The sequence below is a fragment of the Lentzea sp. HUAS12 genome (genome assembly GCF_024125735.1).
GTDB classification, from domain to species: domain Bacteria; phylum Actinomycetota; class Actinomycetes; order Mycobacteriales; family Pseudonocardiaceae; genus Lentzea; species Lentzea albida.
The window spans coordinates 6,137,370-6,193,614 of the sequence record NZ_CP099738.1 but is presented as its reverse complement, the minus strand read 5'-3'; the positions used below and the strand labels follow the sequence as shown (position 1 = coordinate 6,193,614).

The window sequence follows — 56,245 nt, the reverse complement described above, 5'->3', positions numbered from 1 at the left end:
GGTTCCAGGCCGCGGTGTCCCACTTGTCGACCGACGGCTGCGTGCCGCCGGAGCAGAAGTGGCCGTTGTAGTGGGTGCCGATCTCGTGGCCGTCGGCGATCACCTGGTTCAGGTAGCCGATGCGGGCGGTGATGTCCTGCCTGGTGCCGCCGAACGAGATGTCGGAGACGCCGCGCTTGAGGCCCGCCGGTGGCTGGTACTGCAGCTTGTCCTGGTCGGCCAGCATGTACACGCCGGACAGCAGACCGGTGACGTGCGCGTTCTTGGCCTTCGCGATCGGCAGGACCTTGTCCCAGTGCTGCTTCGACACCGCGCCGTCGAAGGAGAAGAGCACGAACTGCGGGGGCTTCTCACCGGGTGCGAGCTTGTGCATCCACGGCTGCTTGGCGAGCTGCTCGGGGGTGGGGGCGGGCACCGTCGGCGTCGGCCCCGCGTCCTTCGGAGCGGGCAGTCTCGGCGCCATCGGCAGGGGACCCGAGTCCGACACCGGGGTCTGTTCGTCGTGCGACCCGAGGGTCCACACCATTGCCAGTACCAGACCCAGCGCCACACCCGTGGTCAACCATCCCCACCGTTTCACACTAAAGGAGACGACTAGTTACCCGAACGGGTTGCGTGAGGTACAGGATTGGTCACTGAACGGGTTCGGCGATGACCACTCTGTTCGCCTCGTACCCCTGCTGACCACCGATCCAGGTGCCGCCGCAGGTGACGAGGACCAGCCGGTGCGGGCCGCGCGGGCCGAAGAACTCGACCGCGCGCGCCGGGAGCTCCTCCTTGCGCACGGTCTCGATCTGCTTGATGCGGAACCGGAACTCCTTGCCCGCGCTGTCGGCGATCACGACCTCACGGCCGTTCTGCGCCTGCCACAGCTCCGCGAACGGGCCCTTCGCGCCCTTCCAGTCGACGTGCCCGGCCAGCACCGTCGCGCCCTCGGCGCCACTGATCTCGGTGCCCCACCACGTCGCCTCGCCGATGCCGTCGGGCACGGGCAGCACGCCGTCCTTCACCTCTTTGCGCACCAGCGTCGCCGAACCGCCCGCAGGCAGCCGCACGGACCCCGGACCCGCCTTGGGCGGCGCGGGCTGCTGTTGCTGCGGAGCCGGCTCGGCGGGCTTGGCGTTGGCCGTGTTCGCACCACCGACCAGGCCGGTGAGGTCGGGACCGCGGCCGGTGCTCAGGCTGTCCGCGACCGGCCCCGGCGCGACCACCGGGATCTCGTCCGCGACCGCGCGTCCCTTGACGACCGCGGTCTCGGACGTGCCGACCAGAACGCTGGCGGCGGCCACACCCGCCACCAGCGCCCCGGTCAGAAAAGCCCTGCCACTCACTGCCTCCGCCACACCAGGAAGCCTGCCAGTGCCGCACCGAACAGCACGAGGCCGCCCACCGCCAGCATCAGGCCCGGACGCAGCTGCGTGTCGAACGACGCCGTCGCGACCGGCGTCTGCCCGTCCGCGCCCGCCGGGATCGTGCTGGGCAAGACCGGCTTGTTCGGCTTGTTCACCAGTTCCAGCGCGAGCGTCTGACCCGCCGCGAGCGTGCCGCACGCGGACGGCGGCGCCTTCGGGTCGAAGAACTCCTCGTACCCCTTGGGGGCGGCCACCTCGACGAGGCAGATCTCCTGCGGGGTGCGCAGGTCCGGCACCTCGACCGTGCCGTCGGCGCCGGTCTGCAGCACCAGCGGCTTGCCGTCCGTGCCGACGAGGTCGGTGTCGTCCTGCTTCTTCGCCGCGGACGTCTGGTCCTTGGCCGTGACGCGCAGCGCGACGCCCGCGATCGACTTCTTCGTCTCGGAGTCGATCTTCGTGATCTTCACGGCGCCGGGCGCGGTCTTCGCGGTGGTGTTCGCGGCGGCGTTCAGCTTCTTCTCGCCACCGGTCGTCACCATGCGCTGCATGTTCTCGGTCTGGATGGGGAAGTGCACGACCGGGCGGTCGGCGGGGGAGTCCGCGACGGCCGCGATCGACGGCTTCGGGCCGGTGGCGATGAGCTTGACCACGGCGGGGCTGCCGTCCGCACCCGTGGTCGCCGTGCCGCTGGTGGCGCCGTCGGCGAGCTTCGCGTCGGTCAGGGTGAAGGCGATCGGGGCGTTCGTGACGCCCTTGTCGTTGGCCTTGACCAGCGACAGCGTCCAGCTGGACTCGGCGTCGATGACCAGCGGTTCCTTCGGCGCGGTCGCGGTGAGCGTCCACGGGCCGCGGTTGGCCTCGGCGTCGGCCTTGATGCGCGCGACGGTGTCCATGACGGACTGCGGCAGGCGCGCGGCGTAGAACTCCGCGTTGTAGGCGAGGCGCTTGGCGTCGGTCGTGTCGTACGTGACCTCGCCGTCGGGAGCCGACGTCCAGCTGTGCAGCAGGTGCGCGAGCGCTGCGGCCTCGTCCGGGGACTTGGTCGTCGAGTAGCGCAGCAGCAGGTAGGAGATGTTCGCCGCGATGTCGGGGGCGAGGTCCTTGCCCGCCTTGGTGCGCAGCGCGTCGCCTTCCTTGTAGCCGACGGTGCTGTCCGGCGCGGGCAGCGCGTACTGCACGCACCACACCTGCTTGTCCTGCCAGATGTATGAGCCGTGCCACTCGCTACCCGGTGTGGCGTTGGGCTGGAGCCCTGACGCGTTGTGGCCGATGCCCTTGACGCCGACAGCGGTCGCCGTCGCGGGGACGGTCAGGAGCGCGAGCCCCGAAACCATCGCCACGGCGGCCAGACGTTTCCAGCCCATGGTGAATCGTCATCCCCTCTGACCTGTGAGATCCCGCGTGCGAGCTTCTCGTTCCCCCACACCGGGGACAAGCCGCCACGAGGGGGAAGTGTGTCGTCACTGAGGGTGTGACTGTGAATGGAATGTGACTGGGCTTACGTCTGCGGTGGAAGACACGCCGCGACACGCCGCAGTCTCATAACGCTCCGGAGTTACCGCAGTATTTGCGCACGTGTGATCGTCGTCGGGGGTAAAGTCGCCTTTACCGACGGGGAACATGGCACCGAGCGTGCTCGTTGTACCCCGTGACGGCGTAAAGCAACGCCCCAGGAGGACCAGGTGCGCTCGAGCAGCAACCCGGCTTTCCGTAACCTGCCGACCGGCGGCGGGTACGGAGGCTACGCAGGCTTCGGCCAGCCAGAACAGGCTGGCTACCAGCAGGCCCCGCCGCCGCTGACCAGCGAGCGGCCGATGACGATCGACGACGTCGTTACCAAGACGGGCATCACGCTCGCCGTGGTGGCCGCGACCGCCGTCGTCACCTACCTCATGCAGGCGTGGTTCCTGCTGTTCCCGGCCGCGATCATCGGCCTCGTGCTCGCGCTGATCATCACGTTCAAGCGCATGCCGAGCCCGCCGCTGGTCATCGCCTACGCGGCCGTCGAGGGCATCTTCCTCGGCGCGTTCAGCGGCATCATCGGCAACATGATCGACGGCATGACCAACAAGCCCGGACAGGGCGTGGTGGTCATCGGTCAGGCGATCATCGGCACGATCGGTGTCTTCGCCGGCATGCTCGTCGTCTACAAGACGGGCGCCGTCCGCGTCACGCCGAAGTTCACCAAGTGGATCGTCGGCGCGCTCATCGGCGTCGGTGTCCTCATGCTCTTCAACCTGATCATGAGCTTCTTCACCGACGGCGGCCTCGGCCTGCGCAACGGTGGTCCGCTCGCGATCATCTTCAGCCTCGTCTGCATCGGCCTCGCGGCGTTCAGCTTCCTGATCGACTTCGACGCCGCCGACCAGGCGATCCGCGCCGGCGTGCCGGCCAAGTTCGCGTGGCAGATCGCGTTCGGTCTCACGGTCACCCTGGTGTGGCTGTACACCGAGATCCTGCGCCTGCTGTCGTACTTCAACTCGGACTGACGCTTCGGGTGTGCTGGAGGGGCGTTCCGCTGCGGCGGGGCGCCCCTTCGGCGTTCGGCGGGGACGAGGCCCGCCGAACCTCGTGACGCCGCCGTGATCGGCATGATCCGAGGACGGTTCCGCTCTGCTGCGACCGCCTGTGGCCGAGCTTGTCGAGGAACTGACTGAGATGTTCCGAATCGACGGTGAGCGGGTGGTGTGCCGTCGATCCGGTCGCCCTTGCGGACCAAGGAGGCGCGAATCGCCCTCTACCGTCATCGCACGAACAACGCGCACAACTGAGGGGGAATGCGTGGACACCGCATATCGGCTTGTCCTGGAACCACCGTCGCTCGACGACTACCAGCGCCTGCGCAAAGAATCAGGACTGAGCGAACGCCCTCGCGAAGAAGCCGAAAAGGGCCTCACCGGCGCATGGGCCAGCGCAAGTGTCATTCACGTGGAATCAGGCGAAACCGCGGGCATGGGCCGCGTGGTCGGTGACGGAGGCACGTACTTCGTCGTCATCGACATGGCGGTGCTGCCCGAGCACCAGCGCAAAGGCCTGGGTGACGCGATCCTGACCGCGCTGCTCGCGAAGATCCACGAGACAGCACCAGGCGCGCTCGTGAGCCTGCTCGCCGACCCGCCCGGCCGTCGTCTCTACGCACGACACGGCTTCGTGGAGAGCGCACCGGACTCAGTCGGGATGTGGCGGCGCTAGACCCGCCAGCGCACGTCCGGCAGGTCGCTGCCCACCTTGATCAGGCAGTCGGTGCACAACGCACCGGCCTGGGCGCGCGAGACGCGTTCGTCGGGAACCGAATGTTCGCACACGGCCTCGTAAAAGCTGCGCGACCCATCGGCTTGATCGAGAGAGAAAGCGTGGCATTGCAGGTCGTATTCGCTTTGCCACCACACGTACGGCATGTCCGGCCCCTCCTTGCTCATCGGTAGGGACGGACTTCCCCTCGCCTGATGACGCCATTGAGCGATGTTTGTCTCATCGGCGGAAAGGGGGCAGGCAAGTAGCTCCGTTCGGGTGAAGCGGAGCTACTTGCAGGCGTCAATTTGCAGATCTTGACGAATGGTCAGCTCAGGCGCTCGATGACCATCGCCATGCCCTGGCCGCCGCCGACGCACATGGTCTCGAGACCGAACTGCTTGTCGTGGAACTGCAGCGAGTTGATCAGGGTCGTGGTGATGCGGGCACCGGTCATGCCGAACGGGTGGCCGACGGCGATGGCGCCACCGTTGACGTTCAGGCGGTCCAGGTCGATGCCGAGGTCCTGGTAGGACGGGATGACCTGGGCGGCGAACGCCTCGTTGATCTCCACGAGGTCGATGTCGGAGACCGACAGGCCCGCGAGCGCCAGCGCGCGCTTCGAGGCCTCGACCGGGCCGAGGCCCATGATCTCCGGCGACAGGCCCGAGACGCCGGTCGACACGATGCGGGCGAGCGGAGTGAGGCCGAGTTCGCGGGCCTTCGTGTCGGACATGATCACGAGGGCCGCGGCGCCGTCGTTGAGAGGGCAGCAGTTGCCCGCGTTGATCCGGCCGTTCGGGCGGAAGACCGGCTTCAGCTGGGAGACGGCCTCGTAGGTGACGCCGGCGCGCGGGCCGTCGTCGGCGGAGACCACGGTGCCGTCGGGCAGTTCGACCGGCGTGATCTCGCGGGCCCAGAAGCCGTCCGCGATGGCCTTCTCGGCGAGGTTCTGCGAGCGGACGCCGAACTCGTCCATCTCCTGGCGCGAGATCCCCTTGAGCAGAGCCAGGTTCTCGGCGGTCTCGCCCATGGGGATGTAGACGTCCGGGACGACGTCCAGCGTGCGCGGGTCGACCCACTCCTCGGCGCCGGCGGCCTTCGTGGCGGCGGTGCGCGCCTCGGCCTCGGCGAACAGCGGGTTGTGCGTGTCGGGCCACGAGTCGGAGCTGCCCTTGGCGAACCGCGACACGGTCTCGACACCGGCCGAGATGAACACGTCGCCCTCGCCCGCCTTGATGGCGTGCAGGGCCATGCGGGTGGTCTGCAGCGACGAGGCGCAGTACCGGGTGACGGTCGTGCCGGGCAGGTTGTCGTAGCCCAGCAGCACGGACACGACGCGCGCCATGTTGAAGCCCTGCTCGCCGCCGGGGAGGCCGCAGCCGAGCATCAGGTCGTCGATCTGCGCGGGGTCGAGCTGCGGCACCTTGTCCAGTGCCGCGCGGATCATCCGTGCCACCAGGTCGTCGGGACGGACGTCCTTCAGCGAGCCCTTGCCCGCGCGGCCGATGGGGGAGCGGGCAGCGGAGACGATCACGGCCTCAGGCATCACGGAACTCCTCGTTGAGAGTCAAAGTCGCCGTCGAGCCTAGTTAACGGCCGCTCACCCCGGCCAGCGCGAGTGACGAGCATTCCGAAACTCACACGTGCCGCTTCTGCAGCCACGCCGGCACGCGTGACGGCCGCATCGCCAGCGCCGCCGCGGACCGGATCGGCGTGCTCGGCCCGGTCCACCCCGCCCACAGGCCGGCGACCTGGCACAACGGCGCCAGCAGCACGCCCGCAGCCGCCTCGTAGCCCGCCGCACTGGGGTGGAACCGGTCCGAGCTGAACATGTCGGTGTGCCGCGCCATGAACTCCGGCGCCAGCAGGTTCCCCAGCGACACCGGAACACCACCCGCCCGGCGCACGGCGACCGTCTGCGCGGCCGCGAGACGCACGCTGTAGCGGTGCCCGATCGCCCGCAACGGCTGCGCGATCGGCCGCACGGTCCCGAGGTCCGGGCACGTGCCGACGACCACGCCGCACCCGACCGCGCGCAGCCTGCGCACCTGCTCGGCCAGCAGTCGCGCCGACTCGCCGGTCCCCATCCGCGACGTCACGTCGTTCGCGCCGATGATGATCAACGCGACCTGCGGCGCGTCCCGCACGGCCGCGTCGACCTGCGGCACCAGGTCACGCGTGGTCGACCCGCTCACGGCGTACGTCGACAGGCGCACCGGCCGCCCCGCCTCCTCCGCCAGCGCCTCCGCCAGCAACACGCCCGGCATCTGCGAGGGATGGGTCACACCGACCCCCACCGCCATCGAGTCGCCGAGCACCGCCAGCCGCACCGGGTCGCCGCCGTCGTCGAGGTACACGCCGTCCGGCGCCGGCCACAGGTGCTCCAGCACGCCGATGGCCACCCGAGCACGTCTTCCCTGCTCCGTCAGCAGGCCGACCAGCGCACCGGACAGCCCTCCGAGCGTCGCGGCGGTCATCGCCACCGCGCGCAGCGTTCTCAGCCCGATCATCCGCGCCACCTCCTTCCCCGGAATCGTCGGCCGCGCTGTTCGAATCAACCTCCGCAGCCACTAGAGCTACGCTTCGTCCCGCTATCTCGGAGAGTGGGAGCAGGGGAGTAGATACCGGTGGAGTACGTCGAACACGTCGTCGATCTGGTCGGCAACACGCCGCTGGTCAAGCTCAACTCGCTGACGACGGGCATCAAGGCCACGGTGCTGGCGAAGGTCGAGTACCTGAACCCCGGCGGCAGCGTGAAGGACCGCATCGCGCTGCGCATGGTCGAGGCGGCCGAGCGCTCCGGTGAGCTCAAGCCCGGCGGCACGATCGTCGAGCCCACGTCCGGCAACACCGGCGTCGGACTCGCCCTCGTCGCCCAGCGCAAGGGCTACAAGTGCGTGTTCGTCTGCCCGGACAAGGTCAGCGAGGACAAGCGCAACGTCCTCAAGGCCTACGGCGCCGAGGTCGTGGTGTGCCCGACCGCCGTCGCGCCCGAGCACCCGGACTCCTACTACAACGTCTCCGACCGGCTGGTCCGCGAGATCCCCGGCGCGTGGAAGCCCGACCAGTACTCCAACCCGGAGAACCCGGCGAGCCACTACCACCAGACCGGCCCCGAGATCTGGCGCCAGACCGAAGGCAGGATCACGCACTTCGTCGCCGGCGTCGGCACCGGCGGCACGATCTCCGGCACCGGCCGCTACCTCAAGGAGATCTCGAACGGCGCCGTGACGGTCGTCGGCGCCGACCCGGAGGGCTCCGTCTACTCCGGCGGCACCGGCCGCCCGTACCTCGTCGAGGGCGTCGGCGAGGACTTCTGGCCCGAGGCCTACGACAAGACCGTCGCCGACCAGATCGTCGAGGTCTCCGACGCCGACTCGTTCGACATCACCCGCCGCCTCGCCCGCGAGGAGGGCCTGCTCGTCGGCGGCTCCTGCGGCATGGCCGCCGCCGCGGCGCTGCGCATCGCCCGCGACCTGCCCGAGGACGCCGTCGTCGTCGTGATCCTCCCCGACGGCGGCCGCGGCTACCTGTCCAAGGTCTTCAACGACCGCTGGATGGCCTCCTACGGCTTCCTGCCGCCCGACTCGACCGGCGCCACCGTCGGCGACGTGCTGCGCCGCAAGGGCGGCATGCTCCCCGACCTCGTGCACGCCCACCCCAACGAGACCGTCGGTGACGCCGTCGCGATCCTGCGCGAGTTCGGCGTCTCGCAGATGCCCGTCGTCAACGCCGAACCGCCGGTCATGGCCGCCGAGGTCGCGGGCGCGGTCAACGAGCGCGACCTGCTCGACGCGCTGTTCACCGGCAAGGCGCAGCTGTCGGACCGCCTCGACAAGCACATGTCGCCGCCGCTGCCGACCCTCGGCGCCGGCGAGCCCGTCGGCATCGCCATGAACGCTCTGTCACACGCCGACGCGGCCCTCGTGCTCGAGGACGGCAAGCCCGCCGGCGTCGTCACGCGGCAGGACATTCTGGGCTTCTTGGCTGGTCGCTGAGCGTGGAACCCCGTGCGTCCGATAGCGTGACGCCCGATCAACACCAGTCTCACTCGTACACGGCCCAGCCAAGGGGGTTGGAAACCGGATGAACGCTCCGCAGCCGCCAGGAAATCCGTTCGGCGGTCAGCCGCAGGAGCCCAACGCGGACGCAACGCAGATCGTCCCGGGAGGTGGCCAGCCGTCAGCGGCGAACCCCAACCCGGACGCGACGCAGGTCGTCTCGCCGGGACAGGCTCCTGCCGCACCGCAGCAGAACGCGGACGCCACCCAGGTCGTCAGCCCCGGGCAGACGCCGCCCTCCTCGGGTGGCTTCCCCGCGCAGGGCCCCGGCTCCGGCGGGTTCCCCGCCCAGCAGCCGCCGCCTCCGTACGGCGCACCGCCGCAGCAGCCGCCGGCCTACGGCGCGCCGCAGCAGCAGCCGTACGGCGCACCGCAGTCGAACCCGTACGGCCAGCCGGCCGCGGGTGCGTACGGTCAGCCGCAGCAGCCCTACGGCGCGCCGCAGTCGAACCCGTACGGCCAGCCGGCCGCGGGTGCGTACGGCCAGCCCGGCGGCTACGGCCAGCCCGCCTACGGCGGTGCCCCGCAGCCTCCCACCGGCTACGCCGAGTGGGGTTCGCGCGCGGTCGCCGGCCTGATCGACTACGCCGCCCCCGGCCTCGTCGCCGGCCTGATCATCGGCCTCGTCGCCGGGATCGGCGCGAGCACGGGTGACCCGTCCTCGGCGGGCCTGTTCGTGCTGATCGCCTACGTCGTCGGCTACGGCGGCCTGTTCGGCTTCTTCATCTGGAACACGGTCCTCAAGGGCGGTTCCACGGGGCAGTCGATCGGCAAGAAGGTCGCGAAGATCAAGGTCATCAAGGAGGACACGCAGCAGCCGCCCGGCGGTGGCGTCGCGTTCCTCCGCCTGCTCCTGAACTACGCCTTCGGCCTGCTCTGCGGCATCGGTGCGCTGATCAACTACCTCGCGCCGTTGTGGAACCAGCCGAAGAAGGAGACCTACTCCGACAAGATCTGCGGCACGGTCGTCATCAACTGGCCGGGAACCGCGGCCTACGGCGGCGGTTACCCGCAGCAACCCGGCACCGGCGGTTACCCGCAGCAGCCGAACACCGGCGGCTACCCGCAGCAGCCCCAGCAGGGCGGCTACGGCCAGCCCCCGCAGCAGGGCTACGGCGGTCAGCAGCAGGGCTGGTAGAGCCAACGGCGCAGCCCCCGGTCACCTCCACTTGGGTTCAAGTGGTCGTTGCAACACCTGAGTTGAGGGGTTGCGGTGGACTTCGAGATCCGGAGCGATCGGGGGCCGCAGGGCCGGAAGAAGCTGGTACGTGAGCGGGAGCTTTACCTTTCCCTGATGGATCAGGGGATGAGCAACACTCAGGCGTGCCGGGTCGTGGGGGTCAACGAGCGGACCGGGCGTGAGTGGCGTCGAGGACGGCCGGAAGGCCGTGTGAAGAGGTCTCGTCCACCAGCGCGCAAGACGGTGCGGGTGGACGGGACCTCGTCTCGTTTCCTGACCGAGGACGAGCGGATCGTGATCGCGGATCTGCGGCGGGCCAGGGTGACGGTGCGGGCGATCGCGGTCGAGCTGGGCCGGCCGCCCTCGACGATCAGCCGGGAACTCAAACGCAACTCTCACCAGGTCAGTGGCGATTATCGGCCGCATGCCGCGCAGTCTCGTGCGGATGCGCGACGGGCTCGTCCGAAGGGCGGGAAACTGGCCGCTTGCCCGGAGTTGCGCGAGGTCGTTCAGGGGTGGCTGGGGCTGGAATGGAGCCCGGAGCAGATCAGCCGTAGCCTGCGGCGGGAGTTTCCCGACCGGCCGGAGATGCGGGTGTCGCACGAGACCATCTATCAAGCCCTCTACGTCCAAGGCCGCGGTGAGTTGCGGCGCGAGCTGACACGGGCGTTGCGCACCGGCCGCACCTATCGCAAGCCCCAGACCAGGTCCGATCAGCGTGCTTCCCGGTTCATCGCGCCGATGGTGATGATCAGTGACCGTCCCGCCGAAGCCGAGGACCGGGCCGTCCCTGGACACTGGGAAGGCGATCTGATCATCGGCAAGGACCAGAAATCCCAGATCGGTACCCTGGTTGAACGCGCGACTCGCTACGTGATGCTCGTGCACCTGCCCGGCGACCGGACCGCCGAGACCGTCCGTGACGCCCTGGCCGCCACCATCGCCACCCTGCCCGCCGAGCTGAAACGCTCCCTGACCTGGGACCAGGGCACGGAAATGGCTCTGCACCACCAGTTCAGCACCGCCGCGGGCCTGCCGGTCTACTTCTGCGACCCGCACTCACCCTGGCAACGCGGCAGCAACGAGAACACCAACGGCCTGCTGCGCCAGTACTTCCCCAAAGGCACCGACCTCTCGGTCCACAGCGCCGAACACCTCAACATGATCGCCGCACGACTCAACGGCCGCCCACGCAAAACGCTCGGCTGGGACAACCCAGCCGAGCGTCTCGTTAAGCTCCTGACCGAAGCCAGTTAGCCATCTGTGTTGCAACGACCCCTTGAAAGCACCCCAGGTGGCCGGGGGCTCCGTCTTTTCCGGGGTGTTCACGACGTGGACTGCGGCCGTCGACCGCCAGACGGGTGAGTACCCTTCGGACATGAGCACGCCATACGGCTTCGCCACCAGGGCGATTCACGCCGGTCAGGACCCGGACCCGACGACGGGCGCGGTGAACGTCCCCATCTACGCGACCTCCACGTACGCCCAGGACGGCGTGGGCGGCCTGCGGGAGGGCTTCGAGTACTCGAGGACCGGCAACCCGACCCGCCGCGCGCTGGAGACCTGCCTCGCGTCGCTCGAACGCGGCCGCTACGGCCGTGCGTTCTCCTCCGGCATGGGCGCCACCGACGCCGCGCTGCGCACGTTCCTCAAGCCCGGCGACCACATCGTCATCCCGAACGACGCCTACGGCGGCACGTTCCGCCTGATCGACAAGGTCTTCTCGCAGTGGGGCGTCACCCACTCCCCGGCCCCCGTCTCGGACGTCGACGCGATCCGCGCGGCCATCCGCCCCGAGACCAAGCTGGTGTGGATCGAGACCCCCACCAACCCGCTGCTGAACATCGGCGACATCGCGGCCATCGCCTCCGTCGCCCACGGCGCCGGCGCCAAGCTGGTCGTCGACAACACGTTCGCCTCACCCGCCCTGCAGACCCCGCTGGAGCTCGGCGCCGACGTCGTCCTGCACTCGACGACCAAGTACGTCGGCGGCCACTCCGACGTCGTCGGGGGCGCGCTGATCACCTCCGACGAGGAGATCGACGCCGCGTTCGGGTTCCTGCAGAACGGCGCGGGCGCGGTGCCCGGCCCGTTCGACGCGTACCTGACGCTGCGCGGCATCAAGACGCTGCAGCTGCGCATGGAGAAGCACTCGGACAACGCCGAGCTGGTCGCCGAGGCCCTGACCCGGCACCCGCGGGTCAAGAAGGTCATCTACCCCGGCCTGGAGTCGCACCCCGGCCACGTCGTCGCGGCGAAGCAGATGAGCCGCTTCGGCGGCATGGTGTCGTTCATCGTCGACGGTGGCGAGGCCGCGGCGCTGGAGGTCTGCGCCCGGACGAAGCTGTTCACGCTGGCCGAGTCGCTGGGCGGCGTCGAGTCGTTGATCGAGCACCCCGGGAAGATGACGCACGCGTCCACCTCCGGGTCTCTGCTCGAGGTGCCCGCGGATCTCGTGCGCGTGTCGGTGGGCATCGAGTCCGGGGACGACCTGGTGGCCGACCTGCTCGAGGCGCTGGGCTGAGCACTCCCCGCAACGCGAAAGGCCCCCTCCCGGCTGGGAGGGGGCCTTCCTGCGTCTCACGGCTTCTTCGAGCCGAACCTGTCCACGTTCTCGGCCTCGGCCGTCGGTGCCGCCGGTAGCTCGGCGCCGTTCACACAGCCGCCGACGAACTGGAGCGTGTCGCCGGTGCGGACGAAGCGGCCGGCCTCGTCACAACCCGCGTGCGCCACGGTCAGGAACGCCGCGCCGGTCAGTGCCACAGCCGTGGTCACGGCTCCTACCAGCGGAACTACCGCGGCCACGCGTCGCGCGAATGCCATGCCACCTCCACCCGATGTGAGTCCCCCGTAAGGCAGCCTACCGGGGGATCGGCACCAGTGGCGTCACTAGAGGTTGCCGCGCCGCTCCTGCTCGCGTTCGATCGCCTCGAAGAGGGCCTTGAAGTTGCCCTTGCCGAAGCCGAGGGAGCCGTGGCGCTCGATCAGTTCGTAGAAGACGGTCGGGCGGTCGCCGATCGGCTTCGTGAAGATCTGCAGCAGGTAGCCGTCCTCGTCGCGGTCGACGAGGATGCGGTGCTCCTTCAGCGTCTCGATCGGGACGCGGACCTCGCCGATGCGGGCACGCAGCTCCGGGTCGTCGTAGTAGGAGTCCGGGGTCTCCAGGAACTCGACGCCCGCGTCGCGCATGGCGGTGACGGTCTTGATGATGTCGTTCGTGGCCAGCGCGATGTGCTGGACGCCCGCGCCCTCGTAGAACTCGAGGTACTCGTCGATCTGCGACTTCTTCTTCGCGATCGCCGGCTCGTTCAGCGGGAACTTGACGCGGTGGTTGCCGTTGGAGACGACCTTCGACATGAGCGCCGAGTAGTCCGTGGCGATGTCGTCGCCGATGAACTCCGCCATGTTCACGAAGCCCATGACGCGGTTGTACCACTCGACCCAGTAGTCCATCTTGCCGAGCTCGACGTTGCCGACGCAGTGGTCGACGGCCTGGAACAGGCGCTTCGGGGCGCCTTCCGGACGCTTCACGGACGAGCTGCGCGCGACGTAACCGGGCAGGTAGGGGCCGGTGTACTTGGAGCGGTCGACGAGCGTGTGGCGGGTCTCGCCGTACGTCGCGATCGCGGCCAGGCGCACGGTGCCGTGCTCGTCGGACACGTCGTGCGGCTCTTCGAGGACGGTCGCGCCCTGCTCGCGGGCGTGCTTGATGCACTGGTCGACGTCGCCGACCTCGAGCGCGAGGTCCACGACGCCGTCGCCGTGGCGGCGGTGGTGGTCGAGGAGGTCGGAGTTCGGGGTGACGCCGCCGTGGATCACGAAGCGGGCCGAACCCGACTTCAGCACGAACGACTTGTGGGTGCGCTGGCCGGTCTCGGGGCCCGCGTAGGCCACGAGCTCCATGCCGAACGCCACCTGGTAGAGCCACGCGGTCTGCGTGGCGTTGCCCGCGACGAACACCACGGCGTCCATGGCGCGCACAGGAAAGGGGTCCTTGGTCGCGTCGTAGTCGACCAACCCCACGAGCTGGCGGAGCTGGTCGTAGCTCACGTCGTCAAGCTGCTGCGTCATGCCCATCAGCATGATTCGACCTAGCAGGGTGAGCAACAGTCAGCGATTTCTCAGGACAATTTGTATAGTGATCTATGCCTTCGGATCAACAGAGTGAGCACTCTGACCAGGTCGTGGACGAGTTGGACGCCAGGCTGCTCCTGCTCTTGACAGACGAACCCCGCCTGGGCGTCCTCGAATGCTCGCGCCGGCTCGGGGTCGCGCGGGGAACCGTGCAGGCCAGGCTCGACCGGCTCGTCGAACGCGGCGTGCTCACCGGGTTCCCGCCGGCGCTCGACCTCGGCGCGATGGGGTTCGGGCTCACGGCGTTCGCGGTCGTCGAGATCGCGCAGGGACGACGGGCCGAGGTGTGCGACGGTCTCGCCGCGATCCCCGAGGTGTGCGAGGTGCACGCGACGACCGGCCAGGGCGACCTGTTCGTGCGCGTGGTCGCGCGGTCGAACTCCGACCTGCAGCGCGTGGTCGATCACATCGTTGACGTTCCTCACGTCCGGAGGCTCTCGACATCGATCGCCCTGTCGACACCCGTGCCCCCGCGCGTGCGGCCCCTCCTGGAACGCGTGAAGGGCCGGCCACCGAAGTGACCGGCCCTTCGCACGTCGTGTGGCGTGACTACGCCTGGTAAGGAACCGCGGAGATGAGCGTGACCTTCTGGAGCTTGCCGTTGGGCAGCTCGTACTCGACGGTCTCGCCGTCCTTCGCGCCGTTCAGGGCCTTGCCCAGCGGCGAAACCGGCGAGTAGACCTCCATCTCGCCGTGCGCGCCCTCTTCGCGGGTCGCGAGCAGGAAGGTCTCGGTCTCGTCGTCACCCTCGTAGCGGATGGTGAGCACCGTGCCCGGTGCCGCGACACCCTTCGTGGTGGGAGCCTCGCCGACCTTCGCGGCCTGGAGCAGCTCGTGCAGCTGGCGGATGCGCGCCTCCTGCTTGCCCTGCTCCTCGCGAGCCGCGTGGTAGCCGCCGTTCTCGCGGAGGTCGCCCTCTTCGCGACGAGCGTTGATCTCGGCAGCCATGACCGGGCGGTACGCGATCAGTTCGTCCAGCTCAGCCTTGAGCCGGTCGTAGGCCTCCTGGGTCAGCCAGGTCACCTGGGTGTCGCTCACGGTCACCAACTCCTCGTCTTGCTCTGGTGCACACGTGTGCCCCAGATAGTTCCCGGGCCGTGGCCCGGAACGGAAAAACACGGCCCGCGCCGGGGCCGTGCTTGAGCTGTAATAGTAACACGGAGACAACGTTCAGCGACGGCGATTTGTTCCGCATCTCGCCGTTTAAACCGCAGATCACCCGCTTGGCCGCTAGCTCGTGGACAAGTAGGCGGGAACCTGGTAGGAGCACCCGAACACTTCGCCGGTGACCGGCGGCTTCGAGGTGCGGAGAACAGTTGTCTCGACGACGACGTCATTTCCCGGCGGCACCAGAACTTCACGCCGACCTGCTTCGTCCCCGTCCTGTGATCGGGCCCGAATGATGCAGACGGCGGCGCGCTCCGGTTGATCGCGGGAAACCTCGAAACTGACCTTCACCTGGTCGTCGCCGAGGATGGTGAACGCGGTCTGCTTCGCCTCGATCGGCTTTGTGCCGAGATTTCGGTAACCGACGAAGGCGATGACGGCACCCACCGCGACAGCTACAGCGAGTAACGCCCACCGCGCCCACTTGCTCAGCGGCTTGCGGTTCTGCTTGCTGTAGCGCCCCTCGGGGAGCACGCGCTGTGCCACTACTCCGCGCCCTCCTCGGCCTCTGGGGAACAATGGTGCCCGACGTTCAGTTGATGAGTGTCGCAGGACCGTTGACACAGGAGGACCACGGGGGTCATGGCCGACAAGCTGCGCCTTATGGCAGTGCACGCACATCCCGACGACGAGTCGAGCAAGGGCGCGGCCTCGATGGCTCGCTACATCGCGGAAGGACACGACGTGATGGTCGTGACCTGCACCGACGGTGGCGCGGGCAGCATCCTCAACCCGGCGATGGACAAGCCGGACGTGCTCGAGAACATCATCGAGGTCCGCCGCCAGGAAATGGCCACCGCGGCCAAGATCCTCGGCATCCAGCACCGCTGGCTGGGCTTCAAGGACTCGGGCCTGCCCGAGGGCGACCCGCTGCCGCCACTGCCCGAGGGCTGCTTCGCCCTCGTGCCGCTGGAGGAGTCGGTGCCGTCCCTGGTGGAGGCCATCCGCGACTTCCGCCCGCACGTAGTCGTCACCTACGACGAGAACGGCGGCTACCCGCACCCGGACCACATCCGCACGCACGAGATCTCGATGGCGGCCCTCGACGCCGCCGCCGACGCCTCCTACAAGCCGGAACTCGGCGAGGCCTGGGAAACGCAGAAGGTCTACTACGGCCACGGCTTCTCCCGCGCCAAGATCCTCGCGTTCCACGAGGCCATGGAGGCCCGCGGCATGGAGTCGCCGTACGCCGAGTGGCTCGCGAACTGGAACAGCGACCGCCCGGACGTCATGGAGCGCGTCACCACCCAGGTCGAGTGCGCCGACTACTTCGACGTCCGCGACGAGGCCCTCAAGGCCCACGCCACCCAGATCGACCCGACCAGCCGCTGGTTCGCCATCCCGATGGACCTGCAGCGCGAGATCTGGCCGACCGAGGAGTACGAGCTCGTCCGCTCCCAGGTCGACTCGACGCTGCCGGAGAACGACCTGTTCGCCGGAGTTAAGGTCTAGGGGTGCTCTCCCCAGACTTCTCCCTCGGCAGCACGGTGGCGCTCGTCGCCGTGCAGCCGTCGAACCCGAACGAGAACGACAAGGGCGGCCAGGGCGAGGACTTCGGCAAGTCCTCCCCGGTCGGCCTCGTCCTGCTGATCGTCTTCTTCATCGCGGTGTTCTTCCTCGTGAAGTCGATGAACAAGCACATCAAGGGGCTGCCGGCGTCTTTCGACGAGCCGGCGGAAGCTCCCAAGGAAGCGCCGGCCTCCGACGCGCCCAAGAAGGACTAGTTCGGTCGGGCTTCTTGGTCGCCTGCCGGGGTCCGTGGTTGGCATGATCGCGAGTTGTCCACAGGCTGTGGTGGGTTTGACCTGCGGTGATGCTTCGGACTGTTAGCCTGTGGATACGCGGGAACCTCGGACGCGCTTCGCTCGTTCCGCAAGGTGAGGAAGCGCGGGGGCGGGCGGCTCGGAAGGGTTTCGGGCGAGGTCGGCTCGGCTTTCGGGCAAGGTCGGTCCGGACCAGCTCAGCCCGGACCAGCTCAGCCCGTGCCCGCACCGCACCGGCCCGCGCCCGCCCGTTGGCACAGCGCCCGTTGGCACAGCGCGGCCCGGCACGGCCCGCACCGACGCGTGTCACCCGCGTCAGCTCGCGTCACCCCATCCGGAGCCCCACGACGAAGTCGTGGACCTCCTCGAACGCCACCGGCTCCAAAGGCAGGTCGCTGCCCTCCCGGGCCAGCCGCAACTCCTCGTGCCAGTGCGCGAGGTCCGCCTCCAGCCGCTCGGGCCCGGGCCGTCCCGGAACCCCGGCCAGCCCCCGGTGCTCGCCGAGGACCTTCGCCTCGATCAGCTCGGGCAGGTACGCGGGTCCGTCGAGCCGGTCCAGCAGCGTCGGCAGGTGCGCGACCACCTCGCCGGTGCGCAGCAGGTGCACGCCGGTCAGCAGCGCGCGGAACGTGTACAGCAGCGGTTTGATCTCGCCGGTCTTCTCGAACAGCCGCCACTGCGTCACGGCGAACCCGCGGTAGTGGTGCCCGTGCCGCGAGGTCAGGCACCCAAAGGCGAGCGCGGACAGCTTCGCGTGCGCCTCCGTCGTGTGCACGACCAGCGGGGAGAGCAGTTGCTCCAGCACGTAGCCGTTGGGGCGGACCAGGAGCCGGCAGAACTTCTGCACGTCGTGCGTGACGAGGTCGATCTCGACGCCGTCGCGCACCCACATGCGTTCCTTGGTCTCCGGGCCGTGCCGCAGTCCCAGCACCTCGGCCGGCGGCAGCACGTGCACGCCGCGCAGGTCCACGTCCGAGTCGCGCGACGGGAAGCCGTACAGGTGCGCGCCGGAGACCGTCGCGAACAGCAGGTCGTGCGACTGCTCGGCGACCACCGCGCCGAGGTCCGGTACCTCGTAGCTCACAACATCCTCCTGCGCACCGACATCAACCAGTCCTCCACCCGCGCCCGGTCCGGCTCTTCCGGCAGCGGTCCCTCGGCAGCCGAGATCTCGGAACCCAGCCTGTGCGCCCACGCCACGGCGTCGTCCCAGGGCATCGAGCCGTCGCGGATCCCGAGCAGCGCCCGGTCCGCCGCGATGTCGTAGCGGCCGGTGCGCAGCAGGTTCAGGCCCACGAGCCGCAGCCGCACGACGTGCATGAGTTGCTTCGGCTTGAGGTTGCGGCCCGCGCGCGACAGCTGCATCTCCGTCGCGCGCGTGAACGACCGCACGGCGTAGCGGGAGAGGAAGGCGGGCAGCAGGTCCCGCAGTTCCTCCCCCAGCGGCGTGCTGATCTCGACCAACGGGCTCACCAGCGCCTCGAGCACCGTCGGGTTCGACTTCAGGCCCAGCCGGCAGAAGTGCTCGACCTCCCAGCTGAGCTGTTCCGGATCGGGTCCCTCGACCGAGGTCGGGGGTTTGTCGAAGCGCCAGAACGCTTCCGTGGGCGCGACGAACACCCCGCGTCTGTCCACATCGGACTCCGGCGACGCGAGCCCGTAGGCGTGCGAGCCGATCACCACTTCGAGGATCACAGTCGTGGGTCCACCGGTTCCGATTCCAGCGCGAGCACGCCGAAGACGCACTCGTGCACCCGCCACAGCGGTTCGCCGCGCACGAGGCGTTCGAGCGCCTCGATGCCCAGGGCGTACTCGCGCAGGGCGAGTCCGCGCTTGCGGCCCAGCGAACGCTTGCGCAGCCGCGAGAGGTTCTCCGGCGACGTGTAGTCCGGGCCGTAGATGATCCGCAGGTACTCGCGCCCGCGCACCTTCACACCCGGCTGCACCCGCCCGCCGAGGTTCGCCAGCGGCTTGACGACCATCCCCTCGCCCCCCTCCGCGGTCAGCTCCTCCCACCACCGCACGCCCGCTTCCACCTGCGCGGGGTCGTTCACGTCCACCACGAGGTGCCGGGTCTGCTGGAACAGCGGTCCTTCCAGCCGCCCCAAGGTCTCCAGGTGCCACAGGTGCGAGCGGTCGTGGAACGTCCGCCCCTCCGCCGCGAGCAGCTGGAACGGCGCGATCCGCACACCTTCCAGCCCGTCGATCGGCCAGCAGTACCGCTCGTACGCCGAGCGGTACGCGGCCGCGTTCGAGGCGCGAAGAGCGGTGCGCCCCAACAGGTTCGCGACGTCCACACCGCGCGAAGCGGCCGCCTCCAACACGTCGACCGCCACCGGCAACACACCGCCGGCCGCCGCGCCCACCGCCGCGTACTGCTCGCGGATCAGCCCGGAAGCCTTGGCGTTCCAGGGCATCAGCTCGGCGTCGATCAGCAGCCAGTCCGTGCCGAGCTCCGCGAACAACCCGCCGCAGGCCGCACGCACGCGGTCCAGCAGCGCGGTACCCAGCTCGCCGTCGAAGAACGCGCGTCCGGTGCGCGTGTAGATCGCGCCACCGACCTTGCGCACCAGCAACACCGCACGCGAGCCCATGTGCTTCTCCTCGCAGATCACTTGATCCACGCGGCCGGACCGGTACTCCGCGAACGCCTCCTCCGGGTGCTCCAGCACGTCGTCGCGCTGCGAGGTCGCGACGGGCGCCATCGTCGGCGGCAGGTACAGCAGCTCGTGCGGGTCGATCGCGAACCGGCTCATGACCTCCAGCGCCGACGCCGACTGCTCCGCGCGGATCGTCACGGCGCCGATCAGCGACGTGTCGATCCGGCGCAGGCCCGTGACGTCGGTCAGCGCCAGCACGTCCGGCGCTCGCTCGGCGGCCTTCGGCGGGAACGGCGCGTCGTTCTCGTACCAGACCTGGTGCGCCTTCACGGAGACCAGTTCCTTCTCCGGGTAGCGCAACGCGGTCAGCTTCCCGCCGAACACCACACCCGTCTCGAGGCACATGGTGTTGTTGACCCACTCCGCCTCGGGCGTCAGGACGTGCCCGTACAGCACCATCGCCGAGCCGCGGTAGTCGTTCGCCCACGGCAGGCGCACCGGCAGTCCGTGCGCGTCGGTCTCGCCGGTCGTGTCGCCGTACAGCGCGAAACTGCGCACCTTCGCGGACGCACGGCCGTGGTAGCGCTCGGGCAGCCCGGCGTGCGCGACGACGAGGTTCCCGCCGTCCAGCACGTAGTGCGCGACCAGTCCGTCGCAGAACCTCGTCGCCGCCAGACGGAACTCCTCCGGCTCGTGCGCGAACTGCTCCAGCGACTTCTCCAGCCCGTGCCGGACGGTCACCTTGTGGCCGCGCATGGCCCGCACGAACTTCTCCTCGTGGTTCCCGCGCACGCTCAGGGCGTGCCCGGCCGCCACCATGCCCATGACCAGGCGCAGCACACCGGGCGAGTCCGGGCCGCGGTCGACGAGGTCGCCGACGAACACGGCCTTGCGGTCACCCGGCGGCACGGCGTCGACCGCGCGGCCCTCGTCGTCCCGCACGAGGGTGTAGCCGAGCTCGACCAGCAGCTCCTCCAGCTCCGCGCGGCAGCCGTGCACGTCACCGAACACGTCGAACGGCCCGGTCTCGTGCCGGAGGTCGTTGAGCAGCCGCTCGTACACGATCGTCGAGTTGTCCACATCGGACTCGGAGCGCAGCACGTGGACGCGCTTGAACCCCTCCTTGCCGAGGAACTTCAACGACCGCCGCAACGCCGCCCGGTGCCGCTTCACGACGTGCGCGCCGAAGTCGCGGTCGGGGCGCTGCGCGTTGCGCGCCAGGCACACCTCCGTCGGGGTGTCGAGCACGATCGCGACCGGCAGCACGTTCGCCCGCTTCGCGACCTCGACCAGCTGGGCGCGGTCCTGCGGCTGCACGTTGGTCGCGTCGACCACGGTGACCCGCCCGGCCTCCAGCCGCTTGCGCGCCACGAAGTGCAGCGCCTCGAACGCCGCCGCCGAAGCCGACTGGTCGTTTTCGTCGTCGGACACGAGCCCGCGGAAGTAGTCGCTCGACAGCACCTGCGTCGGCAGGAAGTGCTTGCGCGCGAACGTCGACTTGCCCGAACCCGAGGCGCCGACCAGCACCACGAGACACAGGTCGGGGATCTTCAGCTCCATCAGACTTCTTCCCCCAGGCTGAACACGGCCATCTGCGTCGGCGCGCCGCGCTCGGCGTCCTCCGGCCCGATCGGCACGTACCGGACGGTGTATCCGCGGCGTTCCGCGACGCCGTCCGCCCACTTCCGGAACTCCGCCCGGGTCCATTCGAAACGGTGGTCCGCATGGCGCATCTGGCCCTGCGGCAACGTGTCGAACAGCGCGTTGTACTCGACGTTCGGCGTCGTCACCAGCACGGTCGCCGGTCGTGCGACGGTGAACACGGAGTGCTCCAGCGCGGGCAGGCGCGACGGGTCGACGTGCTCGACGACCTCCATCAGCACCGCCGCGTCGAAGCCGGCCAGTTCGGTGTCCGCGTACGTCAAGGCCGACTGCCGCAACGTGATCCGCTCGCGCTGCCGCTCGCCCATGCGGTCGAGGCGCAGCTTGCGCGCGGCCTCCTGCAACGCCTTCGCGGACACGTCGACACCGTGGATCTCGGTGAACTCGGGCTCGTTGACCAAAGCGCGCAACAACGCCCCGCCACCGCACCCGAGGTCGAGCACGCGCTTGGCCCGCGCCTGCTTCAGCGCCTCGACCACGGCCTCCTTGCGCTGTGCCGCAAGGGAGACCTTCGGTTCGGCCAGGGCGTTGTCGAGCTCCTCGGGCTCGACCTCGTCGACGTCCGCGAGCCGTTCCAGGGCGGAGGTGATCAACGGGCGCTTGCGTGCGAGGTAGCGGGTGGTGATCAGCTCCTTGTCCGGGTGCTGCGCCAGCCAGCCGTCCCCGGCCTTGAGCAGCTTGTCGACCTCGTCGGCCGCCACCCAGTAGTGCTTGCCGCCGTCGAGCACGGGCAGCAGCACGTAGAGGTGCTTCAACGCGTCGCTGAGCCTCTGCGTGCCGGTCAGCGTCACGTCGCCGTAGCGCGAGTCGCCGTGCGCGGTGATCGTGACGTCCCAGCCCAGCGGCGTGAACAGGCGCTCCGCGAGCTTGTAAGGCAACGCGGGGACGCGGACGACCAGCGGGATCGGCGTCCGCGCGAGCTCTGGGAAGCTGTCGCTGCGGCCGTTCATGGCGGTGCGGAAGACGCTGCCGAGCGCGACCGTGAGCAAGGACCCGGCCGCGTACGGCCTGTCGTTGACGTATTGGGTGAGCGTGCTGCCGGGACCTCGGACGAGCGCGATGGGGTCGACCTCCAGCAGGAGGGCGACCGTGCATTCCTCGTTCGTCGCCTTCGGGTAGAAGACGTGCGCGACGCCCGAGCTCGTCGTGAACGACTGGGCCCGGTCGGGATGCTTGTGCAGCAGGTGGCCGAGGTCGGTCGCCGGCTGGTGCGTCGTGGTCATGGTGAGCAACACGTGCCTGAGTCTGATCGAGAGTCGCCTGATCCGCAGGCGAATTAGGCTGCCGGTATGGCGAACCGACTCGCGGACGCGACCAGCCCCTACCTGCTGCAGCACGCGGACAACCCGGTCGACTGGTGGCCGTGGTCCGAGGAGGCGTTCGAGGAGGCCCGGCGGCGCAACGTGCCGGTGCTGCTGTCCGTCGGCTACGCGGCCTGCCACTGGTGCCACGTGATGGCGCACGAGTCGTTCGAGGACGCGGAAGTCGCCTCGTACCTCAACGAGAACTTCGTGCCGGTGAAGGTGGATCGCGAGGAACGCCCGGACGTCGACGCCGTGTACATGGAGGTCACGCAGGCCATGACGGGCCACGGCGGGTGGCCGATGACGGTGTTCCTCACGCCGGACGCGCGGCCGTTCCACGCGGGCACCTACTACCCGCCGTCGCCACGGCCGGGCATGCCGTCGTTCACGCAGCTCATCGAGGCCGTGTCGGCGACGTGGACCGCGCGGCCGGACGAGATCCTGGAGTCCGCCTCGGCCGTAGTGGAGGAGATCTCGCGCCACGCGGCTCCGCTGCCACCGTCCGCTGTGGACTCGGACGCGCTGGCGGGCGCCGTGGTGTCGTTGCTGGGCGAGTTCGACCGCCGCAACGGAGGATTCGGTGGCGCGCCGAAGTTCCCGCCGTCGATGGTGCTCGAGTTCCTGCTGCGCCACCACGAACGCACCGGGTCGGTCGAGGCGGTGTCGATGGCCACCTCGACGGCCGACGCGATGGCCGACGGCGGCATGTACGACCAGCTCGGCGGCGGGTTCGCGCGCTACAGCGTCGACGCGTCGTGGGTCGTGCCGCACTTCGAGAAGATGTTGTACGACAACGCTTTGCTGCTGCGCTTCTACACGCACCTGACGCGGGTGACGCGGTCGGAGCGCTACGAACGGGTGGCGCGGGACACGGCGGCGTTCCTGCTGCGGGACCTGCGCACGCCCGAAGGCGGGTTCGCGGCCTCGCTGGACGCGGACACCGACGGCGTCGAGGGCCTGACCTACGTGTGGACGTACGAGGAACTGGGGGAGGCCGCCGCGGCCTTCGGCGTGACCGCCGAGCCGAACTTCGAGGACGGCAGGTCGACGCTGGGGTTCGTGTCGGAACCGGGGGAGCAGGTGCGGGCGTCGTTGCTGGCCAAGCGGGCCCTGCGACCGCAGCCCGGCCGTGACGACAAGGTCATCGCCTCCTGGAACGGCATGGCGATCGCCGCGCTGGCCGAGGCGGGCGCGTTCTTCGGGGAACCGGCGTGGATCGCGGCGGCCGGGGAGGCGGCGTCGTTGCTGGCCTCGGTGCACCTGGTCGAGGGGCGGCTGCTGCGCACCTCCCGCGACGGCGCGGCGGGCCCGTCGTTCGGCGTGCTGGAGGACTACGGTTGCCTCGCCGACGGGCTGCTGGCGTTGCACCAGGTCACCGGCTCGATCCGGTGGCTCGACCTGGCGTGCGGGCTCCTGGACACCGCTCTCGCACGGTTCGCCGTGCCGGACTCTCCAGGCGCCTACTACGACACCGCTGACGACGCCGAAGCGCTCGTACGGCGCCCCGCCGACTCGACCGACAACGCGTCGCCTTCGGGCGCGTCCTCGCTGGCCTCGGCCCTGCTGACGGCGTCCCTGCTGTCCGGCGCCGACCGTTCCTCGCGCTACTACGAAGCGGCTGTGGCCGCCGTGACCCGTGCGGGGCTGCTGGCGGCGCGGGCCCCTCGGTTCGCCGGGCACTGGCTGACGGTCGCCGAAGCGCTGGTCGCGGGACCGTTGCAGGTGGCCGTGGTGGGTGCCGACGACTCGCGCCGTGCGTCGCTGTGGGCGGCGGCGGTGGCTCATGTGCCCGGAGGCGGCGTCGTCGTGGCCGGAGAGCCCGCCTCCGTGCCGTTGCTGGAAGACCGGCCGTTGGTCGACGAGGGCCCGGCGGCTTACGTGTGCCGCGGCTACGTCTGCGACCGGCCGGTCGTCACGGAAGAAGCCCTGGTCACTTCGCTGACGGCGAACGCCTCCTAGCTGATTGCAGGCGTAACGTCGGTAACGACGTAATCATGTAATCAGGGATGGTCGAAATGGGACGTGGATGGCGAGGAAGGGGCGGGTGGCAGCAGGCTGACCTGCCCCCGGCCGACGACGCGGCGGCCTGGTTCGCGGGCAGGCTCCCGGACGGCTGGTTCACGGGCGCGGCGGAGGTGGTCGTCGACCGCGAGGAGATCACGGTCGTCGGCACGCTCCCCGACCTGGAGGGCGAGTTCGACGACGCCTCGCGCGCCGCGGCCGAGTCCGGTCGCATCTCGCGCTGGCGCGAGGAGACCCGCGACGAACGCATCGAGATCGCGCGCCAGGCCGAGCACCGCTACGGCCGCAAGGTCGCGTGGGGCGCGGTGCAGGGCGGCACGCGCGAGCTGTTCACGCACCTGGCCGTGCCGGTCATGACGCGCCTGCGCCAGCCGGAACGCCAGGTGCTCGACACGCTGGTGGCCGCCGGCGTGGCCCGCTCACGGGCAGACGCACTGGCGTGGGCCGTGCGCCTGGTGGGCGAGCACGCCGACTCGTGGCTCGGTGAGCTGCGCGACGCCATGTCGCGTGTGGACGATCTTCGTTCGCAGGGGCCTGATCTGGCCTGAGTCAGAGGGCGGTCGCGGTCGGGAGGGGTTCGCCGGACCTCTCCCGGCTCGCGTCCGGCCGGCTCGTTCCCGTCCTGAGGCCGATGACGCACCCGAGCGCGACCGTGGTGACACCGAGAACCGACACCAGCGTCAGTTCCTGCACGCCCAGCAAGACGGAAGTCGCGAGCCCGGACACCGGCATCAGCCCGATGAGCACGCCCGCGCGGTCGGAGCCCAGGCGGTTCACGGCGAAGTACCAAAGTCCGAAGGCCAGCGCCGTCACCACCACGGCCAGCAGCGCGAGCGCGAAGCCCTGCCGGGGAGTGGGCACCTGCCAGCCGCCGACGAACGTGCCGAGCACCGCGCCGATCACCGTCGCGAGGATGCAGGTCCAAGTGGCCACACCGAGCACACCAAGGCGCCGTACGACACCCACGGCGAACAGCGTGAAACAGACCTCGCCGGCCATCGTGAGCAACGCCAGCACAAGGCCGGGACCGTGCCACGAGCCACCGCCGGACAACAGCACGATGCCTGCCGCCACCACCACGGCACCCACCACGGCAGATGTGGTGCGCTTGCGGGAGAGCAGCGCCAGTGCGACGGGCGAGCCGCCCATGACGGCGGCCACGAAGCCCGGTTCCGCGTACTGCTGAGCGGCGATGAGCAGGGCGTTGAAGCCGAGCATGCCCGTGACGACCACGCCGAGCAGTGGCGGCAGATCACGCCACGACGGCATCGGCAGACGGCGTGCCACCAGCAGCAACACGGCCGCGCCGAGGGCGTAGCGCATGGCCTGACCGGTCAGCACCGGGTAGCCCTCCAGCATCCCCGTGACGGGCACCGACGCTCCGACGATCGTTGCCGCTGTCGCTCCCGCGGCCACCCCGAGTTTCATGCCTCGAAGCCTTGCGCCGAACTGGTCCAGGTTTAAGCTCCACTTCAATGACCACGAACTGGTCCACTTTCCGCGAGCTGCTGCTGCCGGGACACCAGCGGCGCCGAGGCGTGGAGGCCGAACTGCGCCGGGCGATCCGGGACGGGCGGCTCCCGCCCGGCACGCGGCTGCCGTCGAGCCGGGACCTGGCCGCGCAGCTCGACGTGGCGCGCGGCACCGTGACCTCGGCGTACACGCAGCTCGTCGCGGAGGGGTACCTGACCACGCGGCGCGGGTCGGGGACGACGGTCGCGAGCCTCGGCCCCGCCGGGGACAGCGGTGTGCCCGAACCGCCGCCGCGGTGGCGGTACAACCTGCGGCCCGGCCTGCCCGCGCTGGGCGCGTTCCCCCGCGCCGAGTGGGTGGCGGCCCACCGGGCGGCGCTCGCCGAGCTCCCCGACGACGACCTCGCCTACCCCGACCCCGCCGGTTTCGCGGGGCTGCGCAAGGAGGTCGTCGACTACCTGGCGCGGGTGCGGGCGGTCGTCGCGAAGGACGCCGTGATCACCAACGGCTCCGCGGACGGTCTGCAACTCACCGCGAGGGTCCTGGGCGGCAGCATCGCGATCGAGGAGCCGAGCCACTTCGGCGGCGAGAACATGCTGCGCTCGCACGGACTTCACACCGTGCCGATCCCGGTGGACGACAAGGGGATCCGCGTCGACCTTCTGTCCACAACGGACTGCAAGGCGGTGCTGGTCACCGCCGCACACCAGTTCCCGCTGGGCGTGGTGCTGCACCCGGAGCGGAGGCGGGCCCTCGTCGACTGGGCGCGCGAGCGGGACGCGTTGATCATCGAAGACGACTACGACGCCGAGCACCGCTACGACCGGCCGGCGCTGGGGGCGTTGCAGGCGCTCGCACCCGAGCACGTCGTCTACCAGGGCACGACGAGCAAAGTGCTGGCGCCCGCGCTCAGGCTGGGCTGGCTCGTGGTGCCCGAACGCCTGCGCGAGAGCATCGTGCAACGCAAGCAGTACAACGACATGGGCACGGGCACGATCCCTCAAGCCGCGTTCGCACACCTGCTGCGGACAGGCGGCTACGACCGGCATCTGCGCCGTACGCGCGCGCTCTACCGCAAGAGGCGTGACGCGCTGCTGGATGCCGTTGCGGAGCATCTGCCCGCGTGGCAGCCCATCGGTGTCGCGGCCGGGCTGCACGTCGTGCTGCGCATGCCGGACGGGACCGACGACCTCGCGTTGAAGAGCAGTCTTGCGGACCGTGGCGTGAACGTCTGGGCGTTGGCGCAGTACACGCGCACGCCCACATGGCCGGGCCTCGTGGTGGGGTATGCCGCGCTCACCCCCGACCGCCTGCGGGAGGCGGTCAGGGAGATCGCTGCCGCCGCCTAAAGGATGTGCTCGCGGTCGGTGCCCATGATGTGCTCGCGGGGCTCGCTCATGATGTGCTCGCGGTCGGTGCCGGACGCGGCCCCGTTCAGGGCCGTCACGGCGACGGCGGCGAACAGCAGAGCGGCGGCAGCGATCTTGATTGCGTTCACGGTTCGGTAAACCCCCAGGTAGAACGGTTGACCGAGGCAGCCTAACCCGCTCCTCCAGAAATTGTCAGTGCGCGGGTGCACCATGAACACGTGCTCCTATCCGAAGTGGTCGACACGTCAGCCGCCGTGGCGGCGACCCGGTCGCGCCTGGCCAAGGTCAAGGCGCTGTCGGCGTTGCTGCGCTCGGCGACGGCGGATGTGGTGGTCGCGGTCGTGTCGTTCCTCATAGGCACACCGCGGCAGGGTCGCATCGGCACGGGCTGGCGCACCGTCGTCGACCTGGCCGTGCCGCCCACCGCCCACGCCGAGCTGACGATCGCCGAGGTCGACGCCGCGCTCGCCGAGGTGGCCACGACGTCCGGCAAGGGCTCGGCGCAACGCCGGGTCGACCTGCTGACGGCGCTGTTCAAGCGCTCGACAGAAGCGGAGCAGGACTTCTTACGCCGGTTGCTCACCGGCGAGCTCCGCCAGGGCGCCCTGGAGGGCGTGATGCTGGACGCCATCGCCTCCGCCGCGGACGTGCCGGGCGAGGTTGTGCGGCGGGCGTTCATGCTGTCCGGCCGCCTGCCCGAGACGGCGGTCGCGGCGCTGGACGGCGGCGCGACGGCCCTGGAAGCGATCCGGCTGGAGGTCGGCCGCCCCCTGCGCCCCATGCTCGCCTCCCCGGCGGAGTCGCTGGACGAGGCGCTCACCGAACTCGGCAGCTGCGTGGTCGAGCACAAGCTCGACGGCGCCCGCATCCAGGTGCACCGAGCCGGCGACGAGGTCCACGTCTACACGCGCACGCTGCGCGAGATCACCAAGACGGTGCCGGAACTCGTCGAACTGGTCCGCGGCCTGCCGTGCACCTCCGTGGTGCTCGACGGCGAGACACTGGCGCTGACCGACGAGGGCAGACCCCGCCCGTTCCAGGAGACGATGAGCCGCTTCGGCGCGCAGGACGAACGCGAGCTGCTCCTGCACCCGTACTTCTTCGACTGCCTGCACCTCGACGGCCAGGACCTGCTCGACGACCCGCTCCGCGACCGCCTCACCGCCCTGCGCCGGGTGGCGGGCGAACACGTCATCCCCGGCGTCCAGGACCCGACACCGGAGCAGGCGGCGGACGTGGTGACGGCGTCGCTGTCCGCGGGCCACGAGGGCGTGATGGTGAAGTCGCTCGCCTCGCCCTACGCCGCGGGCCGCCGAGGCCGAGCCTGGCAGAAGGTGAAGCCCGTCCACACCCTCGACCTGGTGGTGCTCGGCGTCGAATGGGGCAGCGGCCGCCGCCGCGGCTGGCTGTCGAACCTGCACCTGGGCGCCCGCGACCCGGACGGCGGCCCACCCGTGATGGTCGGCAAGACCTTCAAGGGCCTCACCGACGACCTGCTCAAGTGGCAGACCGAGGCCCTCCAGCAGATCGCCACCGAGCAGAACGACTGGGTGGTGACGGTCCGCCCGGAACTGGTCATCGAGATCGAACTCGACGGCGTCCAGGTCTCGCCGCGCTACCCCGGCGGCGTGGCGCTGCGGTTCGCCCGCGTCGTGCGCTACCGCCCGGACAAGGACCCGTCGGAGGCGACGACGATCGAGGAGGTGAGGGCGCTCCTGCCGACCGCCCAGTCGCAGCAGGAGGCCTGACCGGTCGCCGGCGCGCCCGGGACGTGGCTGGCGCACGTCCGCCTGAGCCGAATCCGGAGGGGCCGACTCGCCCCGCGGCGGGACGAGCGGAGCCCGGACCCGTCTCGGTCCGGGTCCGCCTGCCCACCACGCGACTGCCCGCCGGCCCATCACGAACCGGCCCTGCGGGCTGCCCACCCCACGGCCGGGCCCGTGGCTGCGTGCTTACCGCACGAACGAGCCCTCTGCTGCGTGCTCACCACAAGGCCGAGCCCCTTACTGTGTGCGCACCGCACGCCCAGGCCCGTCGTTGCGTGCTCACCGCACGCCCGGGCTCCTCGTTGCGTGCTCACCGCACGCCCGGGCTCCTCGTTGCGTGCTCACCGCACGCCCGGGCTCCTCGTTGCGTGCTCACCGCACGCCTGGGCTCCTCGTTGCGTGCTCACCGCACGACCCGATCCCGTTGCTGCGTGCGCACCGCACGACCGAGCCCTCGGCTGGCTGCCCACCACACCACCAACCCAGTCGCCTGACCACCACACGGCCATCCGGCCACCCCCGCCATTTGCCCCCACCGACAGCCCCGCGCCTCCCGGCACCGCCTCGAACGGCGCAAATCCGCGTGCGGCCGACCCGCCCACACCACTAGCGTCGCCCGGTGCCCGACGCCTCCGCGCTGCTCAGCGCCTTCGACACCCAAGTCCGCTCCGCCGAGTGGACGTTCCCCGAGCCCGACGCCGTCGTCCACCGCGACGGCCCCGTGTTCCGGGTGACCTGGCCGCAGCGGCGGGGGTTCGTGGCGGGCCCGCCCGACCTGGGCGTCAGCGGCTCCGACCTGGACGACCTCATCGCCCGGCAACGCGACTTCTTCACGGAGCGCGGGCAGAGCGTCGAGTGGAAGACGTGGGGCCACGACACCCCCGCCGACCTGCCCGGACGGCTGGAGGCGGCCGGGTTCGAGTCCGAGGGGCGCGAGACCGTGCTGGTCGGCCTGGCCGAGGAGATGGCGCGGCCGGTCGAGCTCGACGGCATCGTCGTGCGGGAGGCGAGAGGCGTGGCGGACGTGCACCGGCTCGCGCTCACGGCCACGACGGTGTTCGGGCGCGGGCACGACTGGCTGATCGACCGCCTGCTCGAGAAGGCGGACGACCCGAACGTCGTCGCGGTGCTCGCGGAGGCGAACAACCTGATCGTGTCGTCCTCGCGCATCGAGGTCGTGGCGGGCACGGAGTTCGCTGGTCTGTGGGGTGGCGGCACGCTGCCCGAGTGGCGCGGCAAGGGCATCTACCGCGCTCTGGTGGCGTACCGGGCCCGGCTGGCCGTCGAGCGCGGCGTCAAGTACCTGCAGGTCGACGCCACCGAGGACAGCCGGCCGATCCTGGAGCGGCTCGGCTTCGTGCCGGTCACCACGACCACCGGCTACGTCTGGAACCCCCGGTGAACTCGCGCGGGAGCGGCCCGGCGGACCGCGGGCGTTGACGACGAGCGGACGACAAGCGCCGCAAGATCGCGAGTTGTCCACAGGTTGCAGGCGTCCTGACCTGCGGAGACGTCCAGGCCGATAAGCTGTGGACAGACGGGAACCAGAACCGGATTTTCATCGTTCCGCAAGGTGAGGAAGCGCGGGGGGCGGGCGGGCTCAGTGCCCAGATGAGACGCTGCGGGTAGCGTGGAAGCACGTGCGGTTCATCGAAGGGCATCGACCCTCTTACGACCTGACCTACGACGACGTGTTCCTCGTGCCCGGCCGGAGTGCCGTGGAGTCGCGGTTCGGCGTCGACCTCTCCACCTCGGACGGCACCGGGGCCACGATCCCGATCGTCGTCGCGAACATGACGGCGGTGGCCGGGCGCCGGATGGCCGAGACCATCGCGCGGCGCGGCGGGCTCGTCGTCATCCCGCAGGACGTGCCGACCGAGGCCGTCGCGGAGATCATCTCGTGGGTCAAGGAGCGGCACCCCGTGTGGGACACGCCGTTGACGCTCACCACGGGTGACGCGGTCGCGGACGCGTGGAACCTGCTGCACAAGCGGGCGCACGGGGCCGTCGTGGTCGTGGACGACGGCGGGCGGCCGCTCGGGGTCGTCGACGAGGCGGCGCTCACCGGGGTCGACCGGTTCGCGCGGCTCGGCGACGTCATGAACACCGACGTGCTGAAGCTGTCGCTCGACTCGCGGCCGCAGGACGTGTTCGACGAGCTGCACCACAGCGCGCACAAGGTCGCGCTCGGCGTGGACGAGGCGCTTCGGCTGCGGGGCGTGCTGACCGAGCTGACGGCGTTGCGGGCCGAGGTCTACAAGCCGGCCACGGACGACGACGGGAAGCTGCGGGTCGCCGCGGCCGTCGGGGTCAACGGGGACGTGCGGGCCAAGGCCGAGGCGCTGGTCAAGGCCGGGGTGGACGTGCTCGTCGTCGACACCGCGCACGGGCACCAGGAGAAGATGATCGCGGCTCTCAGGGCCGTCAAGGACGCGAACCCCGGTGTGCCGGTGGCGGCCGGCAACGTCGTGACCGCCGAGGGCGTGCGGGACCTGGTCGAGGCCGGCGCGGACATCGTCAAGGTCGGTGTCGGGCCCGGCGCGATGTGCACGACGCGGATGATGACCGGTGTCGGCAGGCCCCAGTTCAGCGCGGTGGCCGAGTGCGCCGCGGAGGCGCGCAGGCTCGGCAAGCACGTGTGGGCCGATGGCGGCGTGCGGCACCCTCGCGACGTGGCTCTGGCCCTCGCCGCCGGTGCCAGCAGCGTCATGGTCGGCAGCTGGTTCGCGGGGACGTACGAGTCTCCAGGCGATCTGCAGCGGGACGAGCGCGGGAACCTCTACAAAGAATCCTTCGGAATGGCGTCGAAGCGTGCCGTGACGGCGCGGACGCGAGGGGACAACGCGTTCGAACGGGCCAAGAAGGGGCTGTTCGAAGAAGGCATCTCGACGTCGAAAATGCGCTTGGACCCGGTGCGTCCGAGCGTGGAGGATCTGCTGGATGCGATAACGTCCGGCGTTCGCTCGGCCTGCACGTATGCCGGTGCGACCTCGCTGGAGGAATTCCACGACAAGTCTGTGCTCGGCATCCAGTCCGCCGCCGGATTCGCGGAAGGAAGGCCGTTGCCAGGGGGATGGTGAGAAAGTGGACGAAGCGGTCTCGGTGAGAGATCTCCGCAAAGTCTATAAAACAGGACAAAAGCCTGCGGTGGACGGACTGAGCTTCGACGTCCGCCGCGGTGAGGTCTTCGGACTGCTCGGGCCCAACGGCGCGGGCAAGACGACCACGGTCGGCGTCCTCACCACGCGCGTCCGCCCCACCTCGGGGCAGGCGCTCGTGGAGGGCGTCGACGTGGTGGCCGACTCGAAGCGCGCGCGGCAGCTGCTCGCCGTCGTGCCGCAGCGCAACAACCTCGACCGCTCGCTCAACGCGCGGCAGAACCTGCTGTTCCACGCGGCCTACCACGGCATCGGGCCGAAGGAACGTCAGCGGCTCGCCGACGACATCATCGAGCGGATGGGCCTCAAGGACCACCAGAACGCGCTCGTCGACACGTTGTCCGGCGGCCAGGCGCAGCGGCTGATGATCGCCCGCGCGCTGATGCACCGGCCCAGGGTCCTGTTCCTCGACGAACCGAGCACCGGACTCGACCCGCAGGCCCGGCTCTTCGTCCACGAACGCGTCGCGGCACTGCACGCGGACGGCGTCACGGTCGTGCTCACCACGCACGACATGGACGAGGCCACCAAGCTGTGCGACCGCGTCGGCATCGTCGACCACGGCAAGCTGCTCACCCTCGACACCCCGGACGAGCTCACCAAGAACCTGCCGGGCAGCAACACGGTCAGCGTCTCGGTGAGCCCGAACGGCCACGACTCCGCCAAGATCACCCAGGTGCTGTCCGAAGTGGACGGAGCACAGCGGGTCGAGGAGGTCGGGAACATGTTCCGCGTCTACACCGACGCCGACACCGCGATCACACTGCCGGCCGTGCTGAACGTCCTGCGGGACCTCGACGTCACGGTCAGCGACGTCGCGATCGGCAAGCCCAGCCTCGAGGACGTCTTCATCCACCTGACCGGGAGGGAGCTCCGGTGAGCCAGCTGACGACGTTCCGGGCGATCCTGTGGCGCGACGTCTTCGTCACGGGCCGCGAACTGCCGAGCTTCCTAGCGCAGGTGATCATCCAGCCGTTCTTCATCCTCTTCATCTTCGCGAAGGTGCTGGGGGACATCGGCTACGTGCAGGACGACTTCGCGCAGGTGTTGTTACCGGGCATCATCGCGATGAACGGGTTCCTGGGCGCGCTGCAGAACACGACGCTGCCACTGGTGCTCGACTTCTCCTGGACGCGCGAGATCGAGGACCGGCTGCTCGCGCCGATCTCCATCCCGCTCGTCGCGGTGGAGAAGATCGTGTTCGGCGCGATCCGCGGCTTCTTCGCGGCCGTGCTGATGGTGCCCGTCGGGTTCGTCATGCTCGACGTCTCCTGGGCGTGGTCGGGGATTCCCGGCGCACTGCTGGTGATCGTCCTCGGCTGTCTCGCGGGCGGCAGCGTCGGCCTGGTCATCGGCACGTCGGTGCCCGCGCGCCGGGTGAACGTGATGTTCGCGGTGATCCTCACGCCGATCCTGTTCACCGGGTCCGCGCAGTTCCCGTGGCGGTCGCTCAGCGACGACCTGTTGTGGTTCAAGGTGGTCTGCGCGCTCAACCCGCTGACGTACGTGAGCGAGGGCATGCGCGCGGAACTGGTGCCGGACGTGCCGCACATCCCGTTGCCGATCGTGCTGCTGGTGCTCGTCGTCGCGATCGCGGGCTTCGGCGGGCTCGGCCTGCGGGGCTTCATGAAGCGAGCCCTGGACTAGAACCCCACGAGAAAACGGCCCCGCGCAACGAAAGCGCGGGGCCGTTCTCACAACGACACTAGGAGGCGTAGTCCTCCAGCATCTCGGTGACGAGGGCCGCGATCGGCGAACGCTCCGAGCGCGTCAGGGTGACGTGGGCGAAGAGCGGGTGGCCCTTCAGCTTCTCGATCACCGCCGCCACGCCGTCGTGCCGACCGACCCGCAGGTTGTCGCGCTGCGCCACGTCGTGCGTCAGCACCACCCGCGAGTTGCTGCCCAGACGCGACAGCACGGTCAGCAACACGTTGCGCTCCAACGACTGCGCCTCGTCGACGATCACGAAGGAGTCGTGCAGCGAACGGCCGCGGATGTGGGTGAGGGGCAGGACCTCGAGCATTCCGCGGTCCATCACCTCTTCCACGACCGCCTGGCTCACCAGTGCGCCGAGGGTGTCGAACACCGCCTGCGCCCACGGCCCCATCTTCTCGTTCTCACTGCCCGGCAGGTAACCGAGCTCCTGGCCGCCGACCGCGTACAACGGCCGGAAGACCACGACCTTGCGGTGCTGCCTGCGCTCCATCACGGCTTCGAGACCGGCGCACAGCGCCAGTGCCGACTTGCCGGTGCCCGCACGTCCGCCCAGCGAGACGATGCCGACTTCGGAGTCCAGCAGCAGGTCCAGGGCGATCCGCTGTTCCGCGGACCTCCCGTGCAGTCCGAACGCCTCCCGATCTCCGCGCACCAGCCTGATCTGCTTGTCCGCGGTCACCCGGCCCAGAGCGCTCGACGTGCCCGCCAGCAACCGGATTCCGGTGTGGCAGGGCAGTTCGGCGATGTGCTCCAGGTCCTCGTACTGGGTGGGGTCGACGACGCCTTCCTTGAACAGGCCGTCCACGAGGGACTGGGGAACGTCCATGTCGGACATCCCCGTCCAGCCGGACAGGGTGACGTCGTGCGCCCGGTACTCCTCCGCCGGCAGGCCGACCGATCCGGCCTTGACCCGCAGCGGCATGTCCTTCGTCACCAGGGTGACGTTGCGCCCCTCAGCAGCGAGGTTGAGGGAGCAGGCGAGGATTCGGGCGTCGTTGGAGTCCGTTCGGAAACCTGATGGCAACACCTCCTGGTCGGAGTGGTTGAGCTCGACGTGCAAGGTGCCTCCCAGGTCCCCGATGGGAACCGGCGAATCGAGGCGACCATGCCGCAAGCGCAGGTCGTCGAGGAGGCGCAGGGCTTCCCTCGCGAACCAGCCCAGTTCGGGGTGGTGGCGCTTGCCCTCCAGCTCGCTGATCACCACGAGCGGGAGCACGACCTCGTGCTCCGCGAACCGGGTGGGGGCGAGGGGATCGGACAGCAGTACCGACGTGTCCAGCACATATGTCGTGATGGCCGGTGCGGCGGACTTGCGCCGGGAGGAAGAACTGCGCGATGAGCCTGAGGTACGGCTCGCGGGACGTCGTGCGTTCACGGCAACTCCCTCACGAACGCGGCACCCGCGTCCGCTCCTCGCTGGGCCAGGCACCACCCTGATCGGTCGTCTCGCCTTCCGCCGGTGCGGCGTCAGGCAGGTCGACCACGAGGGCCGGGTGCCGGCCCCCTCGCGACGTTTTCTGCCACGATCAGAGCCTCCCTGCGCGGTCCGCAGTGGTCGCGTCCCGCCGCTTTCGAAGTTACCTGTGGAAGTGCCCCAAAGGCACGAAGCCACACAGGTGAATCCGAATTTGTCATCTTCCGGACAACAACCCGAAACGTGACCGCTTCCGTGTTTCAGCTGGTCAGATGGTGTTCTCGTGGGCGTTGCGGGCGAGCCACGACACTCCGTCCCTCACCTGGGATTCGAGTGATTTCGGCGTGAGGGGCTCGTCGAGAAGTCTCAGGTATCGGGAGTCGAGCGATTCGCCGGGCGCCCGGACGTCGAGCCACGCCCGCACGAGACGCACTCCTTCGACGTATGTCGTCGTGTACGCGCGCCACAGCGGATCCGCCAGGAAACGAACCATCTGCCGTGCGCGGCGGTCCGGAACTAGCAGCCACCTGCGCAGATGCGCAACCACGTCATCCTGGTCCGCACCACGATCGTGTAGCAGCAGGGCGGCGTCCTGCCGGACCGTGAGCAGGCCCGATGCCGCCGCCTCGACCTTTTCGGACAGTTCGCCGTCCATTCGCAACCCCAGGTCGCCGAAGATCTGCTCCGTCCACCGGCCCCAGCCGGGTCCGACGGCGGCGTGCAGGCCGAGGTCCGCCATGCCCTCGGCCATCAGGCACTGGGGCGTGTTGATCAGGAAGATGGACTGCTCCGCGTGGCCGCGCTTCGCGACCAGGCCCGCGTCCTTGCGGCAGTGCTCGGTGTGGTGGCCGGGGTAGGACTCGTGCGCGACCAGGTGCGGCAAATTCGACATGCGGTGGCCGAGGTCGGCGTTCACGGCGACGCGGCTGCGGTAGCCGCCCAGGTAGTAGTTGAAGCCGCTCCACGGCTTGTTCGTCACGACCTGGTACTCGACGATCTCCTGCTCGGGCAGCGCGTACTTCTGGCGCACGCGGTCCCGCAGGGCGCTGGAGAGGGCCTGCACGGCGCCCTGGAGCCTGCGCGCGGGCACCTCGTCGGCCGTGCGGAACGCCGTGAGGCGGTCGGTGAGCGTGCCGGGGCCTTCGAGGACCGCGTCGAGCTTGCGGTGGGCCTGCGCGTACGCGTCCTCGTCGCCGGGCCGGATGCGCACCTGGAAGTACTGCTGCACCTCGTCGACGAACGAGACCCGCTGCCCGTCGAGCTTGCGCGCCGTGCACTCCAGGGCCCTCAGGTGCCCCTCGAGGAACTGTTTGCGCTGGTCGGCCAGGTCGGTGCCGGGGAGTTCCCTGATCAGCAGCCGGGCGTGCTCGCCCAGCGCCCTGGGGTGCAGGCGCGGTTCGTTGTCGACGGAGCGGCTCAGCGCCGGGTCGCCGGTGAACGAGTCGACGAACCCGGGAACCAGGCGCCCGAGCCGCAGCCCCAGCACCAGATATCCGCGTACGAGCTCGTCAGCGTCCATGAGTCGGAGAGCTTAGGGCGTCTACCACAGCGTCTTACCCGCGACCGAACCGTGAATCGACGACCACCTGATCGGGGAATGTTGTTGATCTTGCCGTCACACAATGGTGTCACTCGTGCGGCCGATTGCGATCAACACCTATAGCGTTTCCGCCCGGAGACCCCACCGCTCCGGAGATCCCCGAAGACTCCGGAAATGACGGGGATAACCCGACATGAAGGAGAATCACATGAAGAAGGCTTGTGCCGTGGTTGCCGCCGCAGCCGCGCTGTCGCTCGCGTTCGCCCCGGCCGCCATGGCCGGCGAGGGCCACGAGGGCCACGGCCACGGTTACCACTGGTCGAACGGCCCCCTGCTGGTCCTCCTGAACGGCAACAACGTCAACGGCACCGTCGGCGCCTGCGGCAACAACGTCGGCGTTCTCGGCGCCGCCGTGCCGATCAACTCCCCGTCGATCACCGGCACCTGCGCTGCCGGCGGCATCGTCGACGAGGGCTGATCTCCCTCTTCGTTCTGAATTTGGGGGCGTCATTCTTGGCGCCCCCAGATCGTTTTACCTCAAGTTAAACCTTCATGAGGAGAAAATCGTGCTGAAGCAGACCGGCGCAGCTCTCGCTGTCGCTGCCGCTTTCCTTGCCGTTGGTTCGCCGGCGATGGCCGACCCCGGCTACCACTGGAACAACGCTCCGCTGCTCGTCGCGGGCAACTCCAACAACCTGAACGTGACCGCCGGCGTGTGCGGCAACAACGTCGGTGTGCTCGGCGCGGCGGTTCCGGTGAACTCGCCCTCCATCACCGAGACCTGCGCGGCCGGCGGCATCGTCGACGGCGACGACTGGAACTGGGGCTGGGACGACTGATCCCGCCTTCCGGCAGTTGAAGGGGCGCTCACCTCGCGGTGGGCGCCCCTTCGGCGTCTCAGCTGCCGTAACGGCGGTGGCGCTTGGCGTACTCGCGCATGGCCCGCAGGAAGTCGGTGCGCCGGAAACCGGGCCAGTAGGCCTCGCAGAACCAGAACTCCGAGTGCGCCGACTGCCACAGCATGAAACCGGAGAGCCGCTGCTCACCGGACGTGCGGATGATCAGGTCGGGGTCGGGCTGCCCGGACGTGTAGAGGTGCTCGGCGATGTGGTCGACGTCGAGGACCTCGGCCAGCTCCTCGATGGTGCCGCCCCGCTCCGCGTGCGCCTGCAGCAACTTGCGGACCGCGTCCGCGATCTCCTGCCGCCCGCCGTACGCGACGGCGACGTTGACCTGGATGCCCGTGCGGTTCTTGGTGCGCGCGGCGGCGTTCGTGAGGCGCTCGGCGTGCTCCCTGGGCAGCATGTCGAGCGCGCCGACGTGCCGGATCCGGAACGGCTTGTCGTCCTCGGCCAGCTCGTCGGTGATGTCCGCGATGATGTCGAGCAACGGCGCGAGCTCGTCGTTGTCCCGGTTCAGGTTGTCGGTGCTCAGCATCCAGAGGGTGACGACCTCCACTTTGGCGTCACCGCACCAGTCGAGCAGCTCGAGGATCTTGCGCGCGCCGGCCCTGTGCCCGTGCGCCACGTCGGTGAACCCGGCCTCCCTGGCCCACCTGCGGTTGCCGTCGAGGACCACGCCCACGTGCTTGGGAGCCTGTGGCGTCGCGCTCAGCTCGCGACGGAGAATCCACTCGTAGAAGTGGATAGCGACGTCTTTCACACGGGTGCGGAGTGCCACGTCCGAACAGCGTACGCCGTGCGGAGTTCATCACTGAGGCGTGGTGGGAAACCTACGGTCGCGTAACCTAGGGACCTGTGACCACTGCGACCGTTCCTCCCCAGCCCGGACTGCGGCCGCGCCTGCGTGGATGGCTGCACCTCTGGTCGTTCATCGCCTCGGTGGCGACAGGCGCGACCCTCATCGCCCTGGCGGCGTCCACGGTGTCCGCGCGCGCTGCCCTGGCCACCTCCGTCTACGGCCTGACAGTCCTCGGCCTCTTCGGCGTCTCGGCGCTGTACCACCGCGTGACGTGGAAGTCCGACCGCGTGCGCACGTGGATGAAGCGCATGGACCACTCGATGATCTTCGTGTTCATCGCCGGCACCTACACGCCGTTCGCGTTGCTGGCGATGGATCCCGGCACCGGCTCGACCGTGTTGTGGGTGGTGTGGATCGGGGCCCTGCTCGGCGTGACGCTGAAGCTGGCCTGGCCGCACGCGCCGCGGTGGCTCGGGGTGCCCATCTACATCGCGCTCGGGTGGGTCGCGGTGTTCGTGCTGCCCGAGCTGCTGCACCACGCCGGGGTCGCGGCTTTGGTGTTGTTGCTGGTGGGTGGGGCTCTTTACACCGTCGGCGCTGTCTTCTACGCGACTCGGTGGCCGAACCCGTGGCCGCAGGTGTTCGGGTACCACGAGTTCTTCCACGCGGCGACCGTGGTGGCGGCGATCTGCCACTACATCGCCATTTGGCTCGCGATGTACTCCTAGCTTCCCGGCTTTCCAAGGGGCTCTTCCACCTGGAAGAGCCCCTTTCCCACTTCAGCGCCCTCCGCGGGCCATGTGCAGCACGTCCAGAGCGGCGTCCAGCTGCTCCTCGGTGAGCTTCGAAGGCACGTGACCGCGCTCCAGCACCACCTCGCGGATCGTCTTGCGCTCCTTCAACGACTGCTTGGCGATCGACGCCGCCTCCTCGTACCCGATGTACCGGTTCAGGGGCGTGACGATCGACGGCGACGACTCGGCGTACTCCCGCATCCGCGAGGCCTGGGCTTCGGTGCCGGCGAGCACCTTGTCCGCGAGCAGGCGGGCGACGGCGGCGAGCAGGCGAGAGGACTCCAGGACGTTGCGGGCGATGACCGGCAGCATCACGTTGAGCTGGAAGTTGCCCTGCGAGCCGGCGAACGCGACGGTGGCGTCGTTGCCGATGACCTGGGCGACGACCATCATCGTGGCCTCGGAGATCACCGGGTTGACCTTGCCCGGCATGATCGACGAGCCCGGCTGGAGGTCCGGCAGGGCCAGTTCGCCGAGGCCCGTGCGGGGGCCCGAGCCCAGCCAGCGGAGGTCGTTGGCGATCTTGAACAACGCCACGGCCGACGCGCGGAGCTGCCCCGAGATCTCGACCACGCCGTCCTGGGTGGCCTGGGCCTCGAAGTGGTCGCGGGCCTCGACCAGCGGGAGGTCGGTCGCGGAGGCCAGTTCGGCCGCTACCAGGGCACCGAACTCGGCGGGCGCGTTGAGGCCGCTGCCGACCGCCGTGCCGCCGATCGGGAGTTCCGCGAGGCGCGGGATCGACGCCTGCAGGCGCTCCACCGAGTAGCGGACCTGCGCCGCCCAGGCGCCCGCCTCCTGGCCCAGCGTGATCGGGACGGCGTCCATGAGGTGCGTGCGACCCGACTTGACCAGGTCGGCCCACTCCGACGCGCGGGACTCCAGCACTTCCAGCAGGTGCCGCAACGACGGGATCACGTCGGTGACGACGGCCTCGGTGGCGGCCACGCGCAGGGTCGTCGGGAACGTGTCGTTGGACGACTGCGAGGCGTTGACGTGGTCGTTCGGGTGCACGTCGCGGCCCAGCGCCTTCGTGGCGAGGGTGGCGATGACCTCGTTGGCGTTCATGTTCGACGACGTGCCGGAGCCCGTCTGGAAGACGTCGACCGGGAAGTGGGCGTCCCACCGGCCGGCGGCGACCTCGTCGGCCGCGGTGGCGATGGCGGAGGCCACGTCTTCGGGGAGGACGCCGAGCTGGGCGTTGACCCGCGCCGCCGCTGCCTTGAGCAGGCCCAGTGCTCGGATCTGGGCGCGTTCCAGGCCTCGACCGGAAATCGGGAAGTTCTCGACCGCGCGTTGTGTTTGGGCGCGCCACAATGCGTCGACCGGCACGCGGACCTCGCCCATCGTGTCGTGCTCGACGCGGTACTCCTGTTCAGACATGCCATCGAGTCTCTATGGTCGATCACAGCACTGCCACCCACCACTGGCAGAAGGGCCCCCTCATGGAGCGTGACGTCGACCTCCTCATCGTGGGCGCTGGTCCCACGGGGTTGTTCGCCGCTTACTACGCAGGCTTCCGGGAGATGAACGTCGCGGTCGTGGACGCCCTGCCCGAACCGGGCGGCCAGGTCACGGCGATGTACCCGGAGAAGATGATCTTCGACGTCGCCGGCTTCCCCGCCGTGCGGGGGCGTGACCTCGTCAACGGACTGGTGGAGCAGGCTGCGCAGTTCAAGCCCGCCTACCTGCTCGGCCGCCAGGCGCGCACTTGCGAGTCCATTGAGGACGGTCTGCGGGTCGGGCTGGCGGACGGGTCGGTGATCAACGCCAGGGCCGTGCTGATCACGGCCGGCATGGGCGAGTTCAACCCGCGTCCGCTGCCCGCGGGCGACGGGTGGCTGGGACGCGGCATGGTGCACTTCGTGCCGGTGCTGGCCGAACACGCCGGGCAGCACGTCGTGATCGTCGGCGGGGGCGACTCGGCGTTCGACTGGGCGCTCGCGCTGCACCCGATCGCCGCGAGCGTCAAGATCGTGCACCGCAGGGCCAACTTCCGCGCGCACGCGGCCACCGTGCGGCAGGTGCGGGAGCTCGGCGTCGAGATCATCACCGACGCCGAGGTGCTCGCGTTGCGCGGCGAGCCGCTGTCCGAAGTGGACGTCAAGGTCAAGGGCGGGGACGCGCGGACTTTGCCCGCGCACACCGTCGTCGCCGCGCTCGGGTTCACCGCCGACCTCGGGCCGATCGAGTCGTGGGGGCTGGAGCTCGACCACCGCGCGGTCCTCGTCGACACCACGATGAAGACGAAGCTCGACCGGATCTACGCGGCGGGCGACGTCGCGCAGTACCTCGGCAAGGTCAAGCTCATCGCGACCGGGTTCGGGGAGGCGGCGACCGCCGTCAACAACATCGCGGTGGCGCTCAACCCGTCGGCGCACCTGTTCCCCGGCCACTCGAGCGACGGCACCTGACTCAGGCCAGTGGAGCCGGGTCGTGCTTCGCCAGGTGCTGGAAGATGATCGACGTGCGGAAGCCGACGATCTCCTTGCGCTGACTGAGCCGGTCGACCAGGAACGCGTGCAGGTGCTCGTTGTCCTGCGCGCCCACGTGGATCACGAAGTCGTCGCTGCCCGCCATCACGAACACCGCCGTCACCTCGGGCAGGCCGTGGGTGAACGCCTTGAAGGCGTCGATCACGGCCCGGCTGAGCGGGCGGACCTGTACCGAGACCAGCGCCTGCACGCCCCGGTTCAGCGCCGCCGGGGCGATGTCGGCGTGGTACCCCCGGATCACGCCCCGTTCGCGCAGCAGCCTGGTGCGTTCGAGGCACGTCGACGGGGCGATGCCCACCTTGCGCGCGATGTCGCGGTTCGACTGCCGGGCATCGCGCTGCAGTTCCCGCACGATCGCCGAATCAAGTTCGTCCATGTCGCTTCCCACCTCGTCGCACCGAACGAAGTTCGGCGCAGCGCCCACACCGGTGACGATCACCCTAGCTTCGACGTCGAGAGTTGGTCGAAGTTCGGGAGGGAACGTACATGTGGGAGCACGAACGGCTCGTCGTCCGCACGGGGAAGCGGTCCGGGATGACCACCATGGTCGCCCTGCACTCGACCGCGGCGGGCCCGGCGGTCGGCGGGTGCCGGATGAAGCCCTACGCGCGGATCACCGACGCCGTCGAGGACGTGCTGCGGTTGTCGAAGGCCATGACGCTGAAGTGCGAGGCGGCCGGGATTCCGCACGGGGGAGCCAAGAGCGTGATCGTGGCCGACCGCGAGCTCACCCCGGAGGTCAGGCGCGCCGTGCTGCTCGACCACGCCGACCTGATCAACGAGTTCGGCGGCGCCTACCGGGCGGGCCCCGACGTCGGCACGGGACCGGACGACATGCTGGTGCTGAGGGAACTCACGCCGCACGCCTACTGCCTGCCCGAGGAGCACGGCGGCACGGGTTCGTCGAGCGGGCCCACGGCACGGGGTGTGCTGGCGGCGTTGAGGGCGGCGGCGCGGCACACCTTCGGCACCAGCGACCTGACCGGCAGGAGGGTCGTGATCAGCGGGTTCGGCTCGGTCGGTGAGCTGATCGCGAGAGGACTCCACGGCGCGGACATCGTCGTGTCCGATGTGGACGGAGGCAGGCGGACGGACGAGTTCGGCTGGGTGGAACCGGATCAGGCTTACCGGACCAAGGCCGACGTGCTGGTCCCCGCGGCCGTGGGCGGGGTGCTCAGCCCGGAGACCGTGCGGGACCTCGACGTGCGGCTGGTCGTCGGGCCCGCCAACAACCAGCTCACCGACGACGGCGTCGCCGCGTTGCTGGAGGAGCGCGGCATCGTCTGGGTGCCCGACCACGTCGCGAGCGCCGGCGGGGTGATCTACACGCTCGCCAGGGAGGACGACGGGGCCGACCACGAGACGGCGCTGAAGAAGGTCGACCGCATCGAGGCGACGGTGGAGGAGCTGCTCCGGACGAGTCGGCACGACCTGCCCATCGGGATGTGAGACCCCGGCGGGCAGGTCGTCCGGTGACCGGTCAGGGCAGGACCTGGACCTGCTCGCCGACCATCAGGTTGTCGTAGAACACGAGCGACGCATCCATGGGCATCCGGATGCAGCCGTGCGACTGGACCGCCGTGTCACCCTGGTGGAACGCGATGCCGGTCGTGGTGAAGTACACCGCGTTCGGCATCGGGCCGTTGTAGGGGACGCTCCAGTCGTTCTTCACCTTGCGCAGCACCGAGAACGTGCCCACCGGGGTCTCGTACCCCGGTTTGCCGTGGCTGATGGTCACCGGCCCGTAGCTCATCTGGCCGTTGAACACCAGCCACGCCTTGTTGGTGTGCTTTTCCAGGCACGCTCCGTTGTGGACGGTGCATCCCGCCTGAGCCTGCGCGGGAACAGCGAAACCGAGGATCAGGAGCACCGTCGCGATCAGAACTCGCATCTCACATCACCCCTCAGTAGTGGAGTTGCCACTATGGGGTGATCTCAATCATGTTTTTATGGAAGTACCTGGACGCGCTCGCCGGGGAAGAGGTTGTTGTAGAAGACCTCGGAGTCGTTCCACGAGAGGCGCACGCAGCCGTGCGACTGGGAGTTCAGGTCGCCCTGGTGGAACGCGATGCCGTCGGCGGTGAAGTAGACGGCGTTGGGCATCGGGCCGTTGTAGGGGACGCTCCAGTCGTTCTTCACCTTGCGGAGCACGGGGAAGGTGCCCACCGGTGTGCCGAAGCCGGGCTTGCCGTGGCTGATCCGCACCGGTCCGTAGCTCGTCACGCCGTTGGTGACGAGCCAGGCCAGGTTCGTGTGCTTCTGCACGCACGCTCCGTTGTGGACGGTGCAGCCGGAGGCGTGCGCGGGTGCCGCGAAGCCAAGCAGCAGCAAGGCCGTGACGGCCAGGAGTCTCATGGTCGATGATCATGAGACCACCTGCACGGTCTCGCCAATCGAGAGGTTCTCGAAGTAGTACCGGGCGGCCTGCGGGTCGAGGTGGATGCAGCCGTGCGACGGGTCGGTCAGCGAACCCTCGTGGAACGCGATGCCGCTCTCGGTGAAGTACGTCGACCACGGCATCGGCGCGTTGTACGGCCGGCTCCACTCGTTCTTCACCTTGCGCAGCACCGGGAAGTCGCCGAGCGGCGTCTCGAAGCCGCGACGCCCGTGCGTGATCTTCGACGGCCCGTGGACGATCTTGTCGCCCCGCACGACCCACGACTGGTTCGTCGACAGCTGGATGCACGCGCCGTCACTGATGCTGCACGGCGTCGGCTTCACGACGGGCGGGGGAGGAGGCGGCGGGGGAGGCGTCTCGGAGGACGAGGGCGGGGGAGCTGTCGAACTGACCGTGGACGACGAAGGTGGTGGCGCCGTGGGGGTTTCCGCCTGCACGGCCCCCTGCGCACACCCCGCCACGGACATCAACGCGACAGCCACGACCAGCATCCTCATCGCGCACCCCCATGCTCGTTCCATCCCTTGCCGAAGTAGACGGCGGGAGGACCACGGGGGTTGCAACGAGGAGGCCCGCCTCCCGTAACGGTTGGGAGACGGGCCTCGGAACGCGCTTACCGGTCTACGTCAGAACCTCAGACGGTGCCGGCGTACTGGCTGATCCACGAGCGGAAGTACGGGACGTCCACGTAGATCGACGGGGCCTGGGCGCAGTTCGCGCCACCGCCGGAGCGGCTGGTCGCGCCGATGAGCTCCCAGCGGCCGTTGACGGACTTCACCTCGGGGCCACCCGAGTCGCCGTAGCAGGCGCCCTTGTTGCCGTCGGTGTTGTTGGTGCAGATCTCCGACGCGGCGCTGATGCCGGAGCAGCGGCTGTCCGAGACGATCGACGTGTTGAGCTCCTGCAGGGTGACCGGAGCACCACAGGCACCGCGGACGGGGCAGGTCTGGCCCCAGCCGATGATGCGCGTGGCCGTGCCGACCGCGCCCGACGACGCCGCCACGGGGGCGGGCGCCTGGCTGACGGACGTGTTGAGCTGCACGAGCGCCAGGTCGGCGGACGGGTGCGTGATGATCCGGGACGCCCCGGTGGTGGTGCCGCCGCTGGTGCGGTTGGTCGTGCCGATCCGGGTGCGGATCGACGACGCGGACGAGCCCTGGACGCAGTGCTTCGCCGTCACGACCCAGTTGGCCTTGATCAGGGTGCCGCCGCAGAAGTGGCTGCCGGAGGTGCTCTGCAGGGAGACCATCCAGGAGTAGACCTGCGTGGCGTTGCCGCCGCCGACGATCATCGGCGAGACGTCGCCGTCGGTGGTCGGAGCCGGAGCCGCGGTGGCCGCGACGGCCGAGGCGAGCAGGGCGCCCGCGGCCACGACGACTGCGGAGAACAACGAACGTGCCCTCATCGTTGAGTGTCCTTTCCTGAACCCGGCGCAGGGTTGCCGGGGTCAGGACGAAAACTAAGGACGAAGGTCACACCGTCACTAGGGTCACTCGTCTGGTCACCGAGCGTTCACAGTTCACAGTGAATGGGACATTTACGGCAGCGGCTGCTGTGCGCCCTCAGGCAGGTCGAAGTCGACCGAGGAGTATTCGCGCAGCTTGTGCAGGCTGTGGAAGCCGTCGATCATGCGCACGGTGCCGGACTTGGACCGCATGACGATCGACTGCGTGGTGCAGCCGCCCGCGCGGTAGTGCACGCCGCGCAGAAGGTCACCATCGGTCACACCCGTCGCGCAGAAGAAGACGTTGTCGCCGCTGACGAGGTCGTTCGTCGTCAGCACGCGCGACAGGTCGTGGCCCGCGCCGATCGCCTTCTCGCGCTCCTCGTCGTCCTTGGGCCACAACCGGCCCTGGATGGCCCCACCGACGCACTTCAGCGCCGCCGCCGCGATGATGCCCTCGGGCGTGCCGCCGATGCCCACGAGCATGTCCACGCCCGACGTCGGCCGCGCCGCCGCGATCGCACCCGCCACGTCGCCGTCGGAGATGAAGTGGATGCGCGCGCCCGCCTGGCGGACCTCCTGCACGATGCCCTCGTGCCGCGGCCGGTCGAGGATGCACACGTTCACGTCGGAGACGTCGCTGTGCTTGGCCTTCGCGACGCGCCGGATGTTCTCGGCGAGCGGCGCGGTGATGTCGATGACGTCGGCCGCCTCCGGGCCCACGGCGAGCTTCTCCATGTAGAACACGGCGGACGGGTCGAACATCGCCCCGCGCTCGGCCACGGCCAGCACCGCCAGCGCGTTCGGCATGCCCTTCGACATCAGCGTGGTGCCGTCGATCGGGTCGACCGCGACGTCGCACTCGGGGCCCTCGCCGTTGCCGACCTCTTCGCCGTTGAACAGCATGGGCGCCTCGTCCTTCTCGCCCTCGCCGATCACCACGACGCCTCTCATCGAGACGGTGTGGATGAGCTTGCGCATCGCGTCGACGGCCGCGCCGTCACCGCCGTTCTTGTCGCCCCGGCCCACCCAGCGGCCCGCGGCCATCGCCGCGGCCTCGGTGACGCGCACGAGCTCCAATGCCAGGTTCCGGTCGGGGGCTTCGCGACGTCGTTCCGCGGGGGTGTTCACCATTGCGCGCCTCCATGCGACTACTCAGCGTGCCGGATTTTGTGATCGGCAACTGAATCCTTGCACGGGATCACGCGTCGGAAACGTCCTCCTCGACGACAGCGAGAGCTGCATCGATTCGCTCACGTGCACCGGCGAGATGCTGCTCACACGTCTTGGCGAGCGCCTCCCCGCGTTCCCACAGCGCGAGGGAGTCCTCCAGCGACAGGCCACCGGCCTCCAGCTTGCGGACCACCTCGACCAGCTCGTCACGGGCGGCTTCGTAACCGAGTGTTTCCGAACTCACGCGGATTGGCTCCTCAGACGGCTCAGCACGGTCGCGACGGCCAGGTCGTAACCGACCAGCGCCTCCGCGAACTCCTCGCCGTCACCCTCTCGCACCGCCTCGTCGATGAGCGCCTCGGCCTCCGCGACGCGCCGGTACTGCACGGTGCCGGCGGTGGCCTCGCTCAGGTCGTGCAACGTCAGGATCAGCGTGCGGCGGCTCGGGGTGTCGCAGTCGCCCACCATCGCCGTCCAGCACTCGGCCGCGGCGCGGTTCGCCGCCTCCGCCTTCGATCGCAGCCCCGTCGCGCACTCGCCGGCCGCCTCCATGGTCAGGGGCAGGAACACGGCATCACGCATCATCGGTACCTCCCCCTTCCGCAGTGGTGACAGTGGCGTGCACTGCTCCGTCAACGACGCGTACCCGCAGTTGTGTTCCGCTCGGCGCGTCCGTCACAGATCGCAGCACGCCGTCCGGACCGTCAGGTGTGACGAGTTGCACAACGGCGTATCCGCGGGCCAGAGTGGCGGCTGGTCCGAGGGTCGTCAAGCGGGCCTTGGTCCCCGACAGGTGGACGTCCTCGCGGTCGAGTCGTTGCGTGACCGCCCGGCGGCCCTGGTCGCGAAACCGCTTCACTTCCTCTGACCTGCGCTCCAGCGGGCCGTGCGGGTCCGAAAGCACTGGTCGGGACCTCAGCGCGTCGAGCAGCCTGCGCTCCCGATCGACCCAGCCGTGCAGCGCGCGCCGGCCGCGGTCGCGCATCTGGCGGACGCGTTCACTCTCTTCGGCGACATCGGGAACCACCCGTTTGCCAGCGTCGGTGGGCGTCGAACACCGCACGTCAGCGACGTGGTCGAGCAGCGGGGTGTCCGGTTCGTGGCCGATCGCGGACATGACCGGCGTGCGGCACTGGGAGACCGCGCGGCACAGCGCCTCGTCGGAGAACGGCAGCAGGTCCTCCACGCTGCCGCCGCCGCGGGCGATGATGATCACGTCGCACTCGGGGTCGCGTTCCAGAGTGGACAGTGCGGTCATCACCTGCGTGACGGCGGTCGGACCCTGCACGGCGACGTTGATGACGCGGAAGTGCGCGCCGGGCCACCGGTTCCGGGCGTTCGTGAGCACGTCCCGCTCGGCCGCCGAGGCGCGACCGGTGATGAGCCCGATCTTGTTCGGCAGGAACGGCGGGCGGCGCTTGCGGCGCGGGTCGAACAGGCCCTCGGCGTGCAGCAGCTTGCGCAGCCGTTCCATGCGCGCCAGCAACTCGCCGATGCCGACGGCGCGGATGTCGTCCGCCCTCAGGCTCAGCGTGCCGCGGTTCGGGTAGAAGCTGATCTTCCCGTGCGCGATCACCCTGCTGCCCTCGGTGAGCTGCAGCTCGCGGACCATCGACGCGTTGGCGGTGATCGACATGGACATGTCGACGCTCGGGTCGCGCAGCGTCAGGAACGCCGTCGAGCTGCGCGCGTTGAGCTGCGTGACCTGGCCCTCGACCCAGACGTCGCCGAGCCGGTTGATCCAGTCGAGCAGCTTGCGGGCGACCGTCCGCACCGGCCACGGGTTCTCCGGCGTGGATTTTCCCTCGGTCACGACTGCGCTTTCACCGTCGCGATCCGGCGGTTGAGCATCCCGACGAACTCAGGCCGCGACTCGTGCGCCTTCTCGTAGCGCAGGAGCTCTTCGAGCTGCTCGACGTCGAGGTTGCGCAGCCGCGCGCGGAGCTGGGCGATCGACAGCTCGTCGTAGGACGGCAGGAACACGGGCACCTCGGCGATGGCGCGTTCCTCCTCCTCCCACGGGTCGTCGGCGGGAGTTTCCTGAGAAGTCGTGACGGGCGTCTCGTCCTCGTCGAAGGTCGCCCACTCCGGTTCTTCCTCGGCGGGGCGCAGTCCGGAGAGGACGTCGTCGCCCTTGATGGCGAGTTCGGTCACATGCTGCTGCACGCGCATCGAGAGCTGCATCGCCTCGCTGACCACCGTCAACGGGAGTCCGGCGAGCTGCTGGGGCAGCCTGCGGGCCTGTTCGAGGGCGGTCACGGCGAGGCCGGCGGCGACGCGGACACCCAGTGGCAGTGGCTTCATGGACCTAAGCCTGCCGCAACCGCGTCTGAAATGCCTAGGACCGGGCCTGGGTACCCTGAGGGCATGCCCAAGCGAGTCCTGTTGGCGAAGCCGCGTGGTTACTGCGCGGGCGTTGATCGTGCCGTCGAGACGGTCGAGCTCGCCCTCGAGAAGTACGGCGCACCTGTCTACGTGCGCAAGGAGATCGTCCACAACAAGTACGTCGTGGAGACGCTGTCCGACCGCGGTGCCATCTTCGTCAACGAGACGGACGAGGTCCCCGAGGGCGCGCTCGTGGTGTTCTCGGCGCACGGCGTGTCGCCGGCCGTCCACGCGGAGGCCGAGCAGCGCTCGCTGCGCACGATCGACGCCACCTGCCCGCTGGTGACGAAGGTCCACAAGGAAGCGGTGCGGTTCGCCAAGGAGGACTACGACATCCTCCTGATCGGCCACGAGGGCCACGAGGAGGTCGAGGGCACCGCCGGTGAGGCGCCGGACCACGTCCAGCTCGTCGACACCGCCGAGGACGCCGCCACCGTCGAGGTGCGCGACCCCTCCAAGGTCATCTGGCTGTCGCAGACGACGCTCTCGGTCGACGAGACCATGGTGCGCGTGCGCCAGCTCAAGGACCGCTTCCCCGAGCTGCAGGACCCGCCGTCCGACGACATCTGCTACGCCACCTCGAACCGCCAGACCGCGGTGAAGACGATGGCGCCGTCGTGCGACCTCGTGCTCGTGGTGGGCTCGAAGAACTCCTCCAACTCCGTGCGGCTGGTCGAGGTGGCGCTGCAGCACGGCGCCAAGGCCTCGTACCTCATCGACTACGCCAAGGAGGTCGACCCGGCGTGGCTCGAGGGCGTCGAGACCGTCGGCGTGACGTCCGGTGCGTCGGTGCCGGACCTGCTGGTGATGGAGCTGCTGAAGTACCTGGAATCGCAGGGGTACGGCGAGGTCGAGGAGATCACCACGGCCAACGAGAAGATCGCGTTCTCGTTGCCGCGTGAGCTCCGCAAGGACCTCGTGCGCTAGAGCCGAGACGTGCGAAGGGCCGCCACCGGGATCGGTGGCGGCCCTTCGGGCGTTCCGGGGCTTGTCAGCGGTCGTCGCGCGGCGGGCGGGGCCTGCGCTGGCCGGCCGGGCGTTCGCCGCGGGCACCGTCCGGGCGCGGGCGGCGGGCGGGCGCGCCCTCGGGACGCGGACGACGCGCAGGGGCCCCCTCAGCGCGTTCCGGGCGGGGGCGGCGCGGGCGCTCCTCTTCCTCCACCGGCTCCTCGCGGGGCCTGCGGACGGGCTTGGAGCGCCCCTTGACCTCCGCCTTGGCCTCGCGGAGCTCGTCCTTGGACGGCCGGTTCGGGTTCTTCTGCAGGAAGATCCGCAGGATGCCGAGGCCGACCGTGACGGCGGTGGTGACGGCCATGACCGGGAAGCTGTCGATGAGCGGCTTGCCCAGGCCCAGCGCCATGGCGGACAGGCCCGCCTTCTGGACGCCGCCGGTGAGCAGCACCAGGATCGGCACCGTGGCGGCGAGGACCAGCGGCGGCTGCACCATGGGCCCGAACAGGCTGCGGCGCTGCACCAGCAGGATCGCGGCCAGCGCGCCGAGGAAGAACACGACGTTGAACGTCCAGCCGACGGTCTTGCTGGAGTTGATGTCGATGAACGCGCCGATGAACGCCGGGACCAGGGCAGCGAGGATCGCGGCCCACCACGGGATGCCCTTGAACTCGCCGAAGATGGCCCGGTAGTTCCACGGAACCGCGTCGTAGTCTTCGAGGTCGTCGTCGAAGGCTGCTGAACGCTCGCGCAACTCACTCACGAGGCACACGGTAGCCGTTCGGCCATTCGGTGTTCGTCAGTCCGCAGCTTTCTCACCCAGAAGCAACCTGCGGGCACGCTGAGTGCGTTCTATGCGGACTGTTCGTCCGCCCTTCGGACCAACGGGAGGGGTGTAGGAGTGGCGGAGGCGTCCGTCAGGGGCTCCACGCTCGCCCGGAAACCCTCCAGCGCCTCGAGCTCCCGGCGCCGCGCGCTCAGGAAGCGCTGCAGGTGCGTGGTGGAGAGGTTGACCGCCTCGATGGCGCTGTCGGCCGCCCGGTTCGCGCGGCCCGCGGACAGCCTGACCTGCTCGACGTCCTCGGCCAGCGCGCGTTCGGTGACCGCGAACATGGCGCTGGAGGCGATCACGGCGAACCCCGTCGGGCCGCACAGGAACACGCGGCGGTCGAGCAGCCAGCGCAGCAGTTCGGGGTCGGTGTCTAGGGCGGCGACGACCGCGCCGTCGTTGGGGACGAACATGATCGTGCCGTAGATGGCGTCGGCCCAGCGCTGGTAGCCCTTGCCGGCCAGTTCGGCGGCACGCGAACGGATGTTGCGGACGTGCACGCGCAACGCGTCCTGGCGTTCCTGCGGGTCGTCCGTCTCGACGGCCTCGGCCCAGGTGGCCATGGACATCTTCGAGTCGACCGGGACCGCGCGGCCGCCGCCGACGTTCAGCACCATGTCCGGCCGGACCGCGCCGCCGCCCGCCACGTCCGTCTGGAGCGTGTAGTGGAGGTTTTCCCTCAGGCCGAGGGCGCGCGCCGTTTCGACGAGCACCTGTTCGCCGAGTTCACCACGACCTGAGACGCTGGAGAACGCCACTTCGTAGCGTTGCAAAGCTTGCTGCTGCGTGTCGTAGCGCGCGCGTTCGACGTTGATGGCGGCTAGCGCCTCGTCGGTGCGCCGGACGCTGTCCTGGTACAGGCGCCAGACGAACAGCAGCGCCCCGGCGCTGACGAGCGCCAGGACGATCAGGGCGGTGATGATCACTGCGGTCACGGCACCGATGATGCTCCTCCAGAGATGTTGAACTCGATCGGGTGACACGCCGGGAACCCTCCCGGAGATTTGTCGGACCCCGTCTCTACGGTTGGGGCCATGCGGATCCTGCACACCTCCGACTGGCACGTGGGGCGCACCTTCCACGGCCGCGACCTGCTCGTGGAGCAGGAGTCGGTGCTGAGCGGCCTCGCTGACCTGGTGTCCACCGAGAAGGTCGACGTCGTGGTCATCTCCGGCGACCTGTACGACCGGGCGGTGCCCTCGGCCGACGCGGTGGCGTTGTGCGCGCGGGTGCTGATGCGGATCAGGGCGGCCGGGGCGCGGATCGTGATCACGCCCGGCAACCACGACTCGGCGGCCCGCATCGGCGTGTTCGGCGAGTTCGCGGCGGCGGGCGGGCTGTACCTGCGCACGCAGATCTCGTTGCTGGACAAGCCGGTCGAGCTGGAGGACGAGCACGGGCCGGTCGCCGTGTACGGGATCCCGTTCCTGGAGCCCGAACCGGCGCGGCACGCGCTGGGCGTGGCGGACAAGGGGCACGCGCCCGTGCTCGGTGAGGCGATGCGGCGGATTCGCGCCGACCTGGCATCGCGCGAGGCGCGGTCCGTGGTGCTGGCGCACGCCTTCGTGACGGGCGGGGCGCCGTCGGAGTCCGAGCGCACCATCGCGGTCGGCGGTGTGCAGGACGTGTCGATGCAGGTGTTCGCGGGCGTCGACTACGTGGCCCTGGGGCACCTGCACGGCCCGCAGACGCTGGCGGAGAACCTGAGGTACTCGGGGAGTCCGCTGGCGTACTCGTTCTCCGAGGCACGGCACCGCAAGTCGGTGTGGCTGGTCGAGCTGGACTCCGGCGGGCTCGTCGGCGTGGAGCGGCGGGATCTGCCCGTGCCGCGGCAGTTGGCGGTGGTCTCCGGGATGCTGGCCGACGTGCTGGAGGACCCGGCGCACACACCGCTGGAAGACCACTTCCTGTCGGTCGTGCTGACGGACCAGGTGCGGCCGATGGACGCGTTGCGGCAGCTGCAGAAGCGGTTCGAGCACGCGGTGCACGTCGAGTGGCGGCCGGAGCAGGGCCCGCAGCACGACATGACGTACGCGGAACGGGTGCGCGGCCGCACGGACGAGGAAGTGGCCTGCTGCTTCGTGTCCGACGCGCGCGGCTCCGAACCGACGGTCGCGGAGATGGCGTTGTTGCGTGAGGCTTTCGCGTCGGTGGCGAGGGAGCAGGAGCAATGAGACTGCACCGCCTGGAGCTCACGGCGTTCGGGCCCTACCCGTCGCCCGAGGCCGTCGACTTCGACGAGCTGGGCGCGGACGGGTTGTTCCTGCTGCACGGCGACACGGGCGCGGGCAAGACGACGCTGCTCGACGCGGTGGCGTTCGCGCTGTTCGGCCGGGTGCCGGGCGCGCGCGGCGACGTGAAGAAGCTGCGGTGCGAGTACGCCGATCCCGAGGTGCCGACGGAGGTGTCGCTGGAGCTGACCGTGCAGTCGCGGCGGTTCCGGATCGTGCGCTCGCCGGAGTTCGACCGCCCGAAGAAGCGCGGCGGCGGCTTCACCACCCAGCCCGCGAAGTGCTCGCTGACCTGGCTCGAGGGCTGGGACGGCGAGGGCATCACGCGCATCGACGACGTGGCGCGCGCGGTCGAGGACATGCTGGGCATGTCGTACGAGCAGTTCTTCCAGGTCGTGCTGCTGCCGCAGGGGGAGTTCGCGAAGTTCCTGCGCTCGGACACGGCCGAGCGCGAGGTGTTGCTGGAGAAGCTCTTCGGCACCGAGCGGTTCCTCGACGTCGAGAAGTGGTTCCGCGACAGGCGCGTGGCCGCCTGGCGCGTGCTGGAGGAACGCCGCCAGGGCGCCTCCCGTCTCGTGCAGCGCGTGGCGGAGGCGGCCGGCGAGGAACCCTCGGACGAGCCGGGCTGGCTGGAGTCGGTGCTGGAGCGGCTGTCCCTGGCCGTGGGGGAGGCCGAGGCGCTGTCGGAGGAGACGGCGGGGGTGGCCGACGGCGCGCAGGTCCTGCTGGACCAGGCCCGCGTGCAGGCCGACCAGCTGCGCCGCGTGCGCGAGGCCCGCGAGCTGCTGGCCCGCGTCGAGGCGGCCGACTCGGCGTCGTGGTTCGCCGAACGCGACGCGGCCCGCCGCGCGATCCCCGTCGTGCCGGCCCACGCCGAGATCGCGAAGCTCCAGCAGTCCTACGAGTTCGCGGTGCGCGACGAGACGCGGGCCGCGGAAGCGTTGGCGCGCTTGGGGTACGAGGGTTCGTCGTTGCGCGAGGACGCCGAACGCCACCGCGAGGAGGCGGGCGGTCTGGGCGAGCTGGCGGCCGAGGCCGAACGCCAGCAGGCCGACGTGCGCCGTCTGTCGGAGCTGAAGAACTCCTCGCACCAGGTCGAACGCCGGTTGCTCGCGCTGAACGCCGAGCTGGACGTCCTGCCGGAGCGGCTGGCCCGGTGCCGCGCCCAGCTCGACGCCGCCGTCGAGGCGTCCGCCCGCCTGGAGTCGCTCAAGGCCCGCGCCGACGCGGCCGAGGCGTTGCCGGGGGCGGCGAAGGCGCTGGAGCGCACCAAGAACGAGCTGCACCAGGCGATCGACGTGCACCAGAAGGCCAAGGACGTCCTGCAGCAGGTCCGCCACCAGCGCCTGGAGAACATGGCGATCGAGCTGGCCGCGGCGTTGAAACGCGGCAAGCCCTGCGCCGTCTGCGGTTCCCCGAGCCACCCCGCGCCCGCCCAGCCGATGCTGGGCGGCGTCGACGCGACGGACGAGGAGGAGGCCGCCCGCGACGAGCAGGCCGCCCTGGACCGCCGCAACGAGGCCGAACGGGCCGCCCACGCCGCCGAGCTGCGCATCCAGGCCTGCTGGGAGGCGCTGGGGTCCGAAGAACCGGCCGTCGCGCTGTCCGAGTACCGCGCCGCGGCGGAGCTCGCCCGCACCCGGTCGCAGCGGCAGACCGAGTTCGTCGGCCTCGAAGCCAAGACCCGTGACCTGGGAGCCGAGAAGGCCCGCGTCGAACAGGACCTGGTCGGCCTGCACACCGAACACAAGTCGCTCGTGACGGTCGTCGAGGAGCGCGGCGCCCGCCTCGACAAGGCCCGCGGCGAGCACGAGGACGTCCTGACCCGCCGCGACCACCTCCTGCGCCTCGCGAAGGCCCTGGTGGAGCTGGACGAACGCCGCAACGCCCGCGACAGCGCGCTGGCCCGCGTGCGGGAGCAGCAGGCCTCGGTCGCCGCGCTGGCCGCCGAAGCGGGCTTCCCGGACGTGGACGCCGCCCTGGCCGCGCACCGCCCGGCGATCAAGCTGGAGGCGCTGGACGACCGCATCGCGAAGTGGGAACGAGCCCGCGCCTCGGCCCTCGCGACGCTGGAGGAGCTGGCCGGGATCGACCCCGAGGACGAGGTCGACCTGAACGAGGTGACGGCGCAGGCCTCCACCGCCCGTGCGGCCGCCTCCTCCGCCGCGACGGGCCTGGCGCGCGCCCGAGCGGCTCTGGAGCGCGTGAGCGAGCTGGCATCGCGCCTGCGGGCCGAGCGGAAGTCCCTGGAGCCGCTGGAGGCCACCTACGCCGAGCTGGACGCGCTGACCGACGTGATCAACGGCCGCGGCCAGAACTCGAAGAAGATGACGCTGCGCTCGTACGTGCTGGCGGCCCGGCTGGAGGAGGTCGCCGTGGCGGCGTCGGCCCGGCTGCACCGGATGAGCCAGGGCCGGTACAGCTTCGTGCACTCCGACTCGGCCGGTGCCCGCGGCACGCGCGGCGGCCTGAGCCTCGACGTGCTGGACGACTACTCCGGCCGCTCCCGCCCCGCCAAGACGCTGTCGGGCGGCGAGTCGTTCCTGGCGTCGCTGTCGCTCGCGCTGGGGCTCGCGGACGTGGTGGCGAACGAGACCGGTGGGGCGCTGCTCGACACCCTGTTCGTCGACGAGGGGTTCGGCACGCTCGACTCGGACACGCTGGACATCGTCATGAACACGCTGGACGAGTTGCGGGCCGGTGGCCGCGTGGTCGGGCTGGTGTCGCACGTGGAGGAGCTGCGGCAGCGCATCCCCACCCGGCTGCGGGTGCGCAAGGCCCGGACCGGGTCGACGCTGGAGATGTCACTGGGCTGATCGGCGTCTACCCTCGGCGCGTGCTGTCCCACGTGGAGATCACCGCGCGCGTCGAGCTCACCGAGGCCGCCCACTTCTGGTGGGCGAACAGGATCGAGTACTCGCACGACTGCTT

Annotated in this window: 58 protein-coding genes (2 of these 58 only partly in view); 26 read left to right on the top strand and 32 right to left on the bottom strand. The window is 69.8% G+C overall.

The genetic code is table 11. The features are described from left to right. The 3 genes from ND450_RS28180 to ND450_RS28170 all read right to left on the bottom strand — a co-directional run. Positions 1-562: the 5' portion of a polysaccharide deacetylase gene (locus ND450_RS28180; RefSeq protein WP_253321570.1), read on the bottom strand. The gene continues 587 nt to the left of window position 1, outside the view; the window shows 562 of its 1,149 coding nt (coding positions 1-562); its start codon is at positions 560-562; the stop codon falls past the left edge of the window. A 70-nt stretch (positions 563-632) separates the two neighbouring features. Continuing rightward, a complete protein-coding gene (locus tag ND450_RS28175; protein WP_253321569.1) occupies positions 633-1,343 on the bottom strand; it encodes a class F sortase in 711 nt (236 codons plus the stop codon). Further along, the gene (locus ND450_RS28170; RefSeq protein WP_253321568.1) at positions 1,328-2,716 is read right to left on the bottom strand and encodes a collagen binding domain-containing protein; all 1,389 of its coding nucleotides are present in this window, start codon (positions 2,714-2,716) and stop codon (positions 1,328-1,330) included. Before ND450_RS28170 ends, ND450_RS28175 begins: the two co-directional genes overlap by 16 nt. 318 nt (positions 2,717-3,034) lie before the next feature. On the opposite strand from ND450_RS28170, the gene ND450_RS28165 reads away from it, so the two are divergent. Together ND450_RS28165 and ND450_RS28160 are read left to right on the top strand one after the other, a co-directional pair. Continuing rightward, the gene (locus tag ND450_RS28165; protein ID WP_253321567.1) at positions 3,035-3,841 is read left to right on the top strand and encodes a Bax inhibitor-1/YccA family protein; all 807 of its coding nucleotides are present in this window, start codon (positions 3,035-3,037) and stop codon (positions 3,839-3,841) included. A gap of 292 nt (positions 3,842-4,133) precedes the next feature. Then, positions 4,134-4,544: a GNAT family N-acetyltransferase gene (locus tag ND450_RS28160; protein WP_253321566.1), complete on the top strand. Its 411-nt coding sequence runs from the start codon at positions 4,134-4,136 to the stop codon at positions 4,542-4,544. Here ND450_RS28160 and ND450_RS28155 read toward each other — a convergent pair. The 3 genes from ND450_RS28155 to ND450_RS28145 form a co-directional block, all read right to left on the bottom strand. Then, positions 4,541-4,750: a hypothetical protein gene (locus tag ND450_RS28155; protein WP_143091438.1), complete on the bottom strand. Its 210-nt coding sequence runs from the start codon at positions 4,748-4,750 to the stop codon at positions 4,541-4,543. The genes ND450_RS28160 and ND450_RS28155 overlap by 4 nt on opposite strands. 161 nt (positions 4,751-4,911) lie before the next feature. Beyond that, complete coding sequence (locus tag ND450_RS28150; RefSeq protein ID WP_253321565.1) at positions 4,912-6,132, bottom strand: acetyl-CoA C-acetyltransferase; 1,221 nt, start codon at positions 6,130-6,132, stop codon at positions 4,912-4,914. Between the two features lie 91 nt (positions 6,133-6,223). Further along, positions 6,224-7,096: an SGNH/GDSL hydrolase family protein gene (locus ND450_RS28145; RefSeq protein WP_253321564.1), complete on the bottom strand. Its 873-nt coding sequence runs from the start codon at positions 7,094-7,096 to the stop codon at positions 6,224-6,226. 117 nt (positions 7,097-7,213) lie between these two features. Here ND450_RS28145 and ND450_RS28140 point away from each other — a divergent pair, with 117 nt between their 5' ends. From ND450_RS28140 to ND450_RS28125, 4 genes are all read left to right on the top strand, one after another. After that, the gene (locus ND450_RS28140; protein WP_253321563.1) at positions 7,214-8,584 is read left to right on the top strand and encodes a cystathionine beta-synthase; all 1,371 of its coding nucleotides are present in this window, start codon (positions 7,214-7,216) and stop codon (positions 8,582-8,584) included. Between the two features lie 88 nt (positions 8,585-8,672). Continuing rightward, positions 8,673-9,785 carry an RDD family protein gene (locus tag ND450_RS28135; RefSeq protein WP_089909477.1) on the top strand — a complete coding sequence of 371 codons (1,113 nt, stop codon included), beginning with the start codon at positions 8,673-8,675 and terminating at the stop codon, positions 9,783-9,785. 168 nt (positions 9,786-9,953) lie between these two features. Further along, entirely contained in the window at positions 9,954-11,084 is a 1,131-nt protein-coding gene (locus ND450_RS28130) for an IS30 family transposase (protein ID WP_253328013.1), read from the top strand. A 121-nt stretch (positions 11,085-11,205) separates the two neighbouring features. Continuing rightward, on the top strand, positions 11,206-12,351 hold the full coding sequence (locus ND450_RS28125) for a cystathionine gamma-synthase (RefSeq protein WP_089910498.1): 1,146 nt from the start codon (positions 11,206-11,208) through the stop codon (positions 12,349-12,351). Between the two features lie 56 nt (positions 12,352-12,407). On the opposite strand, the gene ND450_RS28120 is transcribed toward ND450_RS28125, so the two are convergent. Together ND450_RS28120 and hppD are read right to left on the bottom strand one after the other, a co-directional pair. After that, entirely contained in the window at positions 12,408-12,602 is a 195-nt protein-coding gene (locus tag ND450_RS28120) for a hypothetical protein (protein ID WP_143091439.1), read from the bottom strand. A 114-nt stretch (positions 12,603-12,716) separates the two neighbouring features. Continuing rightward, positions 12,717-13,898 (bottom strand): 4-hydroxyphenylpyruvate dioxygenase, encoded by a 1,182-nt coding sequence (gene hppD / locus ND450_RS28115; RefSeq protein WP_253321562.1) that lies wholly within the window; start codon positions 13,896-13,898, stop codon positions 12,717-12,719. Between the two features lie 74 nt (positions 13,899-13,972). Between hppD and ND450_RS28110 the strand changes: the two genes are divergently transcribed. Beyond that, the gene (locus tag ND450_RS28110; RefSeq protein ID WP_089909485.1) at positions 13,973-14,482 is read left to right on the top strand and encodes an Lrp/AsnC family transcriptional regulator; all 510 of its coding nucleotides are present in this window, start codon (positions 13,973-13,975) and stop codon (positions 14,480-14,482) included. Between the two features lie 28 nt (positions 14,483-14,510). On the opposite strand, the gene greA is transcribed toward ND450_RS28110, so the two are convergent. Both greA and ND450_RS28100 read right to left on the bottom strand, forming a co-directional pair. Next, a complete protein-coding gene (gene greA / locus ND450_RS28105) occupies positions 14,511-15,005 on the bottom strand; it encodes a transcription elongation factor GreA (RefSeq protein WP_176959919.1) in 495 nt (164 codons plus the stop codon). A 186-nt stretch (positions 15,006-15,191) separates the two neighbouring features. After that, positions 15,192-15,614 (bottom strand): DUF4307 domain-containing protein, encoded by a 423-nt coding sequence (locus tag ND450_RS28100; RefSeq protein WP_245785875.1) that lies wholly within the window; start codon positions 15,612-15,614, stop codon positions 15,192-15,194. A 96-nt stretch (positions 15,615-15,710) separates the two neighbouring features. On the opposite strand from ND450_RS28100, the gene mca reads away from it, so the two are divergent. Then, on the top strand, positions 15,711-16,580 hold the full coding sequence (gene mca, locus ND450_RS28095) for a mycothiol conjugate amidase Mca (protein ID WP_089909491.1): 870 nt from the start codon (positions 15,711-15,713) through the stop codon (positions 16,578-16,580). A gap of 2 nt (positions 16,581-16,582) precedes the next feature. Further along, positions 16,583-16,852: a hypothetical protein gene (locus ND450_RS28090; RefSeq protein ID WP_371927425.1), complete on the top strand. Its 270-nt coding sequence runs from the start codon at positions 16,583-16,585 to the stop codon at positions 16,850-16,852. A 364-nt stretch (positions 16,853-17,216) separates the two neighbouring features. On the opposite strand, the gene ND450_RS28085 is transcribed toward ND450_RS28090, so the two are convergent. The 4 genes from ND450_RS28085 to ND450_RS28070 are packed head-to-tail and all read right to left on the bottom strand — an operon-like array spanning position 17,217 to position 22,388. Further along, positions 17,217-17,975 (bottom strand): DNA polymerase beta superfamily protein, encoded by a 759-nt coding sequence (locus ND450_RS28085; protein WP_253321561.1) that lies wholly within the window; start codon positions 17,973-17,975, stop codon positions 17,217-17,219. Further along, positions 17,972-18,586 (bottom strand): DNA polymerase beta superfamily protein, encoded by a 615-nt coding sequence (locus tag ND450_RS28080; RefSeq protein ID WP_253321560.1) that lies wholly within the window; start codon positions 18,584-18,586, stop codon positions 17,972-17,974. Before ND450_RS28080 ends, ND450_RS28085 begins: the two co-directional genes overlap by 4 nt. Then, positions 18,583-21,051 (bottom strand): polynucleotide kinase-phosphatase, encoded by a 2,469-nt coding sequence (locus ND450_RS28075; protein WP_253321559.1) that lies wholly within the window; start codon positions 21,049-21,051, stop codon positions 18,583-18,585. Before ND450_RS28075 ends, ND450_RS28080 begins: the two co-directional genes overlap by 4 nt. After that, entirely contained in the window at positions 21,051-22,388 is a 1,338-nt protein-coding gene (locus ND450_RS28070) for a 3' terminal RNA ribose 2'-O-methyltransferase Hen1 (protein WP_253321558.1), read from the bottom strand. The genes ND450_RS28075 and ND450_RS28070 overlap by 1 nt, the downstream gene beginning before the upstream one ends. A 54-nt stretch (positions 22,389-22,442) precedes the next feature. Here ND450_RS28070 and ND450_RS28065 point away from each other — a divergent pair, with 54 nt between their 5' ends. Together ND450_RS28065 and ND450_RS28060 are read left to right on the top strand one after the other, a co-directional pair. Next, positions 22,443-24,416: a thioredoxin domain-containing protein gene (locus ND450_RS28065; protein WP_253321557.1), complete on the top strand. Its 1,974-nt coding sequence runs from the start codon at positions 22,443-22,445 to the stop codon at positions 24,414-24,416. Between the two features lie 56 nt (positions 24,417-24,472). Then, complete coding sequence (locus ND450_RS28060) at positions 24,473-25,027, top strand: hypothetical protein (protein WP_089910504.1); 555 nt, start codon at positions 24,473-24,475, stop codon at positions 25,025-25,027. Position 25,028: 1 nt separating this feature from the next. Here ND450_RS28060 and ND450_RS28055 read toward each other — a convergent pair whose 3' ends face one another. After that, a complete protein-coding gene (locus tag ND450_RS28055; protein ID WP_089909513.1) occupies positions 25,029-25,907 on the bottom strand; it encodes a DMT family transporter in 879 nt (292 codons plus the stop codon). Positions 25,908-25,954: 47 nt separating this feature from the next. Between ND450_RS28055 and ND450_RS28050 the strand changes: the two genes are divergently transcribed. Then, the gene (locus tag ND450_RS28050) at positions 25,955-27,301 is read left to right on the top strand and encodes a PLP-dependent aminotransferase family protein (protein WP_253321556.1); all 1,347 of its coding nucleotides are present in this window, start codon (positions 25,955-25,957) and stop codon (positions 27,299-27,301) included. Here ND450_RS28050 and ND450_RS28045 read toward each other — a convergent pair. Further along, positions 27,298-27,450, bottom strand: coding sequence for a hypothetical protein (locus tag ND450_RS28045; protein WP_177229555.1), 153 nt, complete (start codon positions 27,448-27,450; stop codon positions 27,298-27,300). The two genes, ND450_RS28050 and ND450_RS28045, sit on opposite strands and share 4 nt — an antisense overlap. A gap of 90 nt (positions 27,451-27,540) precedes the next feature. Here ND450_RS28045 and ND450_RS28040 point away from each other — a divergent pair, with 90 nt between their 5' ends. The 5 genes from ND450_RS28040 to ND450_RS28020 all read left to right on the top strand — a co-directional run bounded on the left by ND450_RS28040 (position 27,541) and on the right by ND450_RS28020 (position 33,893). Continuing rightward, on the top strand, positions 27,541-29,070 hold the full coding sequence (locus tag ND450_RS28040) for an ATP-dependent DNA ligase (protein ID WP_253321555.1): 1,530 nt from the start codon (positions 27,541-27,543) through the stop codon (positions 29,068-29,070). A 637-nt stretch (positions 29,071-29,707) separates the two neighbouring features. Then, complete coding sequence (locus ND450_RS28035; protein ID WP_253321554.1) at positions 29,708-30,490, top strand: GNAT family N-acetyltransferase; 783 nt, start codon at positions 29,708-29,710, stop codon at positions 30,488-30,490. 238 nt (positions 30,491-30,728) lie between these two features. Next, positions 30,729-32,168, top strand: a complete 1,440-nt coding sequence (locus ND450_RS28030; RefSeq protein WP_253321553.1) for a GuaB1 family IMP dehydrogenase-related protein — start codon at positions 30,729-30,731, stop codon at positions 32,166-32,168. 4 nt (positions 32,169-32,172) lie between these two features. Further along, the gene (locus tag ND450_RS28025; protein ID WP_253321552.1) at positions 32,173-33,126 is read left to right on the top strand and encodes an ABC transporter ATP-binding protein; all 954 of its coding nucleotides are present in this window, start codon (positions 32,173-32,175) and stop codon (positions 33,124-33,126) included. Then, complete coding sequence (locus ND450_RS28020) at positions 33,123-33,893, top strand: ABC transporter permease (RefSeq protein ID WP_089909534.1); 771 nt, start codon at positions 33,123-33,125, stop codon at positions 33,891-33,893. Before ND450_RS28025 ends, ND450_RS28020 begins: the two co-directional genes overlap by 4 nt. A 58-nt stretch (positions 33,894-33,951) precedes the next feature. Here ND450_RS28020 and ND450_RS28015 read toward each other — a convergent pair whose 3' ends face one another. Beyond that, a complete protein-coding gene (locus ND450_RS28015; protein ID WP_371927791.1) occupies positions 33,952-35,256 on the bottom strand; it encodes a PhoH family protein in 1,305 nt (434 codons plus the stop codon). Between the two features lie 388 nt (positions 35,257-35,644). After that, positions 35,645-36,895 (bottom strand): DUF885 domain-containing protein, encoded by a 1,251-nt coding sequence (locus ND450_RS28010; protein WP_253321550.1) that lies wholly within the window; start codon positions 36,893-36,895, stop codon positions 35,645-35,647. A 229-nt stretch (positions 36,896-37,124) separates the two neighbouring features. Between ND450_RS28010 and ND450_RS28005 the strand changes: the two genes are divergently transcribed. Together ND450_RS28005 and ND450_RS28000 are read left to right on the top strand one after the other, a co-directional pair. After that, on the top strand, positions 37,125-37,394 hold the full coding sequence (locus ND450_RS28005; protein WP_089909540.1) for a hypothetical protein: 270 nt from the start codon (positions 37,125-37,127) through the stop codon (positions 37,392-37,394). An 88-nt stretch (positions 37,395-37,482) separates the two neighbouring features. Next, positions 37,483-37,755, top strand: coding sequence for a hypothetical protein (locus tag ND450_RS28000; RefSeq protein ID WP_089909542.1), 273 nt, complete (start codon positions 37,483-37,485; stop codon positions 37,753-37,755). Between the two features lie 58 nt (positions 37,756-37,813). On the opposite strand, the gene ND450_RS27995 is transcribed toward ND450_RS28000, so the two are convergent. Beyond that, positions 37,814-38,596 (bottom strand): isoprenyl transferase, encoded by a 783-nt coding sequence (locus ND450_RS27995; protein WP_253321549.1) that lies wholly within the window; start codon positions 38,594-38,596, stop codon positions 37,814-37,816. 77 nt (positions 38,597-38,673) lie between these two features. Between ND450_RS27995 and ND450_RS27990 the strand changes: the two genes are divergently transcribed. Further along, positions 38,674-39,345, top strand: a complete 672-nt coding sequence (locus ND450_RS27990) for a hemolysin III family protein (protein ID WP_253321548.1) — start codon at positions 38,674-38,676, stop codon at positions 39,343-39,345. 51 nt (positions 39,346-39,396) lie between these two features. On the opposite strand, the gene ND450_RS27985 is transcribed toward ND450_RS27990, so the two are convergent. After that, positions 39,397-40,791 (bottom strand): class II fumarate hydratase, encoded by a 1,395-nt coding sequence (locus tag ND450_RS27985; RefSeq protein ID WP_253321547.1) that lies wholly within the window; start codon positions 40,789-40,791, stop codon positions 39,397-39,399. Between the two features lie 62 nt (positions 40,792-40,853). On the opposite strand from ND450_RS27985, the gene ND450_RS27980 reads away from it, so the two are divergent. Beyond that, the gene (locus tag ND450_RS27980; RefSeq protein ID WP_253321546.1) at positions 40,854-41,822 is read left to right on the top strand and encodes an NAD(P)/FAD-dependent oxidoreductase; all 969 of its coding nucleotides are present in this window, start codon (positions 40,854-40,856) and stop codon (positions 41,820-41,822) included. 1 nt (position 41,823) lies between these two features. Here ND450_RS27980 and ND450_RS27975 read toward each other — a convergent pair whose 3' ends face one another. Then, positions 41,824-42,279, bottom strand: coding sequence for an Lrp/AsnC family transcriptional regulator (locus tag ND450_RS27975; RefSeq protein ID WP_253321545.1), 456 nt, complete (start codon positions 42,277-42,279; stop codon positions 41,824-41,826). A gap of 110 nt (positions 42,280-42,389) precedes the next feature. On the opposite strand from ND450_RS27975, the gene ND450_RS27970 reads away from it, so the two are divergent. Beyond that, complete coding sequence (locus ND450_RS27970) at positions 42,390-43,352, top strand: Glu/Leu/Phe/Val dehydrogenase dimerization domain-containing protein (RefSeq protein ID WP_253321544.1); 963 nt, start codon at positions 42,390-42,392, stop codon at positions 43,350-43,352. A 31-nt stretch (positions 43,353-43,383) separates the two neighbouring features. Here ND450_RS27970 and ND450_RS27965 read toward each other — a convergent pair whose 3' ends face one another. From ND450_RS27965 to ND450_RS27925, 9 genes are all read right to left on the bottom strand, one after another. Then, a complete protein-coding gene (locus ND450_RS27965; RefSeq protein ID WP_253321543.1) occupies positions 43,384-43,794 on the bottom strand; it encodes a L,D-transpeptidase in 411 nt (136 codons plus the stop codon). A 56-nt stretch (positions 43,795-43,850) separates the two neighbouring features. Then, positions 43,851-44,258, bottom strand: a complete 408-nt coding sequence (locus tag ND450_RS27960) for a L,D-transpeptidase (protein WP_253321542.1) — start codon at positions 44,256-44,258, stop codon at positions 43,851-43,853. A gap of 9 nt (positions 44,259-44,267) precedes the next feature. Next, positions 44,268-44,783: a L,D-transpeptidase gene (locus ND450_RS27955; protein WP_253321541.1), complete on the bottom strand. Its 516-nt coding sequence runs from the start codon at positions 44,781-44,783 to the stop codon at positions 44,268-44,270. Positions 44,784-44,935: 152 nt separating this feature from the next. After that, positions 44,936-45,706: a trypsin-like serine protease gene (locus ND450_RS27950; protein ID WP_253321540.1), complete on the bottom strand. Its 771-nt coding sequence runs from the start codon at positions 45,704-45,706 to the stop codon at positions 44,936-44,938. A 132-nt stretch (positions 45,707-45,838) separates the two neighbouring features. Further along, positions 45,839-46,879, bottom strand: a complete 1,041-nt coding sequence (gene glpX, locus ND450_RS27945) for a class II fructose-bisphosphatase (protein WP_089909565.1) — start codon at positions 46,877-46,879, stop codon at positions 45,839-45,841. Between the two features lie 67 nt (positions 46,880-46,946). Further along, entirely contained in the window at positions 46,947-47,162 is a 216-nt protein-coding gene (locus ND450_RS27940; protein WP_090099824.1) for an exodeoxyribonuclease VII small subunit, read from the bottom strand. Then, positions 47,159-47,503 carry a sugar ABC transporter substrate-binding protein gene (locus ND450_RS27935; protein WP_253321539.1) on the bottom strand — a complete coding sequence of 115 codons (345 nt, stop codon included), beginning with the start codon at positions 47,501-47,503 and terminating at the stop codon, positions 47,159-47,161. Before ND450_RS27935 ends, ND450_RS27940 begins: the two co-directional genes overlap by 4 nt. Then, on the bottom strand, positions 47,493-48,731 hold the full coding sequence (xseA, locus tag ND450_RS27930; RefSeq protein WP_253321538.1) for an exodeoxyribonuclease VII large subunit: 1,239 nt from the start codon (positions 48,729-48,731) through the stop codon (positions 47,493-47,495). Before xseA ends, ND450_RS27935 begins: the two co-directional genes overlap by 11 nt. Further along, the gene (locus ND450_RS27925) at positions 48,728-49,222 is read right to left on the bottom strand and encodes a lipid droplet-associated protein (protein ID WP_253321537.1); all 495 of its coding nucleotides are present in this window, start codon (positions 49,220-49,222) and stop codon (positions 48,728-48,730) included. Before ND450_RS27925 ends, xseA begins: the two co-directional genes overlap by 4 nt. Before the next feature lie 63 nt (positions 49,223-49,285). On the opposite strand from ND450_RS27925, the gene ND450_RS27920 reads away from it, so the two are divergent. Continuing rightward, entirely contained in the window at positions 49,286-50,230 is a 945-nt protein-coding gene (locus tag ND450_RS27920) for a 4-hydroxy-3-methylbut-2-enyl diphosphate reductase (protein WP_253321536.1), read from the top strand. A 64-nt stretch (positions 50,231-50,294) separates the two neighbouring features. Here ND450_RS27920 and ND450_RS27915 read toward each other — a convergent pair whose 3' ends face one another. Together ND450_RS27915 and ND450_RS27910 are read right to left on the bottom strand one after the other, a co-directional pair. Then, entirely contained in the window at positions 50,295-51,017 is a 723-nt protein-coding gene (locus ND450_RS27915) for a DUF6542 domain-containing protein (RefSeq protein ID WP_253321535.1), read from the bottom strand. A gap of 89 nt (positions 51,018-51,106) precedes the next feature. Further along, positions 51,107-52,018: a DNA recombination protein RmuC gene (locus tag ND450_RS27910; protein ID WP_089909587.1), complete on the bottom strand. Its 912-nt coding sequence runs from the start codon at positions 52,016-52,018 to the stop codon at positions 51,107-51,109. Between the two features lie 99 nt (positions 52,019-52,117). Between ND450_RS27910 and ND450_RS27905 the strand changes: the two genes are divergently transcribed. The 3 genes in view from ND450_RS27905 to ND450_RS27895 are tightly spaced (at most 20 nt apart) and all read left to right on the top strand, a layout consistent with a single transcriptional unit that may run on beyond the window. Continuing rightward, the gene (locus ND450_RS27905) at positions 52,118-53,257 is read left to right on the top strand and encodes an exonuclease SbcCD subunit D (RefSeq protein ID WP_253321534.1); all 1,140 of its coding nucleotides are present in this window, start codon (positions 52,118-52,120) and stop codon (positions 53,255-53,257) included. Further along, complete coding sequence (locus ND450_RS27900; protein WP_253321533.1) at positions 53,254-56,130, top strand: AAA family ATPase; 2,877 nt, start codon at positions 53,254-53,256, stop codon at positions 56,128-56,130. Before ND450_RS27905 ends, ND450_RS27900 begins: the two co-directional genes overlap by 4 nt. A 20-nt stretch (positions 56,131-56,150) precedes the next feature. Continuing rightward, positions 56,151-56,245, top strand: the start of a protein-coding gene (locus ND450_RS27895) for a hypothetical protein (RefSeq protein ID WP_253321532.1). The gene runs 487 nt beyond the window's last position; the window shows 95 of its 582 coding nt (coding positions 1-95); its start codon is at positions 56,151-56,153; its stop codon lies off the right edge, out of view.

Excerpts from the sequence above, each read along its gene's own strand:
- ND450_RS28145 (WP_253321564.1), bottom strand. The coding sequence starts at position 7,096 with ATGATCGGGCTGAGAACGCTGCGCGCGGTGGCGATGACCGCCGCGACG.
- ND450_RS27950 (WP_253321540.1), bottom strand. The coding sequence starts at position 45,706 with ATGAGGGCACGTTCGTTGTTCTCCGCAGTCGTCGTGGCCGCGGGCGCC.
- ND450_RS27905 (WP_253321534.1), top strand. The coding sequence starts at position 52,118 with ATGCGGATCCTGCACACCTCCGACTGGCACGTGGGGCGCACCTTCCAC.
- ND450_RS28075 (WP_253321559.1), bottom strand. The coding sequence starts at position 21,051 with ATGGAGCTGAAGATCCCCGACCTGTGTCTCGTGGTGCTGGTCGGCGCC.
- ND450_RS27965 (WP_253321543.1), bottom strand. The coding sequence starts at position 43,794 with ATGCGAGTTCTGATCGCGACGGTGCTCCTGATCCTCGGTTTCGCTGTT.
- ND450_RS27900 (WP_253321533.1), top strand. The coding sequence starts at position 53,254 with ATGAGACTGCACCGCCTGGAGCTCACGGCGTTCGGGCCCTACCCGTCG.
- ND450_RS27960 (WP_253321542.1), bottom strand. The coding sequence starts at position 44,258 with ATGAGACTCCTGGCCGTCACGGCCTTGCTGCTGCTTGGCTTCGCGGCA.
- ND450_RS28060 (WP_089910504.1), top strand. The coding sequence starts at position 24,473 with ATGGGACGTGGATGGCGAGGAAGGGGCGGGTGGCAGCAGGCTGACCTG.
- mca (WP_089909491.1), top strand. The coding sequence starts at position 15,711 with ATGGCCGACAAGCTGCGCCTTATGGCAGTGCACGCACATCCCGACGAC.
- ND450_RS28135 (WP_089909477.1), top strand. The coding sequence starts at position 8,673 with ATGAACGCTCCGCAGCCGCCAGGAAATCCGTTCGGCGGTCAGCCGCAG.
- ND450_RS27925 (WP_253321537.1), bottom strand. The coding sequence starts at position 49,222 with ATGAAGCCACTGCCACTGGGTGTCCGCGTCGCCGCCGGCCTCGCCGTG.
- ND450_RS28155 (WP_143091438.1), bottom strand. The coding sequence starts at position 4,750 with ATGCCGTACGTGTGGTGGCAAAGCGAATACGACCTGCAATGCCACGCT.
- ND450_RS28055 (WP_089909513.1), bottom strand. The coding sequence starts at position 25,907 with ATGAAACTCGGGGTGGCCGCGGGAGCGACAGCGGCAACGATCGTCGGA.
- ND450_RS28050 (WP_253321556.1), top strand. The coding sequence starts at position 25,955 with ATGACCACGAACTGGTCCACTTTCCGCGAGCTGCTGCTGCCGGGACAC.
- ND450_RS28065 (WP_253321557.1), top strand. The coding sequence starts at position 22,443 with ATGGCGAACCGACTCGCGGACGCGACCAGCCCCTACCTGCTGCAGCAC.
- ND450_RS27980 (WP_253321546.1), top strand. The coding sequence starts at position 40,854 with ATGGAGCGTGACGTCGACCTCCTCATCGTGGGCGCTGGTCCCACGGGG.
- ND450_RS28010 (WP_253321550.1), bottom strand. The coding sequence starts at position 36,895 with ATGGACGCTGACGAGCTCGTACGCGGATATCTGGTGCTGGGGCTGCGG.
- ND450_RS28005 (WP_089909540.1), top strand. The coding sequence starts at position 37,125 with ATGAAGAAGGCTTGTGCCGTGGTTGCCGCCGCAGCCGCGCTGTCGCTC.
- ND450_RS27985 (WP_253321547.1), bottom strand. The coding sequence starts at position 40,791 with ATGTCTGAACAGGAGTACCGCGTCGAGCACGACACGATGGGCGAGGTC.
- ND450_RS28125 (WP_089910498.1), top strand. The coding sequence starts at position 11,206 with ATGAGCACGCCATACGGCTTCGCCACCAGGGCGATTCACGCCGGTCAG.
- ND450_RS28110 (WP_089909485.1), top strand. The coding sequence starts at position 13,973 with ATGCCTTCGGATCAACAGAGTGAGCACTCTGACCAGGTCGTGGACGAG.
- ND450_RS28130 (WP_253328013.1), top strand. The coding sequence starts at position 9,954 with ATGAGCAACACTCAGGCGTGCCGGGTCGTGGGGGTCAACGAGCGGACC.
- ND450_RS27970 (WP_253321544.1), top strand. The coding sequence starts at position 42,390 with ATGTGGGAGCACGAACGGCTCGTCGTCCGCACGGGGAAGCGGTCCGGG.
- glpX (WP_089909565.1), bottom strand. The coding sequence starts at position 46,879 with ATGGTGAACACCCCCGCGGAACGACGTCGCGAAGCCCCCGACCGGAAC.
- ND450_RS28170 (WP_253321568.1), bottom strand. The coding sequence starts at position 2,716 with ATGGGCTGGAAACGTCTGGCCGCCGTGGCGATGGTTTCGGGGCTCGCG.
- ND450_RS27920 (WP_253321536.1), top strand. The coding sequence starts at position 49,286 with ATGCCCAAGCGAGTCCTGTTGGCGAAGCCGCGTGGTTACTGCGCGGGC.
- ND450_RS28150 (WP_253321565.1), bottom strand. The coding sequence starts at position 6,132 with ATGCCTGAGGCCGTGATCGTCTCCGCTGCCCGCTCCCCCATCGGCCGC.
- ND450_RS27935 (WP_253321539.1), bottom strand. The coding sequence starts at position 47,503 with ATGATGCGTGATGCCGTGTTCCTGCCCCTGACCATGGAGGCGGCCGGC.
- ND450_RS27975 (WP_253321545.1), bottom strand. The coding sequence starts at position 42,279 with ATGGACGAACTTGATTCGGCGATCGTGCGGGAACTGCAGCGCGATGCC.
- hppD (WP_253321562.1), bottom strand. The coding sequence starts at position 13,898 with ATGACGCAGCAGCTTGACGACGTGAGCTACGACCAGCTCCGCCAGCTC.